Raw genomic sequence first — 57671 nt, 5'->3', positions numbered from 1 at the left:
GAACCTGCCGTCGAAGGTGGTGGTCTCCTGACTGAGCAGGCCCTTGAGGACCTCGCAGGCCTCTTCGAAGCGGTCGAAGCGCTCCTTGATGCTGCCCAGTTCGATGCCGTAGGCGCCCGACTCCTCCTCGTTCCACCCGGCGCCGATGCCGAGTTCGAGCCGGCCGTTGGAAATGATGTCCAGCGCAGCCGCCATGTTGGCGAGCACCGCGGGATGGCGGTAATGGATGCCGGTGACCAGCACACCCACCCGCAGCCGCTTGGTGGCCTGGGCCAGTGCGGTCAGCGTGGTCCAGCCCTCCAGGCAGGGGCCGGTGGAGTCGGAGAAGATCGGATAGAAGTGGTCGAAGGTCCAGCCCGATTCGAAGACGTCGATGTCATCTGCGGCTTCCCAGATGGCCAGCATGTCGGCCCATGGCGTGTTCTGCGGGGATGTCTTGAATGCGAATCTCACACATCTCGAAACTAGTCCGCGCGAGCGGTTCATTCCGGGGACTTGTTGGCAATTCGGTGTGAATGCCAGGTCCGGAGTCAGCTGGGCGCCACGAGTGACATCAGTTCTTTTCCGTCATCGGACAATTGGACGAGCGTGGTGTTGATGCGCCAGAGTTTGCGAAACGAGCCGACCGGGGACTGCGTTGTCCACAGCGTGTCACAGGTAGAGAGGTCGACGGCCGCGAGCGTGCTGACGGTGTCGGCGTAACCGTGGTAGCCGAGGGCGACCCTGCCGTCACTTGCGAAGTAGCCGCTCGGCAGGTCACAGGCTTTCATCTCCGCGCCAGACTTCAGGTCGTACTGGTGCTTGTCCTCCCGCTGGTCACCACTGATCAGCAAGAAGTCTCCGATGACGGCCGGCTGCGCATCCTCCGGAGCCGCCCGTTGGATGAGTACTTCGCCCCGGGTGTTGAACAGGGCCCATCCTCCGCCGGTCAGGTTCACAAGGGGCAGACCGCCCGATCCGACGAGCGTTCCTGGAGCGTTGTTCTGCCCCGCGCGTCGGCCGGTGTCGTCGAAGAATTGAACATCCGTGGTGCCGCGTGGAACAGCCACCTCGGCCGCGAATCCGCCGAGGTAGGTGACTGCCCGCTCTTGCTGCTGGCCGGCAGCGATCTCGGGCCGGACGACGGTGCCATCTTTCAGTGAGAAGGTGATGGTGCGGTCGGCTCCGCGTCCGGCAGATTGTGTGGCCAGGCTCGGCGGTGCGAACAGGAACGGGTTGCGAACGTCTGTGTCGAGGGTTCCATAGCCGGGCACGAACCAGCTGGTGTTCGCAGTCGGGCCGATGCCGTAGATGCCTTCGTACTGTTTCATCGCCACGGCGTAGATGCCGACCTGCTGCATGATGAATCTCGAGGAGTAGACCGTCAGCGGAGTCGGCCCGCTGTATTCGACTATTCCGCTGTGACTGTTGATGACCCACGCGGTGGTGTCGTTGGCGTTGTCCGTCAAGCACAGGACGGCGTCTGGGCCATTGAGGTAGCACCTAGGGCGGGCGTGACTGGCGATGAGCGGAACCGGCCGGAACACTCGGCCGCCGTTGCTCACGTCGATGGCAACCAACCACCACTGCGGGGCGGGCGCACCCACGTTGCCCACCATGAAGAAGGCCCGATCGTCGACGTTACCCAGGTAAGAGTCCGATCTGAACGGAGCGGAATCGTTGGCGAACAGGGGTGGCGCCGAAGGCGCAGCATCCGTCACGCCGAGATCGGTTGTCGTAGTGCGCCATCCGGGCACCGGCCGCACCTGCATCGGTGAGGAGAGAAGGGCTTGAGTCGGAGGCTGCCACTCGCCGCGTGTGAAGGTGACGTTGTCGGTCGTCTTCGTCAGGGCGCGCTGCCCGATGAGAGTGACGATCGTGATGACAAGTGCTGGGACGGCAAAGAGCACGACGAGGACGATCAGCCAGACTCGCCTGTAGGGCTGTGGAACCGACCTCATTGACGCCGCCACTCCTCTTTCTCCGCATATCGATGGGCGAAGAGCTGAGCGCGCTCGGCCACCACGACATCAGGGGGTGGGAGGCGTAGTTCGCGCTCCAGAAAGCTACGGGTGTTGGCCGAGTCATGGCCACGACGTTGCATGAGCGCGGCGATCACAAGGTGTTGACCCGCAAGCGCTTGCCGGGTGGCGAGCCTGGCGATGGCGACGATTTCCTGTGAGAGTTCGGCCTCGGTCATGGACGACACCTTGGGGTCCAAATCGACGCGTAGCACCCTGCCGTCCAGGAGCGCGGTTACCGAGACCGAGCCTTGCGGGTTGGTTGCGGTGAAGACGACGGTGAGGAGATCGTCGTCAGTGTTCGAGCCAAGCTCGTCGAGAATTCCTGCCGCGTCGGCGTCATCGGATACGTAGACCGCAAAAGCTTCAAACACCGATGTCTCGTCAGCGTGCCTCTGATCGTCGTCATCGTCGTCCCAGGATCCCCCGGCCGAATCGCTCACATGCGCCCGGCTTGGCTGATGCGCTTTCCTGCTCGATAGTCGGCGTTGTCGTAATTGTCCGCCGCGGTGGTGAGCCTCTCGGAAAGGTCATTCGACACCGCGTGCAACGCCGAACCCGCGGCATTGCGCGCCCCATCGGCGGCCGTCAGAGCGTTGGAGGTCAGAAAACAGACGACCCCATGGGTACTCGATACGCGGTCGGCGACACCGGCGATCGCCCGGTTCGCCCCGGTGACTTGGTCTGCGGCAGAGCGCTGCTTACTCGTCAGCTTCCTGACTTGTTCGGTCAAGACACGAAGGTTGTCGGCTTCTACCGTCACGGGTCACCCTTCTGCTGCCGTCGCGGAACCGTAGGGGATTCCGGGACTGTTCGGTGGTTCATCGGCACGCGGAACGTCGAACGAACGGTCGTTGTTGAGTCGCCCCGGTGCAGTGCCATCGGCGATGTCAGCAGCCTGGGACACGAACGGCTCGCCCTCGCCGGGCTGCTCTGTCTGCGGCAGGTCTGGCCTTGCAGGAAGGTCTGCTGCGGCAACGTAACTGTCGATCTGGGCGCGAACACGGAGCGCATTCTGCGCGGCGTCGGCGACGAGAACTGCCATCGTGGTGTTCGTGGTCAGCAGTGCGGCCGAGGCTGCAGCGATGTCGGCCACCGCCTTGGCCTGTGCCAGGCCTGGAACGAAGTTCATCCATGCGGTGGCTGCCCCGTAGTCCGAAAGATACTGATTCGTCTCGTCGAGTGTTCTACGGGTGCGACTCACCTGGGTTGCCTCGGCGCTGAGGATGTTCGCGATCTCCTGGTCGGCGGCTTGGACGGCGGAGGCGTGCTTGCGGTGAGCGCTGTTGGTGGCGGTGTAGGTCACGGCCGCTCTGCCGTTCCACCGATCGTCTCGCGGATCCGCGTCCGACAGTGTCTGTACCACCGCCTGCATCCGGACCGCCGAGTCGTGGTAGCCGTTGCCGTCCTCGGGATCCCCTGAGCCAGTCGTGGCCTTCTCGGCCTCGATCGCCAACTGCGCGGCGGACAGAATCTTGGAATCGGCCAGCCTGCCCAGCGCGGACCCGGCGTACTTCTCCGCGATCTGCCTGGGCACCTCGGTCAGCCCCATGCCCAGCCCACCCAGGCCGTTCAGGACATCGCCTACATCGCCGATGACCTTGCGGCCGTCGGTCAGCGCACCGTGGGCGTCGAGGGTCACGACGTCCTGGAAGAGTTTCGGGACGTCCTGGATGCCGCTGCGGATTCCGTTACCGAGGTCGAACAGATCCTTGAGAAGATCGCTACCGCCGTCACTCACGCACCATCACCCCCATCCGGCAGCTTAACAAGGCCTCACGGTGTGCCGGAGCACGTTTTCGCGGCACACTGAATCGATGGACCCGGTTGCCGCGTTGCGCGAGATCGCCTACTTCAAGGACCGGGCGCGCGAGGAATCCCGGCGAGTGATGGCCTACCGCAAGGCCGCCGACGTGGTCGAGGCGCTGACCGACGAGCAGCGGGACAAGCTGGGGCGCACCAACGGCTGGCAGGCGTTGCCCGGCGTCGGGCCCAAGACCGCCAAGGTCATCGCACAGGCCTGGGCGGGCCGCGAGCCCGATACCCTCGCCGAATTACGGCAGAACGCAACAGATCTCGGTGGCGGCGACATCCGCGCCGCGCTCAAGGGCGATCTGCATCTGCACTCGAACTGGTCGGACGGATCGGCGCCGATCGCCGAGATGATGGCGACCGCGCAGCGGCTCGGTCACGAATACTGCGCGCTGAACGATCATTCCCCGCGGCTCACCATCGCCAACGGGCTCTCGCCGGAGCGGCTACGGCACCAGCTCGACGTGATCGACGAACTGCGCGAAGAGTTCTCGAGCACCACACCGATGCGCATCCTGACCGGTATCGAGGTGGACATCCTCGACGACGGAAGTCTCGACCAGGAACCCGCCCTGCTGGACCGCTTGGACGTCGTCGTGGCCAGTGTGCACTCCAAACTCGCCATGGATGCCGATGCCATGACCAGGCGGATGGTCCGCGCAGTGGAGGGCGGCCACGCCGATGTGCTCGGCCACTGCACGGGCCGGCTGGTGGAGGGCAGCCGTGGCACCAGGCCCGAGTCGAAGTTCGATGCGGAGCGGGTGTTCACCGCCTGCCGCGACAACGGCGTTGCCGTCGAGATCAATTCGCGCCCGGAACGCTGCGATCCGCCGGACCGGCTGCTGAGCCTGGCGATCGAGATCGGCTGCGTGTTCAGTATCGACACCGACGCGCACGCACCAGGTCAGCTGGACTTCCTCGGCTACGGGGCACAGCGGGCACTGGACGCCGGGGTCCCGCAGGACCGCATCGTCAACACCTGGACGGCCGAGCGACTCCTGGCGTGGATGACTTCCTAGACTCGGCGCGATGAGCACGCATCTCGGCATCGACACCGTCGTCACCCTGCTGGCGACCGGGCTGATCTTCCTGGCGGCGCTCATCCTCGGTGCCTGGAAGTACCGGCAGATGGCGACCAGCCCGGACCATCTGGCCCACCCCTACGTCGACATCGCGCACCGCGCGGCGCTGTTGTACTCCTTCGCCACCTTGCTCATCGCGGTGTTCGTCGAGCTCAGCGCTTGGCCGACGTGGCTGAACCTCACGGCCGCAATGGTTGTGGTGTTCTTCTTCGTGGTGGCCATCGGGGCTTATGTCCAGCACGGTCTGCGGCGTGACACCACCAATCAGTTCGAGCGGCCCGCACCGGGGTTGCACGCCGGAATGGTGGCACTGATGGCCGGTGAGATCGGCGGGTTCCTGGTGCTGTTCAGCGGCTTTGTCGCCGCGCAATTCGGCTAGTCCGGCAGCATGGGCATCTCCAATCCCGGGTCGCGTCCGAGCAGCACGCCTCGGGTCAGCATCGCGTTCCCGAATCGCTGCCGGACCCGGTCCACGGCGGTGTCGATGGCCACGGGATCGGCGGCGCCGCCGAACGGCAGCTCCAGTTGAGTGGCTCCGTCCCGGTCGATATTGGAGACCGCGAAGCCGACCAAGGTCAGGCCGCGTTCGCCGATGATCGGAGCCGCACCGGCCATCAGCTCGCGGGCGGCGGCCAGCACCGCCTCGGTGGACGCGGTGGCCCGGGCCAGAGTGTGCGACCGGGTGGCCCGACCGAAATCGTCGAACCGCAGCCGGAGCACCACCGTGCGTCCGGTGCGCCCCGACGCCCGCATGCGTCTGGTGATCCGGTCGACGAGGTTGACGACTACCACATCGATCTCTTTGTCGGACATGATGTTTCCGGCTCGCCCCAGTGCCCGCTGGGCACCCACCGAGCGTCGGCGCACGCCGGTGACCACTCGCCGGCGATCGATATTGCGGGACAGGCAGAACAGTTGGTGCCCCATGGCGCCGCCGACCATCGCACCCAGCGAGCTCTCGCTCAGTTCGGCGACATCGGCGACGGTGCGGATGCCGTGCGCGTGCAGCTTCTCGGCGGTCTTGGCGCCCACTCCCCACAGGCTGCGCACCGGCAGCGGGTGCAGGAACGCCAGCTCGCGATCGGGTGGCACCAGGAGGAGCCCATCCGGTTTCGCCTGCTGGCTGGCGACCTTGGCGAGGAATTTGGTGCGGGCGATGCCCACCGTGATGGGCAGCCCGGCCCGATCGCGGACGTGCTCGCGCAATGCTGCCCCGATCTGCACCGGGGTGCCCGACACCCGGGCCAGGCCGGAGACGTCGAGGAAGGCCTCGTCCACCGACAGCGGCTCGACCAGCGGGGTGGTGTCTTGGAAGACCTCGAAGACGACGCGGCTGGCCTGCGAGTAGGCCGACATGCGGGGCGGGACCACGATGGCGTGTGGACACAACCGCCGGGCTTGATGGCCGCCCATGGCGGTGCGCACGCCGTAGGCCTTCGCCTCGTAGCTGGCCGCCAGCACCACCCCGCCGCCCACGATCACCGGGCGGCCGCGCAGCGCCGGGTCATCCCGCTGCTCTACCGAGGCGTAGAACGAGTCGAGATCAGCGTGCAGGATGTGCGCTGAAGGCACGGGCCGAGACACGAACACATGTTCGCATCAGGTGCCGACAGATCAGGGCGTGTTGCCGTAGATGCTGGTCAACCAGATGTGGGTGAGCGTGTCGACGACGCGGGCATGTTCGACGGCCGGCTGATCACCCGCCAGGGTGGCCATCATCATCCGCTCGTTCATCAGGTTCAGTGAGGTCGCCAGGTCCGAGGCGGGGATGGTCTCGGCGGCGGCGCCGCGCTCACGTTCGACTTTGATGAGCGCCGCGGTCATGGCGATCCACTTCTTCATCAAGCCCTGCCACACCGCCCGGAACTCCGGGCTGACCGTCACCGCCTCGACGCCGGCCCGCGCGGTGGCGGGGTGGGAACCGAACGAGCTGAAGAAGATCTCGATGCCCCGGCGGATCGCGCGCTTCGGATCGGAGGGCATGTCCTCCAGTGCACTGTCGAACCCGGTGTCGGCGAGTTTGATCAGCGGATCCAGCAGCGTCAGCAGGACGGCTTCCTTCGAGGCGAAGTAGAAGTAGAACGTCGGCCGGGAGATGCCGGCCCCCTTGGCCAGGTCGTCGACGGAGATGTCGGCGAAGGCGCGCTCCTCGAGCAGGCGCTGCGCGGTCGCCAGGATGGCCGCTTCGCGATCATCGCCGGAGGGGCGGGTCGCGCGGCGGCCGCGGGCGGTCTTCACCGGCCTCTGCCTCACCTCGGGCTGCGTCATCACCGGGTACTTTACGCCATGTCGAAAATTTCAACACTCCGTTGACCAGCTCGACACTGTGTTGATACCGTCGGTCCCATGAACGAACACTTCGATGTCGTGATCGTCGGTGCCGGCATCTCCGGTGTCAGCACCGCATGGCACCTGCAGGAGCGCTGCCCGTCCAAGAGCTACGTCATCCTGGAACGCCGCGAGAACATCGGCGGCACCTGGGACCTGTTCAAGTACCCGGGCATCCGCTCCGACTCGGACATGTTCACCCTCGGCTTCCGGTTCAAGCCGTGGACCTCGGCCCGCTCGATCGCCGATGGTCCCGCGATCTGGAACTACATCAACGAGGCCGCCCACGAAAACGGTATCGACAAGCACATCCGCACCGGTCAAAAGGTGATTTCTGCCGACTGGTCCGATGCCGACAACAGGTGGACCGTGACCGTCGAGACCGACGGCGAAGAAAAGCAGATCACCGCGTCGTTCCTGTCGGTCTGCAGCGGCTACTACAACTACGACGAGGGCTACACCCCGACCTTCACCGGTGCGGAGGACTTCAAGGGCCAGATCATCCATCCGCAGCATTGGCCGGAGGATCTGGACTATGCCGGCAAGAAGATCGTCGTGATCGGCTCCGGCGCCACGGCCGTCACCCTGATCCCGTCGCTGGTCAATGGTGGCGCGGGTCATGTGACCATGCTGCAGCGCTCACCCACCTACATCGGCGCACTGCCGCTGGAGGATCCGGTGGCCAAGCAGGCCAACAAGTATCTGCCGAAGAACGCGGCGCACTGGGTCAACCGGTGGAAGGCCATCGCCTACGCCACCGCGCAGTACCAGCTGGCCCGCAAGTTCCCGGCCGTGTTCAAGAAGGCGCTGCGTGAGATGGCGACCCGCCGACTGCCCGCGGACTTCGACTACGAGAAGCATTTCAGCCCGCGCTACAACCCCTGGGATGAGCGAGTCTGCTTGGCGCCCAACGGCGATCTGTTCAAGGCCATCCGGTCCGGCAAGGCCGGCGTGGTCACCGACACCATCGACCGGTTCACCGAGACCGGGATCAAGCTCACCTCCGGTGAAGAGCTAGCGGCCGACATCATCATCACCGCAACAGGTTTGAACATGCAGCTGTTCGGCGGCGCGAAGGCGCTGCGCAACGGCCAGCCCATCGACCTGCCTAGCACGATGTGCTACAAGGGCCTGATGCTCTCCGGTGTGCCGAACATGGCGATCACCTTCGGGTACACCAACGCGTCCTGGACGCTGAAGGCCGACCTGGTGTCGGAATTCATCTGCCGCGTACTGAACTTCATGGACGACAACGGATTCGACCGCGTCGAACCGCAGCATCCCGGTGCAGCCGTCGATGAGGAGCCGTTCATGGACTTCACCCCGGGCTACTTCCGGCGCGCCATGGACAGCCTGCCCAAGTCGGGTTCGGAAGCGCCGTGGCGGCTCAAGCAGAACTACTTCTTCGACCTGCGGACCATCCGGTACGGCAAGGTCGACGAGGAGTCGCTGCACTTCACCAAGCACCGTGCGGCCGTGACGGTGTAACCGCTACACGACGCGAATACCCCCGGAATCCACGGATTCCGGGGGTATTCGGGTTTGGCCGTCCTAGGGGGCGACGACGACGATCCCGTCTTCGTCGCTGTAGGCGATCTCGCCGGGGAGGAAGGTGACGCCACCGAAGGTGACCGCGACATCACGCTCCCCGGCACCGGTTTTGGTGCCTTTGCGCGGATTGGTGCCCAGCGCCTTGATACCGACATCGATGGTGCGCAGCGTCGCGGCGTCGCGCACCGCCCCGTGCACGATGACACCGGCCCACCCGTTGTCGCGCGCGAGGCCGGCGATGATGTCGCCGACGAGCGCGGTGTGCAGGGAACCGTCGCCGTCGACGACGAGTACCCCGCCTTCACCGGGTGTGGACAGAATCGACTTCAGCAGCGCGTTGTCCTCGAAGCACCGCACGGTGGTGATCCGGCCGGCGAAGCTGGTGCGCGCGCCGTAGTTCTGTAGCTGCAGATCGCAGCTGCGGACGTCGGGATAGATCTCATCGACCAGGTCGGCGGTGGCGCGGGGTTCGATACTCACGCCGTCGATGCTAGCGAGGCGGCTCAGTCCTGTTCGTCGGACCCGCGGCGGGCCAGGTACACCACGAGCACCGCGAGCACGGCGGCCGCGAGGGCCGCGGCCAACGGCCACCGGGATTGCTCCGGACCGGGTGACGGTACCGCGACGAGTTGCGCGGGAGCCGTGGCCACAGTCGACTTTGCCTGGGCGGCAACTTCTTTGGCCGGTGACAGCGGCTCGGCCGGGACGGGCTTCGGGGCCGCGGGCGGCGGTGGCACTTTCTTGGCCGGGGCGGCCTTCTTGGCGGGCGCGACCTTCTTGACCGGAGCTGCCTTCTTGGCCGGGGTGGCCTTCTTCACAGGAGCCTTCTTCGCCGGGGCTTTCTTGACCGGTGCCTTCTTCGCAGGCGGAACCGGTGGCTGCTCACTCGGTGTCTCGTCGGGCCGGTCCGGCTCGTCGGCCATGTGGGGCGCTCCTTCGCTGTGGCACAGACAGTGGTTCCATCATGCCAGTCGGGTAATCGCTAGCCGGTGACCGCCAGCGCGGCAGCAAGCGTCAGGGCCACGGTCATGAGAGCCAACTCGGTGTAGGACCGCCGGCTGGAGGTGGCTGCCGTCACGCGATGTCCCCGAGCCGACGGCAGCCAATCGGTCCGGTTGTGCCAGGCCAACCCCAGCAGCGCGGCGGTGAACAGCACCTTGGCCAGGACCAGCCGCCCGTAGCCGGTGCTCCACAACTGGGTGGGCGTGTCGAGCGTCACCACGGCACTGCCGATCCCGCCCACCAGCAGCACCACCACGCACCACAGTGACAGTGCCGAGAACCGTGGCAGCACGCGCGCCCACTGGCCGCGATGCCCGACGGTGAGCACCAGCGCCGCCAGCAGGCCGCACCAGACGGCCGCGGCAAGGGCGTGCAGCGTGACCGCGATCCCGCCGAACGCGTTCTCGGAGAGATGGCCGGCCAGCGTGCGCGCGGTGGTGCCGATCGCCGCGATTCCGGCGACCGCGACCCCGGCAGCGGGTGTCCGCCACCAGATGGTCAGGGCGCCCACCAGCGCCGCGGCCAGCACGCTGATCAGGTCGGCCCGGCCGGCCACCGTCGATATCGCGTATTCGACGGTGGTCCGGACCCCGAGGGTGCTCAGCGGCACGGCCGCGGTGGCGGCAGCGGCGGTGAACAGCCGAGCCACCTCCGCGACCAGCCACAGCGCCGCGGCGACCGTCATCGCCGCGGCACTGCGCGTGGCCAGTTCGTCGCGGTAGCGCGGGATGTCCAGCATCGGCACCAACGCCAAGCCCAGCACCAACACCGCGGCCACGTCGGCCGCGGCCCGGGTCACGGTGGCGCCGAACGCCACCTGCGGGTAGGTCAACGCCCAGGCCAGCAGGAGCCCGACCACCAGCGCCGCCGTGCCCCCGAGCATTCGCCTCACGTCTGCCGGCGCCGGCTCCACCACACGCCCGCGCCCACGATCGCCACGGCGAGGACGGCGAAGGGCCAGACGGGGATCTCCCCGTCCGCGGCTGCCGGTGCGGCGACGGGTGGGCCCGGGGTGCCGGTACCCGCCACGGAGAGCCGGAACGACCATGAGCCGTTCACGACGTGCCCGTCGGCGGATGTCACCCGGTAGTTGGCGGTGTAGGTGCCGGCCGGGCCGAGCGGTCGCAGATCGACCTGGACCGCCGGGCCCTGCACCTTGGCCTCGCCCGTCGACCAGAGATTGCCGTCCGGCCCGACCAGCGTCATCGAGGCGAACGCCGTCTGGAGCTGCTCGTTGAACGTGGCGGTGATCCGGGCCGGCCCGTCGGTGAGCACGGCATCCGGGGCCGGGTCACTGGATACCCGCACCGCGTGCGCCGAGGCCACGCCGGCTCCGGCCAGCGCGATCATCGCGAGGACAGCGCCGAGCGCGGCCAGCATGCGCAGTCTCATGCCCGTCGTCGCCCGATGAGCGCGGCGGCCACGGCGACCGCGGCCAAGGCCAGGGCGCCGCCGGCCAGCCAGCGTGCGCCGTTGTCGGCCCGGCTGAGCGGTTGCGCGTCTGCAGCGGGCGCCGCCGCCACCGTGGGCGCCGCCGCCACCGTGGGCGGCGCCGACGCATGGGCGGGCTCGGGCTCGCCCGTCAGGGACAACTCCGGCGCGGGGTACTCGGGTTCGCCGCCGCCGGGCAGCGGGGCCTGATCCCAGTGCACGACGGTCCCGTCCGAATACGTCTGGGTGGCGGGGAAGCTGACCGTGTCCTGTGTGGGCAGGGTCACCGAGATCTTGAACAATCCGAACTGATCGGGTGCGATGCCGACCGCGGGTGCGGCCGTCCAGGTGACCGAACGGACCGTGCCTGCCGCGGTGTCGCGGTCCAGGCGTGCGGTCCAGCCGGGCATTAACTCGGTGCGGGCCGAGGCGACGTTCGGCAGGGTCACGCTGAATTGTGTTGTCAGGGCGCCCTTTTCGGACTCGCCGGGCACCCGGAAGGTGAGCACGGCGGAGCCGCCCGGATGGGCGTCGTCGGCGTCGACGTGGACGTGCGCGGATGCCGGTGCGGCGGTGATGAGCGCGGCGCCGGCCGCTGCCAGCGTGAGGAGGGCGCGCGCGGGCGCCCGGTGGGTGAATCGCATTCTGTTGTCGGCTTTCTGGGGTGAGGGTCAGGGGTCGGCGGTCAAGCCGGGACCGGAGGACCCCGATGCGATATCGACGAGCGCAACAACGAAACCGAGTGCAGCGGTTGGCCCTCGGCGCGATAGGTCAAGGGGGCAGGTGCCACTGTCAGCGATACCGGGCCTGCGATGGCCGCGACGGCGCGCGACAGTGCGGCGCACAGCCGTTCACCCGCCCCGATCAGAAGTGCCCCCGCCAGCACCGCGGCGAGGTGAGCGGCCAGCATCGTCAGGGGGTGCGCCGAGACGTGCGGGTGATCCCCGACGCCGAGTAGGTGATGGCCTAGCGCCTGACCGGCCGCCAGCACCGCCAGCAGGGGCCAGAAGCCCCTGCGGGTGGTCGATGCCACCGCTCCCACCGCACCGGCCAGGACCAGGAGCTGGGCCGTCGCCGCGCCCGCGGGGAACATGCCGGACGCGGTTCCGTGCGCGGCCAGGGCCAATGCCGCCGTCAGCGCCCCGACGGCACCACCGCGCAGAAGCGCGGGGCGACGGGGCGATGCGGCGGTCATGGGTGTCTCAGCCGAGTCCGAGGCGCGCCAGAAGGTCGGCGTCGACACCGTCGAGTTCGGCGGTGATGGCGGCGTGTGCCGCGCGGCGGCGCTCCGACGGCATGTTCTCGGCGGCGGTGACCGCGGCGGACAGGTCGGTCAGCCGGTCGGTGATCGCCGTGACGAACTGTTTGGTCTCGGCGTCCTTGGGCTTCTTGGCGGCCACCTGCCGCAGCGTCTGTTCGGCACCGGCGATCCGCGCCGACAGCGCCGCGCCGTGCCCGGAGAACTGGCCGAGCTGGCTCAGCGGAACGCCGAGGCGGTCGGCGCGGCGCTGGTCGATCATGCCCCGTGCGGTCACCGCGACGCGATAGGCCAGCGGCACGAGAATCGGTGCGAGCAGGCGTGACACCGTCAAGGTCCGGCGAATCCTGCTGGGTGAGAGCAGCTTGCCCTCACGGGCGGCCTTGAGCTGCGTTTCAGCAACTTTGAGTGCCGTGCGATCGCTGTCCCGTTGGGCCTTGATCTGGGACTTGAGCGCCCGGGACTGCTCCTTGCGGTCGGCTTTGACGCGGCGGGCGTCGTTCTTGGCCGCGAGTTTGGCCTCCAGCTTGGCCTTTGTCTTGATGGAGCGCTTGATGGCGCGGGCCTCGGCCCGGCGGATCGCCCGGCTCTTGCGTCGCGTGAACAGGCCCATCGGCGTTGCCTCCCAATATCTCATCGACTACCGCGGTCGCAGGACGGCAGTGTGGCCAACACTATCGCCCGTAACATGCATCGGCCGCCGGTGTCCTCTCGTGGTAGCACATTTTGTCTCTCAGCAAACAATTTGACCCCGGTGTGCGACAATCGGGTAAATTCCTGCCGCCACACAGTGCGGTGCCGTGAGGGGTGGTGACGACGTGGTGTCGCGGGTGCGAGTCGCGGCGGCAGCCTGTCTGATGGTTTCCGGCCTGTTCGTCGGTGGTGCCGGCGGCGCACTGGCGTTTGCCAACCCGGACGAAACCGATGGTGCGGGCGGTGCAGGGACGACCGGCGGCACCCTCAGCGACGCCCCCTCGGACCCGGAGGGACCGGCTGCTGTCGACGGCACGGGGAGCAGTCGTCCCGACCGGCGCGGGCGGCACCCGCAGCCACCCCGCGTGGTCATCGGGAACGGCCGCGGCGCGGCGCCGTCGGATGCTGGGGAAAGCACCAAGGGTGGCACATCCAGCAAACAATCCGAGACCGTCGATCGCGGCTCGGGCGGCGCGTCTTCGGGAGCCGCCGGCGAACGAAACACCGGGGCGGGTGCGTCGCCTCCGGCGCTGCCGCCGGGCACCGCCCAACCGCCCCTGGGCTCCACCTTGCCGTCGACGGTCGCGGATCCGCCGGACCCAGGCTTGGATCCCGAAGACCCGGACGATCCCGAGGATCCGGACGATCCGGACGAGTGCGATGACAACGGCCACCACCACTGCCTGCCCTGGTGGTGGCCCAAACCGGTCGTGGTGTCCCCGGGCAACGGGAACGGCGGTGTCGGCAGCGGTGCCCCCAAACCGCCGTCCGGACGTCCGTCCCGGCCCCCGGTGATGCAACTGCCCACCCCGGCTCCCCAGTGGGCCCCGAACGGCGAGGTTCCGGTGGTGCCCGCCCTTCCCGATGTGGTCGATGTCTTGCCTGGGCTGGCCTCGGCGGCCGCCGGCTTACCGCTGCCACCGGTGTCGGTGCCACAGATCGTCGTGCCACTGGCGGCGGGCGGAGGCGGTGGCGGTGGCGCCGGCGGAGCGACGGCCGGGGGATCCGGGGCCCCGCCCCCTGCCGCGCCGCGGGCCCCGAGTGCTCCGCGCTCTCCCGCAGAACCGCCGCGGTCACCGGTTCAGGCCGTCGACAATCCTGTGGTGCCGGCGTCCTACCGGGTGGGGTACGGCGAGTACCTGCGCACGGCTGGCACCTCGCAGGTGGTTGCGGTTGCCGTTCCCGGGTTCACGGGGATCATGTTGCTGACGGGAGCGGGTGGGATCATTGGGTACCGCCAGGCCCGGTCGGCGCTCGCGTTGCGATCGGCCCGGTCGGCGCGGTTCACGAGTTGACCGGAAGTGCTCGCCTACGCGGCGCTGCACCGCCATAGTGGAAAGTACCGGAAGGAGGTCGAAATGCCTGCTAGTCGCAGTGTGACCAGAGCCGTCAGTGCCGTACTGGATCTTGCCCCGCGGAAGGGAGAGGTGTCCCTGCCACGGTTGGTCGAGGCAGTCAGTGCCGACCGCGGCCGCCCGATCGAACTGAAGATGGCGGATCTGCCGGCCGGTGTCTGCGGGCAGTGGCGTCAGTACGCTGACCACGACGTGTTTCTGATCCAAAAAGGGTTGCCTGCATGGGATCGCACCCTGGCCCACGAGCTCGGCCACCTCGTGCTCGGGCATGACGGCATCTCCGTGGTGGAGGCGGCCCGCGGAACCATGGAACTGGCCGGATCTGACCTCATCGGCTACATGCTGAACCAGCGGACCGGCTGCATGGGACCTGCCGGCGAGGACGCCGAGCAGGAGGCGGAGGATTTCGCCGCACTGCTGATCTACCGTCTCGGCCGGCTGCCGTCCGATCGATCGTCGATTGTGCAGGTGCGGCTCGGAGAGGCATTTGGTTGATCGTCTGGGTGATCGCCGGTCTCCTCGGACTGGCGACCGGCTTGCGTATCGGATGGGCTCTGGTCAACAAGCAATCCCTGGTCAGCAGCGCCATGATTCTGGCGCTGGGCAGTCTGGGCACTGTCGCGGCCTTGAACTGGCAGCCGCTGACCCTGCTGATCGACACGGCGTTGCACTGGCCCAATATCGCCGTCGCGCTCAGCCAGGTGGCGCTGATCTCCTGTGCGGCGGGCAGCTGCGTCATGATCACCACGGTGGCCTCGGACCGTAAGCCGGTGACGATCCGGCGGATCGCCATCGCGCAGTACCTGGTGGCGCTCGCCATCGCGGTGGGCACGATGGTCGGGTTCTTCGTCTCGGGGCAGGAGCCGGAGATGGCGCCGCAGGAGTACCTGCGCCGCAACCTGGGCTCGGCGGGCGGCTGGTCGGCGTGGCTGCTGCCGATGCTCTACGTGTTGTTGGCGCTGACCCTGGTGGCATGGGCGGGTGTACGGCACTCCAACCGCACCCGGCGCGGGCGCGCGCTGTTCGTGTTCAGCATCGGAATCGTGCTGATCGTCCTGGCCAGTGCCTTCTTCCTGCTCCGGGCTGTCGGGAACACCGACCTGCTCGGGGTCGGATCTGCGGCGACGCTGCTCGGGTGCGCCATGTTGGTGGTCGCGGGCGGATCCCTGTTGCCGAGTATCGAGGACTGGTTCGGCGCCCGGCGTGAACTGCGCACGGTTTCGCCACTGCTGGCCGAACTCAGTGCCCGGCACCCGGATGTGGGTATCGGTGTGCGCCCGCGGGGGCCGCTGCTGTTCCGGGTGGCCGAGCAGATGTCCCTGATCTCCGACTCGCTGTATCTGGAAGCCACCGCGGCCGAGACCGTCCGCCGGCGCGTCCAGGCCCACGGATCGGCAGCCCGGCAGCTGGCTGACGACCACGACGACGATCCCGACGAATTCGTGGATATCGCCGAGCTGGAGGGTCCGCCGGTGCCGGCCGCCGAACAGGCCAGGGGTATCGCGCAGTGGATCTACGACGGTCGCGGTGCAGACCGTGACGCCGCCAACCGGGAATTTCCCGGGCTCAACTGGCTGCGTCAGCCGCCGACGTTCTCGGATCGGGAGTGGATTCTGGCGATCGCCGAGCAGTACTGCGATCTCGAACGCACACACGGTGCCACCGCGCGTTAGACGCGCGATGACACCGTGTGTGGTGACGTTCTCGGGGACCTGACCGAAGCCGGGTCAGCTGTCGAGGTTCTCCTTGCGGCGCAGCTCGTCGGCCTTGAGGGCGAGATCCTGCTGCGACTCGGGGGAGAGCCCGACGGTGCGGGCGGCGATGCGGCGCACACCTTCGTCGCGCATGTTGGCCAGCCAGCTCAGCTCTTTGTCGAGCTTCTCGTAGTACTCGTCATCGGTGAAGTACGCCGGCTTGATCCGGAAGAAGTTGGCCAGCGCGGCCATCGTCGTGACCGAGGGATTCGTGCGGTTGCCCGAACGAAGCTGCGACAGGTAAGGAGCCGACATCGTGACGCCTTCAGCCTTCAACGCGCCGATGACCTCAGCAGATGTGTGCGGGCCGCGTCCCGGCGGGTAAACCGTCTCGAACAACCGGTTTAGCCGGGCGGCGAACGTCTTGCTCATCTACTTTCCTCCACATAACTCACGAGCGGTGCACGTTAGTCTCGTATTTGCTGATCATCGTAGCGAGAGTTATCGCCACAACCAAGTGCAAACCACTGAAAAGTCTCAACCCACTGACGCAGCATACTCCGCGGGGCCCCCCAGCAGCATCTCAGGGAGTTTTGAAAACCCAGGACCGCCGGTCCGGCGAACGAAAAAATGACGTATGCGTTGTTTTGCCCGTATCGGCACACCGGGACGGATTGTCACAGCTTGCCCATGGTGTCCGCCCAGCCGGGAGTGCTACCCGCAGCAAAGCGGGAACTCGAATTTGCTGTGCACGCTGGCGAAATATGGTTAGCCTCCTGCGTAGGTCGGCTTATGGCCACGTGAATATGCGGGCGCCACGGCCGATCTCGGATGTGATCCGGGCGAGGGGCAGTAGCCAGCAGTCGTTCAGCGGCGTTCGGGCGACGAATCCAGTGGCGCGGAGCCGCTTTCGGTGGTGGAAACCACGCGTTTGCGCCGGTAGCGCAGCGCCGCGGTACCGATGGCCGTGACCGCCACGGTGCCGGTGACCGCGACCGCCAGCCAGCGCAGGCCGAGCGCGTTGTCGAACAACAGCCAGAAGCCGAACAGGGCGAAGATCACCGCAGCCATGCCGTGCAGGAAGCCCGCGGGCAGCCGTCGGTGCAGCAGTGCGCCCGCCGCGATGGCGACACCGTCGGCGGCGACCATCCCGATGGTGGCGCCGATCCACACGCCGGCCCAGTTGTGGTCGCTGGCCAGCGCCACCGTCGCCAGCATCGTCTTGTCGCCGAGTTCGGCGAGCACGAAGGAGGAGACGACGGCGAACACGATGAACCGCGGCTCGGCGACCCGGACTTCTTGGGTGTCGTCGTCTTTGGCGCGGCTGTCGCGCCAGGTCCACGCGGCGAAGAGGAGGAAGGCGATGGCTGCCGCGAAGGCGATGGGCCGTTGCGGCAGGGTCAGGCCCAGGAAGTGGCCGATGGTGACGGAGAGGCCGTGCACCAGGAAGGCGGCGATACCGACGCCGGAGAGCACCACCCACCAGCGGTGCCGCAACGCGTAGGTCATGGTGATCAACTGGGACTTGTCACCCAGTTCGGCGACGAACACCACCCCGAGACTGACGAGTGCGGCACTGAGCACGACGACGACCTTTCGACACGGCGCCGGCGGGCTGCGTGCAGCTGCCACCGGACATTCGGTCGAAGGTCTCGCCCACCACGCCTGCAAGCTCAGGTGCGGTTCGCCGGCCGGGCTTTCGCCAGTATGTCGACACGGCGATTGGGGGCTACTCCCCTTCGCTGATGTCACCGACGATAACCGCCCGCGGGTGACCGCGCCAGCTCGGCAGCCGAGTTCGGGTGCCCGCACTTTCTTACGACGGTATGCGAAAAGCCTTATGCGGCAAGCAGCATCGCCAGGATCGCGGTATCCGGATGGCTGATCGGGTCCACTCCCACGCGGCTGATCATCGACGTGATGGTCCCGTCGGACTCCGCTTCCACCCAGGCGGCCCGGTGCTCCAGGCCGAGGTGTGGCAGACCCGGCAGCAGCACGCAACCCGAAGCCGCACCGGTGCATTCGGGCAGTGACGGAGTGGTCTCCGACGGCGGGTGCAGCATCAACAGGGCCGGCGGCTGACGGGCGGCGAAAAAGCCAGGGGGAACGGCAGATTCACCGACCACTGGACCCTCGGCGAGCACCAGGCCGACCGTGCCCGGTGCGGGCTCGTCCGGAAGCTCCTCGCGTACACCGAAAATCGTTGTAGTGGAGAGTAATCCGGGCAACGATGCAACCCGGACGGCAACCATCAGCAGCTGCGCCCACTCTTTGGTCGAGTCGGGCCAACGGCCGGACACCACGAATCCTTTGAGGGAACCACCGGTGTGGAACGGGGCAATCTCCACCGCTTGTTGGGGTCCGGTATCCATCTGGCCTCCCGACAGTGCTGGAACGCTGGCGACACTGCTGTGGGTCGATCCGCACAGAATGAGGCAGGAGGTGGCTAGCACGCAAGAGGACACGAGTGCCAGAGCCGAACCGGTACGCAACGCAAGGGACCCCGCACGCTCGCGGCGCGCGGGGTCCCGTTGGGGGTGCGGGGCAGCTCAGCCGAAGATGAGGCCGCCGGTCTTGGTGGTTGCCTTGGCGAACCGGTCCTGCACGTCGGCCCAGTTGACGACGTTCCAGAACGCGGTCACGTAGTCGGCCTTCACGTTCTTGTACTGCAGGTAGTACGCGTGCTCCCACATGTCGACCTGGAGCAGCGGGATGATGCCCAGCGGCACGTTGGCCTGCTGGTCGTACAGCTGGAAGGTCAGCAGGCGGTCGCCCAGGCTGTCATAGCCGAGCACGGCCCAGCCCGAGCCCTGCAGGCCGTTGGCCGCCGCGGTGAACTGCGCACGGAACTTGTCGAACGAACCGAACTGGTCGTCGATCGCCTGCGCGAGTTCGCCGGTGGGCTTGTCGCCACCGTTGGGGGAGAGGTTCTTCCACCAGATGCTGTGGTTGACGTGACCGCCGAGGTGGAACGCCAGGTTCTTCTCGTTCAGGAAGATGGCCGACTGATCGTCCTTGGCGCGGGCTTCCTCGAGCTTGGACAGCGCGTCGTTCAGACCCTTGACGTAGGTCGCGTGGTGCTTGCTGTGGTGGATCTCGTTGATCTGTCCGGAAATGTGGGGTTCCAGGGCGCTGTAGTCGTAGTCAAGCTCTGGGAGGGTGTATTCAGCCACTGGCTTCCTTCCTAGTCATGTGATCCGTCTGGATCGGCGGTGGAGTTCGGCATCGGATATGGCAGGCGTATCTCGACAACAAGCTCGACTCCATCCTTGCCTCATGACGGCTGGCACCGCAAGGACGTGTGCCGTCAGCGCAGACGGGGAATAAGAGCGGCCGCGGTCAGGTCAATACGATGAGTGCGAGGACTGCGAGAAGTACCAGCGCGATCACGCCGGCGCGCAGACAGGCCATGGCCTGGTTGCCATACATCCGCGCCGGGCCCTGCCAGTCGGACGGGGGCACGGCTGCTCCGTGGCCCAGTGGGTGCGCTGCCATCACAAGCTCCTGACCTGCACGATCGAAATATCCCCCAGTGAGATCTGTCACACGGCTGTGGTGACGGTGATCATAAGCCTTGATCAGCCACGGGCGAAATCGGCACCCGTGCTTGAGATTGTGCCCCGGGGGGAATGATCACGCTGATCCGAACCCGGCCGAATTGACCGGATGCGAAAGTTAGCTCGGCGATCTTTTTCGCTCAGCCCACGCCTGCCCTTGTTGATCGTGGCGTGTTTGGGGCTCAGGTTATCCACAGCCGGTCGGCGGAGTCGCACGCATTCGGGGGTTCTATGGCACCCAGTGCCTGTGGATGAACCTGTGGAAACTGTGGATAGCCCGTTCATTGCTGGCTCGGTCACCCCATGCCAGCATGGACCGTATGACCCACTGCCAGGCACGCACCGACGGACCGGCGAGAATGTCTGCCTATGTCTGACATTGACGTGGCGCATGCCGAAGTGAACGACGTTCCGCTGACGTTCGACGATTCTGTGGTCCTGCTGGATGTCCGCGAGGACGACGAGTGGCAGCGCGGACATGTCGCCGGCGCGCAGCACATCCCGATGGGCGACGTCCCGGCCCGGATCGACGAGATCGACCGGGACGCGACGCTCTACGTGATGTGCCATGCCGGCGGCCGCTCGCTGCGCGTTGCCCAGTATCTGGCCCGCAACGGATTCGAGCCCATCAACGTGACCGGCGGGATGCTGGCGTGGGCACAGGCCGGCCGGCCGGTGACGGCGCCGGAGGGGCCGGACGGCGGTTCCGTCGGCACGGTCTGAGCACGCCGTAGGCTGGTCGGCGTGATTCAGGTCTGCGCTCAGTGCGGGACGCGGTGGAACGTCCGTGACCGCCAGCGGGTCTGGTGCCCGCGATGCCGAGGCACCCTGCTGGCGCCCGGTGCGCTGCCGCCGGCGCCGCCTCCGCAAGGTCCTCCGGATCGGCGGTGGGGCGCACCGGCAGCTGCCCCCAACCGGCCGCAGCCCGGTCCGCTCCCACAGGGTTTCAAATGGATCGCGGTGCGCCCCGGTGCGCCGCCGCCACCCCGGCAGCCCCGCCGGCCGCTGGGACCCACTCCGCGTTACGCGGGCATTCCGCGCTGGAGCCTTTACGACCCGGCCGGCGAGCACACCGTCGACACCACGACCGGTGCCGGGGCCCGCAGCGGGCCGTCGGCGACGATGGTCCGCGCCACCCTGATCACCACCATGGCTCTCCTGGGCTTCGCTGTGCTGACGCACATCGTGCGATACGCCCTGCTGTTGATCAACCGCACGGTGCTGCTGAACCCCCTACTCGCGGCGGTGGTGACCTGGGGCGGGGTGGTGGCCAGCGTGCTGGCGGCATTCGCGGTGGTCGTGACGGCGGTGGTGCTGACCAATTGGCTCATCGCCCGTCGGGCCGCGGTGTTCGCGCACCACGGCCGCGAAGATCCGCGATCGAAGTGGCAGTTGTGGGCGGGATGTCTGATCCCGCTGGTCAATCTGTTCTGGGCGCCGGTGTACCTCATCGAACTCGCCCGCGCCGAGGGCCGTACCGGCCTGCGGATCACCGCATGGTGGATTGCGTGGGTGCTCAGCACGGTGGTGTCGGTGTTCTCGATCGCCACCAGTTTCGCCAGCGATGCCCAGGGCATCGCGAACAACACGGTCACCACCACGATCGCCTACCTGCTGGCGCTCGCGACGGTGGTGCTCGTGTTGGAGGTCTTCCAGGGCTTCGAGCGCAGGCCCGTCGATCGTCCGGTCAAGCGCTGGGTGATGGTCGCGACGGTGCCCAGCGCCGGCCGATCCGAAGAGGAATCGACCGAATCCGCGCCAGCGGTTGAGGCCGAAGACCAAAACCCGGCAGCATAGCCGTATGACCGCGGGCGACGCCGGCGCCACTGGGCCGGCCGGATCGGAACCGATATCGGCCTCCCCGGCCGAACGCGACCCCTTCGTCGTCGCGCACCGGGGTGCCTCCGCCGAACGTCCGGAGCACACCATCGCTGCGTATGAGCTGGCCTTGCAGGAAGGTGCCGATGGCGTCGAGTGCGATGTCCGGCTGACCAGGGACGGGCACCTGGTGTGCGTGCACGACCGCCGGGTCGACCGCACCTCCGACGGAACCGGTCTGGTCAGCGAGATGACGCTGGCCCAGTTGCGGGAGCTGGACTACGGCTCCTGGCATGTTGGCTGGCGTGCCGGCGGCGCGTCCGGCGATACCGGGCTGTTGACGCTGGACGCCTTGCTCACGCTGGTGCTGGACTGGAAGCGGCCGGTGAAGATCTTCATCGAGACCAAACACCCGGTGCGCTACGGCGCCCTTGTCGAGAGCAAGGTGCTGGCGCTGCTGCACCGGTACGGGATCGCCGCGCCGCCGTCAGCGGATCTGGCCCGCGCCGTGGTGATGTCGTTCTCGGCGGCGGCGGTGTGGCGGATCCGGCGTGCGGCGCCGATGCTGCCCACCGTGCTGTTGGGCGAGACGTCGCGCTATCTGGGGGGCAGTGCGGCCACCACGGTGGGTGCCACCGCGGTGGGGCCGTCCATCGCCACCCTGCGGGACCACCCCGAACTGGTGGACCGCGCGGCCGCGCAGGGCCGCGCGCTGTACTGCTGGACCGTCGACCATTACGAGGACGTCCGGTACTGCCGTGACGTCGGGGTCGGCTGGGTCGCCACCAACCACCCCGGCCGCACCAAGGACTGGCTGCAGAACGGGTTGACCGGGGTGGGGCGGGACTAGATCAGAGACTTCCGCCGGCGGCCTTGGGGGCGCTCGGGTCGGTGCCGCCGCGGGTGAGTTCGCGGGCGACGAAGTCCTCCAGGTGGAACAGGTTGGCGCCGGCGCGTTCGGCGATGCGGACCAGCGACGAGATGGTGGCGACCTCCTCGATCTGTTCCTTCAGGAACCACTGCATGAACTGTTCGCCGAGGTAATCGCCCTCTTCGCGGGCGACGCTGGCCAGTCGGGTGATCTGCTCGGTGACCGTGCGCTCCTGCTCGAGGGCCAACCGCAGTGCCTGGGCCGGGGTGTCGAAGGAGTTCTGCACCGCGTCGACGCCCGGGATCTCGACGTCCAGGTCGCGGTCGAGCAGGTACTGCACCAGCATCATCGCGTGGTTGCGCTCTTCCACGGACTGGGCATAGAAGTGCGCGGCGAGCTGAGGCAGGTCGGATCCGTCGCAGTACACGGCAACGGCGATGTATTGCTGCGACGCGGTGAATTCGCTGCGGATCTGCTCCCGGAGGAGCGTGTTGAATTTCGTGTCGAGTGGGGTCGCGTCGTTCATGGGAATGACAATAGTGCAGTTCAGAGGGCTTGTCAGCAAAGGTGACCCTTATTCAGGTTAGCGTTTCCTAACTGGAGTGACTCCAGTTAGGGGGCGTTTTGGACAAGCGGCAAAGTTTGCTGAGCCGAAGTCTGGGGACATTCACCCAATGGTGTTGAGAACGTCCGCGGGGACCGGTGTGTCGGCGGCGAGCGCGGCGAACAGCCGACCGGCCGCCTCGCGGTCCCAGATCACCACCGAACCCGAGTCGCTGCTGGTGAAATCGCCGATGGGCACCGTCGTGGTCACGGTGTCCCCGTGCAGTGCCCAGCCCAGCCGGGCCAGATCCCAGACATGGCCGCGCTGATCCACGGTGAGTGCCCCGCCGACGGCGTGCCCCATGGGGTACCAGCGCAGTGGATTGAGCAGTACCGCCGGGCTGGCCGCCCGATGCAGCAGGGCCGACATGAAGGCGCGCTGGTGCAGCATCCGGTCCAGGTCGGCCCGGGGCGTGGCCCGGGTACGGACGAAGCCGAGCGCACTGCGGCCGTCGAGCTCCTGGCAGCCCGCGGGGAGATCGATACCGGCCAGTGGGTCGCTGATCGGCTCGGCCGGGCACATGGTCACCCCGCCGACGGCGTCGACGAGTTCGGCGAATCCGTCGAAGCCCACCTCGGCGTAGTGGTCCAGGTGCAGCCCGGTGGCCTGTTCCACGGTCTGGGTCAACAGCGGTGCGCCGCCGATCGCGAATGCGGCGTTGATCTTGTCCTGGCCGTGGCCGGGAATGTCGACATAGGAGTCGCGAGGCAGCGACACCATGGTGGTGGGCACGCCGGACGCCCACCCGCCGATGTGGACCAGCAGGATCGTGTCGGTTCTCCCGTTGCCGATATCGCCGCCCGTCGCCAGCTCGGCTTGTTGCTCCGGGGACAGATTCTGGCGACTGTCGGAACCCACCAGCAGCCAGGTGACGCCCTTGCCGGCGCTCGGCCGGTCCGGGTAATCCGCCAGTGCGGGAATCCGGTGCAGGGTGGTGTCGAACCAGACCGCACCGCCGACGCCGGCGGCCAGCACGGTCAGTATCAGCGCCATGAGAAGTGCCGCGGCTCGCCGGAACCGGCCGCGGCGGCGTGGCCGGGCCGGCGGTGGCGCGGTTTGCTTTTTGGTTGGGGGCGCGGGTGGCGCGGTTTGCCTCTTGGTTGGGGGCAAGGGTGGTGGCGGCGGTGGTGCCGGACGACGGACCGGCGGCGGCGGTGGGGGTGTCGGCCGCCGGGGTGCCGGTGGTGGCGGTGTCGGCGGAGCGGGAGGCCAGACGGGCGGCGGCCGATGGCCGGGGTCGCGGCGGATGACCTGAGACGGCTCCCGCCGGGTTGGCCTCGGCCTCGGCGGCAGTGGCTCCGGTCCGGGCGGCCGGTCGTCGTTCACAACTGCGAATGTACGGGTCGCGGCCGCATATTCAGCCCAGCCAACTCAAGTGGCCGGCGGCCAGTGAGTAGCCGACGAACGCCACCGTGTCGATCAAGCCGTGCGCGACGATCAGCGGCCACAGCCTGCCGGTGCGCATCCAGACGTAACCGAACACGAGCCCCATCACCACATTGCCCAGCCCGGCGCTGTAGCCCTGGTACAGGTGATACGTCCCGCGTAGGACCGCGGAGACGGCCAGCGCCGCCATGGGGTTGACCCGAAGCTGGCGCAACCTGGTGATCAGGAAGGCGACGACGATGATCTCTTCGGCCCAGCCGTTGGCGAATGCGAGCGCCAGCAGTACGGGGATGCGCCACCACGTGTCGTAGAGCTGGGCAGGTTCGACGGCGGCGCTCAGGCCCAGCGCCCGTGCGGCGACGTACAGCCCGAGCCCCGGCAGCCCGATGAGCGCGGCCAGGGCCAGGCCGCCGGTCACGTCGGGATGCCAGCGGATCCGGCCGAGCCCGATGCTTCTCGGCCCGAAGCCGCTGCGCCACAGCAGGTACAGGCCCAGCGCGCCCCAGGCGACCAGCTGGAAGACAGCGGCCATGTTGAGGCCGAAGTCGATCAGGTCGAAGGGGGACCGGCGCTGGTTCAGCGCGACATGGCGGCCGGACAGGCCGAGCAGGACCGCTTCGATGAGATCGAGCAGCGCGGTGTAGGCGCTCAGGCCGAAGGTGACCGCAAGGACGACGAGGACCTCGATGCGCAGCGTGCGCCGGGGAAGTTCGGCCGCTGGATCCAGTCCTGAGGTCACCGCAGACACGGTAACCGCCGCGGCGGTGTGCTCAGATTCGGCGCGCGCGTAGCCCGTTGAGGAACGGGCAGCCCATCAGCACGCGGATGGCCTGGCTCAGGCCGGTGACGTCGTCGACCGGTTTGGCGAACGGCAGCCGCACGTCGTGGTCACCGGACTCGTCCTCGACGCGCAGCTGGACGCCGTAGCGATCCAGGCCCAGGGGTCGGACCCGGCCGCTGCGCAGTGTCATCGGCAGGCGCGCCGACAGGCGTTCCACGACATCGCGGTGCGCCGACTCCAGGTGGCGCAGCCAGCCGGACTCCAGGCCGCAGAAGGGGTCGGGCAACGCCTCCAGCAAGGCGCCCACGCCCACCGACTCGGCGCCGGTCGAGTCGGCGACCACCACGGATTCGATCTCCAGGCGAACCAGCGCGTACGCGGTCTCGCCTCCCGCAGAGCCTTCGGTGTTCACCTGCAGCAGAGCGGGATTGGGGTGTTCGGTGGCGATCAGGTCGAGCACGCCCGGGATCTCGCCGGCGGGCACGGTGAACAACCGGCCACGGATCCACACCAGCGAGCGCACCGGTTCGCGGAGCGGCAGCGGCGCGTAATCGGTCATCTCCAGCACGGCCTGCAGGCCGCCCGCGCCGGCGGACACCAGCGAGCCGCCCAGCGGCCCGCCGGTGGGGATGGTGACCGCGAACGAGCCGTCGGCGAGCAAGTGGTGCACGGGAGTGGGGACCGGCTCGAGCCCTTCGACCGCCAGCATCGCGCCGCCGGCCCGTGCGCAGGCGCTGCGGATCCGCTCGGCCGTTGTCGGTGCCGCCACCACAGTCGTCATCTGACCGCCTTCCATTTAGTGAGGTAAGCCTTACTTAACTATATGGCTGAGGGAGGCGCAAGGTTTTCCTCTCGGCGTACCTGAGTCGCCGCGGCGAGCCACTAGGGTTGAAGCCGTGCCGCGCATCGCCTATCTCGGACCGGAGGGAACGTTCACCGAGGCGGCATTGCTGCAGATGGCGGCCTGTGCACTGGTCCCCGGTGGTGGTGGCGATTTCACTCCGGTGCCGTGCGACAGCCCGCCCGCGGCGCTGGAAGCCGTCCGCGCCGGCGAGGCGTCCTATGCCTGCGTGCCCATCGAGAACTCCATCGAAGGGTCGGTACTGCCCTCCCTGGACGCCCTCGCCACCGGATCGGCGCTGCAGATCTACGCCGAGCACACCCTCGACGTCGCGTTCAGCATCGTGGCCAGGGCCGGTGTGGCGGCCCCTGATGTCGCCACCATCGCGGCCTTCCCGGTCGCGGCCGCCCAGGTTCGGCGGTGGCTGGCCGCCGAACTGCCGCAGGCTGTGGTGGTTCCCGCGCAATCCAATGCCGCGGCCGCCGCGGATGTCGCCGACGGCCGCGCCGACGCCGGGGTCAGCACGGCGCTGGCCGCGCAGCGTTACGGGCTGTCGGTGCTCGCCGCCGGTGTGGTCGACGAGCCGAACGCCCGGACCCGGTTCGTGCTGGCCGGCCCGCCCGGGCCGCCGCCCGCCCGCACCGGCGCAGATCGCACCTCGGTGGTGCTGAGCCTGGACAACGAACCCGGTGCGCTGGTGGCCGCCATGACCGAGTTCGCGATTCGCGGCATCGACCTCACCCGCATCGAATCACGGCCCACCCGAACGGAATTGGGTACCTACAAGTTCTTCCTCGATTGTGTCGGGCATATCGCCGATGACGCCGTCGCCGAGGCGCTCAAGGCGCTGTATCGGCGCTGCGTCGATGTCCGGTATCTGGGTTCCTGGCCGACCGGCGCCGCGGTCGGGTCGAACCCGCCGGGATCGGAAAAGGCACGCGAGGCGACCCGGTGGTTGACGGCACTTCGACAGGGGGAGCGATCGTGAGCGGGCGGCTGGTTCTGGTGCGGCACGGGCAGTCGTTCGGCAATGTCGAAAAACGCCTCGACACCCGCCCGCCCGGTGCCGCGCTCACCGAACTCGGTCACGAACAGGCGCAGACGTTCGCTCGCGACTGGAGCCACCCCGTCGGCCTGGTCGGCCATTCGGTGGCCACCCGGGCCAGGGAGACGGCCGCCCATATCGGCGCCGGCCTGACTCTGACGCCACACGAGTTCGACGATATCTACGAGGTCCAGGTCGGCGACCTGGAAGACCGCAACGACGAGGCTGCCGTCGCACAGTTCGACGCGATCTACGAACGCTGGCAGCTGGGCGATATCGACGCGGCCATGCCCGGCGGGGAGAGCGGCAGGCAGGTTCTTCAGCGCGTCGTCCCCGTGCTCACCGGGCTGCGGATGCGTCACCTCGACGACCACGACTGGCACCACGACATCGTGGTGGTCAGCCACGGCGCGGCGATCCGGCTGGTGGCTGCGGTGCTGGCCGGTGTCGACGGGAAGTTCGCCCTCGATCACCATCTGGCGAACACCGAGAGCGTGGTGCTCAGCCCGATCACCGACGGGCGGTGGAGTTGCGTCCAGTGGGGCGCGCTCAGCCCGCCGTTCTACGCGGAGCGCACCCGCGAGGACCCGGTGCCCGATCCGATGGGCTGATCCGCGACGCAACCGCAACCGAGGACTGCGCAGTCGATGGTCAGGGTGTGCGCGATCTCCGGGACGCCGCAGTCGTCGGTGCATTCGGCCCGCTGACCGATGTGCAGGATCACCGTGCCGTGGCAGTGTGCGAGACCGCCCGCGCACTCCCGGCATTCAGCACTCATGCGCGATTCCGCCTGCGGCTTCTCGCTGATGCTCATGACCCGTTCTTAGCACTACGCACCGACATCGGTGGGTTCCCACGCGGGATGATCCCCCGTCGTTTCGCCGTCAGGCCCACCCCAATTCGTGCAGCCGGTCGTCGTCGATACCGAAGTGGTGGGCCAACTCGTGGACCACGGTGATCGCCACCTCCTCGACCACCTCCTGCTCGGACTCGCACATCTGCAGCAGGGCGTCGCGGTAGATGGTGATGGTGTCCGGCAGATAGCCGCCGTAGGACGAGTCGCGTTCGGTCAGTGCGACACCCTCGTAGAGGCCCAGCAGATCGGGCTCCTCGGGATGATGGCCCTCCACCAGGAAGACCACGTTGTCGGCGGCGGCGGCCAGCTCCGGCGGGATCAGGTCCAGTGCATCCGACACCAGCTCGTCGAACCGTTTCCGGTTCATCTGTACCGGCATCGCGCGATTACTGCACCGGCGCGGGCGGCAGCACCGGCTCTGCCGGGCCGGGAGCCGGACCCGCCGGGGCGGGTGCCGCGGGCGCGTCTGCGGGGGGCGGCGGACCGTCCAGCGGCGGACCAGCCGGTACCGGCTGGTCACCGACCTGATCGGGCGGGGGCGGACCGTTGAGGAAGGTGTTCCCGGGCGGCACCGGCGCGGCCGTCGACGGCGCGGTGCTCTGGGTGGCGGGCGCTTGGCTCGTCTGGCCGGGCAGGTGCTGGTTGGACTGGGTCTGCTGGGTCGACTGCGTCTGCTGCGAGGACTGGCTGGAGTCAGACGATCCCGAGTACTGGCTCTGGGACAGGTCGATCGAGGGCAGCGGGATGGCCGGCATGTTCAGCCGCTCGTCGGGGATGTCCGGGGGCGGGACCGGGGGCCGGCCGTTGATCATCAAGGCGCCCTTGGCGCTGTTGAGCAGCGTGGACCAGCCGCCGTTGCCCAGCGTGGTGCCGATACTGCAGGACACCTGGTGGCTGCCCGCCAGCCAGCTGGGCAGCGAGATGGTGCTGTAGACCAGGGTCAGCGTGGTGGTGCGCAGCTTCAGCGGCGCCAGGTAGTCATCGGTGACCTTGGCGCAGGTGTCCTTGACATAGGAATCCTGTTCCTGCTCGGGCGGGACGCCGGCGGGGTACTTCTCGGCGAGGTTCACCGCGCCGGTCACCTCGAGGGCGTGGGGGCTCGCGCAGTCGACCGGTACATCGGTCGGCTGGTTGGTGGCGGGGTCGATGCCCAGGCAGGTTCCGGCCGGCCACACCTTGGACTGGTCCACCGCGGCGACCTTGCCCTGGAAGGCCTGCTGCTGATTGTCGGCGCCGGGCAACTGCAGGCCGCACAGCATCCGGCGTTCGCCGTTCTGCCGCCAGGCCTTCTCCCCGGACCAGAGCAGGCTGACCGCGAACCGGCCGTTCGGGTCGTACTTGTCGCCCAGGTAGCGCTGGACGGCGCTCTGGCACTGCTCCTGGCTGATCTGCTGGATACGGGCCGGCGACGGCGGCGCGGCGTTGGGGCCGTACTCGGTGCCGGGGAAGGCCTTCAGGTCGATGGCCTCGGCGACCTCGAACCGGTGCTCGGTGGTGCAGTCGACGATCTGGGCGGCATCGGGTACCCGGTCGGGCCAGTTCAGGCAGGCGCCGCTGGAGGCGTGGTCGAACGTGCTGTTGGCGCGGGACAGTCCACCGGTGCCCGAACTGAGGCCGGCCAGCCGGCCACCGGCCGCGGTGTCGGGCAGGACGGTGATGACACCGGCGATCATGAGTCCGCCGAGGGCGGTGAGGAGCAGGGCCCGCCGCGTCGGGGTGAGCTGCGCATCCCGCAACCAACCCAGCCGTCGCTGCGGCTGGGTCGGCTCAGCCGTCCCGTCGGGCAGGAACGGCTCCGGGTGCTCGGGTGCGTCCAACATCGGCTCTATTGTGACAGGCGTGTCACGTGCTGTGACAAGTGATGCAGTTGTAAAGTTATGTGGTTGTGGCATGCTGCCCCGGCCGGCGCCGTGCGGCACAGTAGGGTTGCTGCCGTGATCGACCTGAAGCTGCTGCGTGACGAACCCGACCGGGTACGTGCGTCACAACGAGCCCGTGGCGAGGATCCGGGCCTGGTGGACGCGCTGCTGGAAGCGGATACCGCCCGCCGTTCCGCCATCTCCGCCGCGGACAACCTGCGCGCCGAACAGAAGGCGGCGAGCAAGTCGGTGGGCAAGGCCTCTCCGGAGGAGCGCCCCGCCCTGCTGGCGCGGGCCAAGGGACTCGCCGAGGCCGTCAAGTCCGCCGAAGCCGCCCAGGCCGACGCCGAGGCCACCTTCACCGCCGCCCACCTGGCCGTCGCCAACGTCATCGTCGACGGCGTGCCCGCCGGCGGTGAGGACAACTTCGTCGTGCTGGACGTGGTGGGTGAGCCGCGGACCCTGCCGGATCCCAAGGACCACCTGGAACTCGGTGAGGCGCTGGGCCTGATCGACATGGAGCGCGGCGCCAAGGTGTCGGGATCGCGCTTCTACTTCCTAACCGGTCAGGGCGCACTGCTGCAGCTCGGTCTGCTGCAGCTGGCCGTCAAGCTGGCGACCGCCAACGGTTTCACCCTGATGATCCCGCCGGTGCTGGTGCGTCCGGAGGTGATGGCGGGCACCGGATTCCTCGGTTCCCATGCCGACGAGATCTACCGGCTCGAGGAAGACGACCTGTACCTGGTGGGCACCTCCGAGGTGCCGCTGGCGGGCTATCACGCCGACGAGATCCTGGACCTGTCCGAGGGCCCGAAGCGTTATGCCGGGTGGTCGTCGTGCTTCCGCCGCGAGGCGGGGAGCTACGGCAAGGACACCCGGGGCATCATCCGCGTGCACCAGTTCGACAAGGTCGAGGCGTTCGTCTACTGCAAGCCGCAGGACGCCGAGGCCGAACACCAGCGGCTGCTGGGCTGGCAGCGCGAGATGCTGGCCGCCATCGAGGTGCCCTACCGTGTGATCGACGTCGCCGCAGGCGATCTCGGCTCCTCGGCAGCGCGCAAGTACGACTGCGAGGCCTGGGTTCCCACCCAGGGGACCTACCGCGAACTCACCTCCACCTCGAACTGCTCGACGTTCCAGGCCCGCCGGTTGTCCACCCGCTACCGCGACGACGACGGCAAGCCGCAGATCGCCGCGACACTCAACGGCACGCTGGCGACCACCCGCTGGCTGGTCGCCATCCTGGAGAACCATCAGCAGCCCGACGGCAGTGTGCGGGTGCCCGCCGCGCTGGTGCCCTATCTCGGTACGGAGGTCCTGACACCATGATCGAACTCGACGACGCGGAGCTGCGGAACTGGTTCGGCTTCGGAGTGGCGGGCAATTTCGCCGGACACCTCGAACAAGCCGGGGAGGCAGCGGATTTCGTCAACGTCAAGTCCGAGGGCCCAGCCCCCAAGGGCATCTTTCCCTGGTACGCACCGGGATACGACGGCTTCCTGGGCGAGTTCCCGCTGTCGCACGACACGATCGTGTTGCCCGCCAGTGAGACCCCGCTGAACCTCCAGATCGAACCCGAGGTCGGACTGGCGTGTGAGGTGCGCTGGCAGGGCGACACCGTCACCTCGCTCGTGCCGTTCGCGCTCGGCGCGTTCAACGACTGCTCGATCCGGCGGCCCAACGCGCCGAAGATCAGCCACAAGAAGAACTGGGGCCCAGCGTCCAAAGGCGTGGCGCGCGAGTTCTTCGACGTCAGCGACCTCACCCCGGACGGCCCGACCGCGACGTTGCGGTTGGTGTGCTACCTCAATTCCGCCGACGGACAAGAACACGAGTACGGGGTGGACAGCCCGCTGCTGGGCTATTCCTACTACGGCGAAGTGCTGCTGGACTGGATCACCGAACGGCTGGCCAACCAGAAGGGTTCGCCGGACACCCCACTGGAGGACGTCGGCGCTCTGATGGTCGCGTCGGGTCACCCCGAGCGGGTGCTCATCGGGATCGGTGCGACGCGCTACACCGCGCTGGGTGAGTCGACCTTCCTCAAGCCCGGCGACGAGGCGGTGGTACGGGTGTATGACACCGCGTCGGATGAGTTCTCCGAACTGCGGCAGAAGGTTTCGGGCAGCAGCTAGTCGCGGCTGAGCAGCTCGTCCAGCACCGCCAGGAACTCCCTGGCCCGCAACGGCGTGAACGCGGGGCTCGGCCGGGTGCCGGGCACGTCGAGCACCACCAGGGTGGACTTGATGGGCCGCCACACGTCCAGGGGGAGCCAGCGGCGCGGATCGTCCGACGGCCCCCAGATCCGGAACCGGTCGAACGCCAGCCCCATGGTCTCGGCTTTGTAACCCCGGATCGACTGCAGCGGAATGATCTTCGATGTACCCGACGGGAAGTGATAGCGGCGCAGCGTCAGAGCCTGGCGATCCAGCTGGATCAGCCCGTCGTCATACGACACCGCCGTCGTCATGACCGTCTCGCGCTCCTGAGCTGGTGGCCCTTGGCCGTCAGGCAGCGGCCGTTCTCCAGGTTCCACTGCCAGCCGTGCAGATTGCAGGTCAGCGTGGAGCCTTCCACCACACCGAATTTCGACAGGTCGGCCTTGAGGTGCGGACACCGGCGCTGGATCTCCCAGCCGTCCAGCGTGGTCGAGGCGCTGTCGTCGTGGGCCTCGGCGAACCAGCCGTCTGCATAGGCGATCCGCTCATCGGTGAGGCACTTGAAGAACGTGTAGAGATACTCGTTGTATCCGCCGACCCGCCAGGCTTTGAACCGGGTGGACAGGAAGATGGTGTTCACCCAGTCGGGTTCGTGATCGCGGACCACGGTACGCACCAACTGGGCCGGTATCTCGAAACCGTAACGGAACTTCTCATCCGGAACAGGCTCGCGCACAGCACGTTTGGGGAAGTCGAGAACGACAGTCTCCGGCCCCAGGCGCAGTTCGACGGGGTATCCGATACCGTCGCAGATCTGATCGGACTGGATCATGATCGGTTCGAACAGCGCGCGCAGCGGCTCCAGCAGCGACTCGCCCTCGGCCGGCGCCCACCCCGCCTTCTCGGCGGCCAGCACGGGCGCCATCCGTTGCGCGTAGTCCTCGATGTAGGCGGCCTTACCGGTGGTGAAGATGCTGTCCGGATCGTCGACCGGATGCGTCAGCGAATCCAGTTGGGAGCCGGTGAAATCCGCTACGGAGCCGGGGATCATCAGCAGTCCGCCGTCGTGTCCGTGGCTGCGCATCTGGTCCAGGAACACGATCTGATCCGGGAAGATGTTGGCCGGGTCGCCGTGATCGTCGTTGAGATCCCGCAATTCCGGATCCAGGAAACAGGGTGGCCCTGCCGAGGGCACCACCCAGGTCGCCCCGACCTGGGCGATGTACTGGCGGCAACGGTCCATCTGGCGCTGCCGCTTCTGGATGCCGAACGCCTCCTTGGCCCGGGCCGGCATGTCGTAGACCATCGGGTACCAGATGGCGCCGGAGTACTGCAGCATGTGCACGTCGACATGACCGAACTGGGCCAGGACGTCCAACTCCACCGGCCGGGCGTCGTTCATGTTGAAAACCGTCGTGACGCCGTCTGACACCACCAGGCCCGAGTCCCCGATCGGGCCGTCGGCGGGGGCCCGCAGCGCGATGATCATCACGTCCAGGTCACCCTTGGGGCCGGTCACGGTGTGCTTCACCGAATCGGTGGTCTCGACGAAGGTGTGGAAACCGAGGGCCTCCAGCTCGCGGCGCAGATCCGGCACCGGGAAGTCGGGCAACAGCACCACCGCGTCCTTGTTGACGTGGTCGCGCAGGTTGACCGGATCGAAATGGTCTTTGTGCAGGTGGCTGACGTAGAGGTAGTCGCAGTCCCCGAGCGCATCCCAGTCCAGGGCGCTGTTGTCGGGGAACGGGAACCAGGAGGCGAAGTACGCCGGATTGACCCAGGGGTCGCACAAGATGCTGCCTGCTGCCGTGTCAATCCGGAAGCCTGCGTGCCCCACGTTCGTGACCTGCACAAATACCCTTTCGCATGGTTGCCGTCGTGCCATATCAGGGTAACCGGCGCAGCGTGGCCCGCGCGCCAGAGACCAAGGCGCATGAACACCGGTGGCGACCGGCACTAGGCTGTCCAGTGTGGAGCCGGTATACGGAACTGTCATCCAAGCCGCCCGCCTCATCTGGCGGTTACAGGGCCTGAAGTTCACCGTGACCGGGGTCGAACACCTCCCGGTGACCGGCGGCGCGGTCATCGCGATCAACCACACCAGCTATTTCGATTTCACCTTCGCCGGGTTACCCGCCTACCTGCAGCACCGCGGCCGCAAGGTCCGGTTCATGGCCAAGAAGGAAGTCTTCGACTCCAAGGTCAGCGGCCCGATCATGCGCAGCCTGCGCCATATCGAGGTGGACCGGGACAGCGGTGCCGACTCGTTCACCGCCGCCTGCCAGGCCCTCAAGGCCGGCGAACTGGTCGGGGTGTACCCCGAGGCCACCATCAGCCGCAGTTTCGAGATCAAGGACTTCAAGTCGGGCGCCGCCCGGATGGCCATCGCGGCGGACGTGCCGATCATCCCGCATATCGTCTGGGGTGCTCAGCGCATCTGGACCAAGGGGCACCCGAAGAAGATGTGGCGGCCCAAGGTGCCCATCACCGTGGCTGTCGGTGAACCCATCTACCCGACGTTGCCGGCCGCCGAGCTGACCGCTCTGCTGCACTCCCGGATGCAGCATCTGCTGGAGCGGGTGCAGGACTCCTACGGGGAGCATCCGGCCGGAGAGTTCTGGGTGCCGCACCGTCTCGGTGGCGGCGCGCCGACGCTGGCCGAGGCCAACCGGATGGATGCCGAAGAGGCAGCGGAGAAGGCGGCCCGACGGGCCCAGCGCACCGGTGAGGCGCCGGAGTAGCGCCTATGGAGCCGGTCTTTCGTTCCCTCGAAATCGCAGGGAAGACGGCAATGCGCGTCACCGGCACCAGGCTGGACTTCCAGGGGCTGGAGCACCTTCCCGGCACGGGTGGCGCGGTCGTCGCGATCAACCACACCAGCTATGTCGATTTCCTGCCGGCAGCCCTGGCCGCGACGGCCCGCAAGCGGCGGATGCGGTTCATGATCAAGGCCGAGATGCAGGACGTGCGGGGTGTGAACTTCCTGATCAAGCACGCGGGCACCATCCCGGTGGACCGCAGTGCCGGCGGTGAGGCGTACCCGGTGGCCGTCGCGCGGCTGCGCGCCGGTGAGCTCGTCGGGGTGTATCCGGAGGCCACCATCAGCCGTAGCTTCGAGCTGAAGGACTTCAAGACGGGGGCGGCGCGGATGGCCCTGGATGCCCAGGTGCCGATCGTTCCGCTGGTCGTGTGGGGCGTGCATCGGATATGGACGAAGGATCATCCGAAGGCGTTGGGCCGCAACAAGATCCCGGTGACGGTGGCGCTCGGCCCGGCGCTTCCCGCCGAGGGGGCCGTGGACCGGCTGATGACCGAGCTGCGCCAGGCCATGGGAGCACTGCTCTACAAGGTGCAGGACGCCTACCCGCAGCCCCCGGGGGCATACTGGGTGCCCCGTCGCCTCGGCGGCGGGGCGCCGACACCTGAGGAGGCCAAGCGCCTCGACGAGGCCGAGCTCGCCGAGCGCGGCCGTAACCAGCTGGGGAACCACTGAATGCTGCCTACTCTGATCGCCACGGATGTCGACGGCACGCTGCTCGACGGAGACGAACACGTCACCGCCCGGACGCGGGCCGCGGTGCATGCCGCGGTCGACGCCGGAACCCATTTCGTGCTGGCCACCGGCCGTCCACCGCGGTGGGTGCCCCCGGTCGTGGAGGAACTGGGCTTCGCACCGATGGCCGTCTGCGCCAACGGCGCGGTGATCTACGACTCCGCCAACGACCGGATCGTGTCGGCGCGCACCCTGTCCGCGGAACTGCTCACGACACTGGCCGATATCGCCACCCGGGTCATTCCGGGTGCCGGGCTGGCCGTGGAGCGGGTGGGGCGCAGCGCGCACGACGCGGCGACCCCGCAGTTCGTCAGCTCCCCCGGATACGAGCATGCGTGGCTGAATCCGGACAACACCGAGGTGTCCCTCGAGGACCTGCTCAGCGCGCCCGCGGTGAAGCTGCTGATTCGCAAGGCGGGCGCGCGCAGTGCGGATATGGCCGCGGCGCTGGCCCCGCATATCGGGATCGAGGGCGATCTGACCTACTCCACCAACAACGGCCTGATCGAGGTGATGCCGATCGGCATCAGCAAGGCCTCAGGTATCGAGGAGGTGGCCCGGCCCCTGGGGATCGCCGCCGAGGACGCGGTGACCTTCGGCGATATGCCCAACGATGTGCCGATGCTGCGCTGGGCGGGACTCGGTGTGGCCATGGGCAACGCGCATCCGGATGCGCTGGCCGCCGCCAACGAGGTCACCACCACGAATGCCGATGACGGGGTGGCGCGGGTGCTCGAACGCTGGTGGATGTGACTCGACTGCGCGTCAGCGCGGGTCGATCGGAGTGAACCGCTCCATCTGAATCGGGGAGTGGTTCGGTGCGGGCAGCTTCAGCGGAACGCCGTCGGTGACCCGGGTGACGGCACCGGTCTCACGGTCGAAGTTCAACGTCCCGTGCTGGAAGTTCTGCACGATCCACTGTGGTTCGTTGATCTCACCGCTGGTGGGCAGCCCGAGCGCGCCGCGCTCGAAACCCAGTGCACCCCAGGCGTCGTAGATGGCCCCGGTCACGGGCTGTGCGCCGCTGACCGGGGACCAGTACATGGCTCCCCGGTCGAAGGTCACATAGCGGGCATCGCCGTTGCCGGCGGCTTCCGGTGAGGTGGGCATGCCGAGCGGCCCCTTGTCCGCGCCCATCGCCTGCCATTTGGCGAAGATCGCCCCGCCGCGCAGGGTGTCGACCAGGTCGGCGGGTCCGGCGGGCCGGTTGAACCGCGCGGCGATATCGCGCAGCACGGGCATCAGCGCGTACGCGGCGTTACCCGGGCAGTCGGTGTTGCCGACATCGCGATGGGTGAAGATCGTGGGCAGGTTCTCCACGGCACCCGCCGCGAACTTGGTGAAGTCGCCGCCGGCCGAGGTCAGCGTCACGGTGCCGAGCGGGTCGACGTGATCGAGCCCGAGTCGCCAGCCCAGCAGGCGGCCCACGGTCCGCAACTGAATCGGGGTGGGCGGTACGACGTCGAAGTCGCCGAGCATCGCCACACCCCAGGTGTCGGTGTTGAACCCGCCGGTGTGTGCGCCCTGGACGGGCCGGTCCATTCCGCCTGCGCGGCCCTCGAACACCTGCCCGTACTTGTCGACCAGCGCGTTGTAGGCGATATCGCACCAGCCCAGCGTGCGGGCGTGGTACTCGTAGATGGACCGAACGATAGCCGCGGAATCCTCGGGCAGATAGTCGTTACTGCCGGCGGTGTGATGTACCACGCCGGCGCGCACGCCCTGGTCGTAGATGGGAGCGCCGCATTTCATCGATTCGTCGGCACCCCACTGCGCGCGGCTGATGATGTTCGGCGGCTGGCCGGGGATGGTCGCGGCGGCGGCCGGCGGGTTGAACTGCACGTCGATGGGCGCTTTGGGCGGGCTGATCAGGACCGCGTTGACGTTCTGGGGCAGTGGTTGCTCGACATTGACCGGGATGTAGCCGAGGCCGGCGTGGGTGGCCGGCGGGGCGGCCGGCTGCCGGCGCACCGCGATCTGCACAGTGGTGGTGCGGCCGACGAACACCGGTTCGGTGCCGTGGGTGGTCTTGTCCTGTGGCCCGACGCCGTCCAGGGCCTCGGCGTCGTACCAGGGCCCCCATGAGCCGTCCGGTTGTCTGGCCCGCACGCGCGCGGTGGTGCCGTCCAGGTCGTCGGCGGTGATGGCGACCATGGAGAACGGGGTGTCCTGGTGTACCTCCCGGATGGTCTCACCGGCCGAGTCGCCCGTGCCCAGCCCGCCCAGTGGCTGCTGGCTGATGACGACGGGGGGCGGACCGGGATTCTCGGGGACGCCGTTGACCGCCCACGGCAGGATGACCACCGTGCCCACGACTGCCGATAACAGCAGCGAAGGTGCAGGACGACGACGCGACACGTCCCGAATGTTACGTATGAGTCCAGTGTTACCAGAGTTTCGACACGATACGAATTCCGCTCACCACACAACGGCACCGCAGAGCCGGGAAGGCTTCTGCGGTGCCGTTCGGTGACAGGCTTGTACGGGTCAGGCGCCGGCGCCCGAGGCGACCTGGGCAATGGCTGCCGGAGCCGCAGTCAGGGCCGGGGCCGCGGCTGCGGCGGGAGCGGCTGCCGCGGCGGCCGGGGCAGCCTGCTTGATGGCCGACTGGATGGCCGGCATCACCATGCCCTTGAGCAGGTCGATGGCCTGCCCGGCGCCGAGCTGATTCGCCGCACTGCTGAGGTCGCCGATCAGCCCGCCGCTTCCGCTGGCTGCGGCCGGGGCGCCGAGGCCGAGGCCCGGATCGCCGCCCAGGATCGGGTAGGTGCCCGCGGCGGGGTCCAATCCGATCGGCACCTCACCCGGAGCGCCGAGGCCGGTGGTCCCCAGGCCGGTCGTACCCAGACCTGGGGCACCCAGACCGGTGGTGCCCAGACCCGCGGGGCTGGCCAGGCTCGGCGACGTGAGGCCCGGGGTCGCGCCGGTCAGGGCCGGGTTGGTGTTGAGCGGATCGGTGAGCGAGGTGGGGCTCAGCGACGGGGTGGTCGCATTGATCGGCGGCACACTGAGCCCGGGAGCCAGCGGCGAGGTCGACCCCGCCGCGGGCACACCCAGGCCGGTGGCTCCCGCGGGTGACGTGAGACCGGGGGTGCTCAGGCCGGCGGTGCCAAGCCCGGGTGACAACGGCGAGGTCAGACCGGTGGCGCCCAGACCAGGTGAGGTCAGCGTCGGGCTCGCTGCCGGCGAGCCGGTCAGCATGCCGGTCGGCATCGGAGGCAGGTTGATCCCGAACTGCGACAGGCCCTGGGACAGGGCTGACATCAGCTCGCCCGGGAGGTCGGTGACCAGGGCGGCCTGGACGAACTGCCGATGCTGGGGCTGATCGTTCTTGGCGGGTAGTTCTGAGAGTGCAGCTATGGCAACTGGACTTGCGACGGCCAGGGCGGCGACTGCGCTCATGGCTGTCGAGAGCTTGCGTCGACGTCGGTTCGGCACGGAAGTCTCCTCAATACATGGACTACGTGTGAGCGGTGTGTGTTCGGTGCAGCGTCGGCGACGTTCCCTTTCTGAAGGTCCTGTGCCTTGCCATCAGCTCCGAAAACGTCGTCTTCCAACGTGATCGATGGTACTGGTGTGACTACTGGGTCTAGAGTGACGATATTGAATTGTGAGCGAATTGCGACCTGCCGCGAATGTGGGCGGGGCCGCCTCAGAGGGCCTCCCCGCGCCCGCGCCGTCACACGTTTCGGGCGGCCGAGGGCCGGTCGGATACCCTTGCTGCCGATGACCGATCAATCTGCCCGGGTCGATGCACGCCCTTCCACCGGTCGTTACGACCTCCTCGTTGTGGGTTCGGGCTTCTTCGGCCTCACCATCGCCGAACGCGCCGCGACACAACTGGACAAGCGGGTCCTGGTGGTCGAACGCCGGCCCCATCTCGGCGGTAACGCCTATTCGGAGCCCGAACCGGAGACCGGTATCGAGATCCACAAGTACGGTGCCCACCTCTTCCACACCAGCAACAAGCGGGTGTGGGACTACGTGCGACAGTTCACCGACTTCACGGGCTACCAGCATCGGGTGTACGCGCTGCACAAGGGCCAGGCCTACCAGTTCCCGCTGGGTCTGGGGCTGGTGTCGCAGTTCTTCGGCCGGTACTTCTCCCCGGACGAGGCCCGCGCCCTGATCGCCGAGCAGGCCGCCGAGATCAAGACCGAGGACGCACAGAACCTCGAAGAGAAGGCCATCTCGCTGATCGGCCGCCCGCTCTACGAGGCGTTCGTCAAGGGCTACACCGCCAAGCAGTGGCAGACCGATCCCGCCGAGCTGCCCGCCGCGGTGATCAACCGGTTGCCGATGCGCTACACCTTCGACAACCGCTACTTCAACGACACCTACGAGGGCCTGCCCGCCGACGGCTACACGGCCTGGCTGAAGAATATGGCCGCCGACGACCGGATCGAGGTGCGGCTGGACACCGACTGGTTCGACGTCCGTGAAGAACTCCGCGCTGCGTCCCCGCAGGCGCCGGTGGTGTACACCGGCCCCCTGGACCGCTACTTCGACTATGCCGACGGCCGGCTCGGCTGGCGCACGCTCGATTTCGAGACCGAGGTGCTGCCGACCGGAGATTTCCAGGGCACGCCCGTCATGAATTACAACGACATCGACGTGCCGTTCACCCGCATCCACGAGTTCCGGCACTTCCATCCCGAACGCGACTACCCGACCGACAAGACGGTCATCATGCGGGAGTACTCCCGCTTCGCCGAGAACGACGACGAACCGTACTACCCGATCAACACCGAAGCCGACCGGGCGTTGCTGGCCGGCTATCGCGACCGGGCCCGGGCCGAAACCGCGGCCGCCGCGGTGCTGTTCGGTGGTCGCCTGGGCACCTATCAGTACCTCGACATGCACATGGCCATCGCCAGTGCGCTGAACATGTACGACAACATCCTGGCTCCGCACCTGCGCGACGGCGCGCCGCTGCCGGCCTCAGACGAAAGCAGTACAGCATGAGCGACATCCCCTCCGGTGCACTCGACGGCGCCGAGTCGCGGGCGGTCAGCCTGCTCTCGCGGGTGATCCTGCCGCGGCCCGGTGAACCACTCGATGTGCGCAAGCTCTACATCGAGGAGTCGGCCACCAACGCGCGCCGGGCGCACGCCCCGACCCGCACCACGCTGGAGATCGGCCCCGAATCGGAGGTGTCGTTCGCCACCTACTTCAACGCCTTCCCGGCCAGCTACTGGCGGCGCTGGTCGATCCTGGAGTCGGTGGTGCTGCGGGTCGAGATTACCGGCAGCGCCCGCATCGACCTGTACCGGTCCAAGGCGACCGGTGCGCGAATCACGGTGGGCGGCACGGAGATATCCGACAGTGGTGGCCTGACTCCGGCGGTGGCCGAATTCGAGATCGAACTGGATCCGTTCGAGGACGGCGGCTGGATCTGGTTCGACATCACCACCGACACCGCGGTGACGGTGCGCAGTGCGGGCTGGTACGCCCCGGTGCCGGCACCCGGGAGGGCCGACATCGCCCTGGGGATCCCGACCTTCAACCGGCCGTCGGACTGTGTCAACGCCTTGGCGGCGCTGACCTCGGATCCGTTGGTGGATCAGGTGATCAGCGCGGTCATCGTCTCCGATCAAGGCACCAAGAAGGCCAAGGACCATCCCGACTTCGCCGCGGCCGCCGCCGGCCTCGGCAACCGGCTCACGATTCACGACCAGCCCAACCTCGGCGGCTCCGGTGGCTACAGCCGCGTCATGTACGAGGCGCTGAAGAACACCGACTGCGAACAGATCCTGTTCATGGACGACGACATCCGCATCGAGCCCGACTCGATCCTGCGGGCGCTGGCGTTCAACCGCTTCGCCAAGACCCCGACGCTGGTCGGCGGCCAGATGCTCAACCTGCAGGAACCGTCGCATCTGCACGTGATGGGCGAGATGGTCGACCAGGCGAACTTCATGTGGAGTGGCGCCGTCAACACCGAGTACGACCACAACTTCGCCAAGTACCCGCTCAACGACGAAGAGGAATACCGCAGCCGTCTGCTGCACCGCCGCATCGACGTCGACTTCAACGGCTGGTGGATGTGCATGATCCCGCGCAGCGTCGCCGAGGAACTCGGCCAGCCGGTCCCGCTGTTCATCAAGTGGGACGACGTGGAGTACGGGCTGCGCGCCGGCGAGCACGGCTATCCGACCGTCACGCTCCCCGGTGCGGCCATCTGGCACATGGCCTGGAGCGACAAGGACGACGCCATCGACTGGCAGGCGTACTTCCACCTGCGCAACCGGTTGGTCGTCGCCGCCATGCACTGGGACGGTGGCATCGCCGGGCTGATCGGAAGCCACCTCAAGGCGACGATCAAACACCTTCTCTGCCTTGAATATTCGACCGTGGCCATCCAGAACAAGGCAATGGACGACTTCCTGGCCGGACCCGAGCACATCTTCTCCATCCTGGAGTCCGCGCTGCCTGACGTGCGTGCGATGCGCACCCAGTTCCCGGATGCGGTGGTGTTGCCCAGTGCCACCACGCTGCCCACCCCGTCGGACAAGAAGTGGCGCAAGAAGGTGGCGATCCCCACCAGCCCGCTGTCGATCTCGTGGCGGCTGGCCCGCGGGGTGGTGCACCAGCTCAAGGCGCACGACCCGGCGCATCACGTCCGTCCGCAGGTCAACGTCGCCACCCAAGACGCCCGCTGGTTCTCGCTGTGCAAGGTCGACGGTGTCACGGTCACCACCGCCGACGGCCGCGGTGTGGTGTACCGGCAGCGGGACCGCGAGAAGATGTTCGAGCTGATGCGCGAGTCGGTGAAGCGCCAGGCGCTGCTGGCCCGCAAGTTCAACCGGATGCGCAAGGTGTACCGCGCCGCGCTGCCGGAGCTGACCAGCACCCAGCGGTGGGAGAACGTGCTGCTGGCCTCCGCACCGGATCCCGCTCCGTCCCTGGAAAAGGCCTGATGTGGCAGGCGATCTGACGCGCGAGGAGACCGCGCTGGTGGTGGTCCAGGCCGCACTGGCCGGGCGGCCGGGGGTTCCCGGCACCGCGCGCGCCCTTTCGCATTTCGGTGAGCACAGCGCGGGCTGGGTGGGCGTCGCCGCGCTGGGTGCGGTACTGCAACCGCAACGCAGGCGGGCCTGGCTGACCGTGGGCCTCGGCGCCTTCGCCGCCCATGCGGCCGCGGTGGTGATCAAGCGGGTGGTGAAGCGCGAACGTCCGCATCACCCCGCGATCGCGGTGAACGTCGCCACGCCGAGCAGGCTCAGCTTCCCGTCGGCGCATGCCACCTCGACCACCGCGGCCGCCATCCTGATCGGCCGGGCGACCGGTTCGCGGCTGCCCTGGCTGCTGATCCCGCCGATGGCGTTGTCGCGCTTGGTTCTCGGGGTGCACTACCCGACGGACGTTCTCACCGGAGCGGTGGTCGGTGTGGTGACCGCGAAGACGGTGGGGGCGATCTCAGACAACTGGGGCGAAGGAGTCGTGCAGTGAGTGAAGAAGCGCCGGCATCGACCCTGGGCCCGCCGAAGAACCTCTTTGCCGGGGTGATCAAGGCGATCCGTCCGCGGCAATGGGTGAAGAACGTACTCGTGCTGGTGGCACCACTGGCTGCGCTCGGCACCGATGTGCACTACGACTACCGCTTCTTGGCCGCCCGCGTGGCGGTGGCGTTTGTGGTGTTCTCGATGGCGGCCTCTTGCATCTACCTGATCAACGACGCCCGCGATATCGAGGCCGACCGCCAACACCCGACCAAACGATTCCGCCCGATCGCGGCCGGAGTGGTGCCGGTTCCGTTGGCCTATGGTCTGGCCGTCGTGCTGGGCGCGGCCGCCCTCACGATCTCCTATCTGGTCAGCCACAATCTCGCGGTTGTCATCGCGGTGTACATCGGTATCCAGCTGGCGTATTGCTTCGGCCTGAAACATCAAGCGGTGCTGGATATCTGCATCGTGTCATCGGCCTATCTGATCCGAGCCATCGCGGGCGGCGCAGCCACCAATATCCAACTGTCCCAATGGTTCCTGCTGGTGTTCGCCTTCGGGTCGTTGTTCATGGCCGCGGGTAAGCGGTACGCAGAGCTTCAGCTTGCCGAGCGCACCGGTGCCAAGATCCGCAAATCGCTGGAGAGCTACACCAGTTCCTATCTCCGTTTCGTTTGGACGCTCTCGGCGACCGCCGTGGTGTTGTGTTACGGCCTGTTCGCCTTCGAACGCGATGGCGGTTCGGCGTCGTGGTGGGCCGTGTCGATCATCCCGTTCACCATCGCGATCCTGCGGTACGCCGTCGATATCGACGGCGGCGACGCGGGTGAACCCGAGGACATCGCGCTGGGCGACCGCGTGCTGCAACTGCTCGCGTTGGCGTTGATCGGAACAGTCGGTGCCGCTGTCTACTTCGGCTGACCGTATCGGCCGCGCCATCGCGACCAGCCTCTCGGGCTGGCCGTCCTTCCGGTACAGCGCGTCGGTGCGGATCAGCCTGTGGCTGTCGGTGGCGGTGGTCGCCGCGCTCTTCGGCTGGGGTGCGTGGCAACGACGCTGGATCGCCGACGACGGCTTGATCGTGTTGCGTACCGTGCGGAATCTGTTGGCGGGCAACGGGCCGGTCTTCAATGCCGGGGAACGGGTGGAGTCCAACACCTCCACCCTGTGGACGTACCTGATCTACGGCGTCAGCTGGATCAGTGGCCCGGTGCGGCTGGAGTACGTGGCGCTGACGCTCGCCCTGGTGTTCTCGGTCGCCGGGGTGGTGATGCTGATGCTGGGCACCGGCCGGCTGTACGCACCCGGCCTGGTGGGCCGCCACGCCGTGTTGTTGCCGGCCGGTGCGCTCATCTACATCGCGATTCCGCCGGCCCGCGACTTCGCCACCTCGGGCCTGGAAAACGGTTTGGTGCTGGCCTATATCGGCCTGCTGTGGTGGTTGATGGTGTGCTGGTCGCAGGCGGCGCGCCTGCCCGCGCCGCGGCGCCAGGGCGCGGTGTTCCTCGGCGCACTCGCCTTCGTCGCGGGACTGTCCGTGCTGGTGCGCCCGGAACTCGCGCTGCTCGGCGGCGCCGCGCTGGTGATGTTGCTGGTGGCCGAACGCGGCTGGCGGCGCAGGATTCTGATCGTCGCGGCTGGTGGCGCACTTCCGGTGGGCTATCAGGTCTTTCGCATGGGCTATTACGCTCTTGCGGTTCCGCAGACCGCCATCGCCAAGGACGCGACGGGCTCGAAGTGGGCGCAGGGTTTTCAGTATCTGGCCAATTTCAACAGCCCCTACCTGCTCTGGGTGCCTCTGGTCCTGTCGGTACTGCTCGCCGTGGTGTTGCTGCGCGGTAAGTCGCACCCCTGGAAGATCCAGCCGGTCGAGTCCCTGCCGTCGGCCGCCGGACCGGGCCGGCTGGCGCGCATCGTCCAGAGTCCGGCCGCGGTGGTCGTGTTCATCGTGGTGAGCGGACTGCTGCAGGCCGTGTACTGGATACGCCAGGGCGGCGATTTCATGCACGGGCGGGTGCTTCTGACGGCACTGTTCTGTGTGCTCGCCCCGATCTCGGTGATCCCGGTCCGGGTGCCCGATGAGGCCCGGGTCAGCCGGCAGACCGGCTACCTGCTGGCCGGCGCGACCAGCGTGCTGTGGCTGTCGATTGCGGGATGGTCACTGTGGGCGGCGAATTCGCCCGGGATGGGCGCCGACGCCACCAGGGTCACCTACTCCGGCATCGTCGACGAGCGGCGGTTCTATGCGCAGGCCACCGGCCACGCGCACCCCCTGACCGCGGCCGACTACCTGGACTATCCACGGATGCGCGCGGTGCTGACCGCGATCAACAACACCCCCGACGGCGCCCTGTTGCTGCCGTCCGGCGACTACGACCGGTGGGATGTGGTGCCCGCCATCCCGCCGCCGGCGGACAAGCCGTACCGAAATGGTGAAACAGGCCCGCACACAGTCTTTTTCACCAATATGGGCATGTTGGGAATGAACGTCGGTCTCGATGTCCGGGTGATCGACCAGATCGGCCTGGTCAACACCTTGGCCGCGCACACCGCCCGCCTCGAGGACGCGCGCATCGGCCACGACAAGAACCTGTTCCCGGACTGGGCGGTCGCGGAAGGCCCGTTCCTCAAGGAGCGCCCCTACATCCCGGCCTACCTGGACGAGGATTGGATCGCCCAGGCCGAGGTTGCGCTGACGTGTCCGGAGACCCACGTGATCCTGAACTCCGTGCGCGGGAATCTGACGCCGCGGTTGTTCTTGTCCAACCTCACCCATGCGCTGCAGTTCGGCAGCTATCGGATCGACCGCGTTCCGCTCTATGAGCTGTACCGATGCGGTCTGGCGACCCCGCCGCCCAAGGCGCTGCCGTACACCGGAATGCCTGCCGCGGGGCCTTAGGGTTTTGCGGGTCGCGTAACGCCCCGGCTATGTTGTGGCGATAGACGAAGCGTGGTGGCATCCGGCCTGTGCTGGCGCCCCCGCACCGAGATCCCGACCTTGAAATGCGAAGCATCGCATTGCCTGTGAAGCGGAATGGATGAACGACGCATGCGTAGGACCACTTGTGTGAGGCTGATCACAGCACCGCTGCGCGCGGCTGCTGTGATGGTTGTCACTGTGGTGGCCGCGCTGGCGCTGCCGCTGCCCGCTGCCCAGGCGTTCTCCCGTGAGGGTCTGCCGGTCGAGTACCTGGACGTGTTCTCCACGGCGATGAACCGGAACATCCGAGTCGAGTTCCAGGGGGCCGGAGGCGCGCCGGCGCCGACATCAGGTCAGGCTCCGCCCAGCAGCCGTGCCGTCTACCTCCTCGACGGCCTGCGCGCCCAGGACGATTACAACGGCTGGGATATCAACACCGCCGCGTTCGAATGGTTCTACGGCTCCGGCGTCTCGGTCGTGATGCCGGTCGGCGGGCAGTCCAGCTTCTACAGCGACTGGTACTCGCCGTCGACCTTCAACAGCCAGGGCTACACCTACAAGTGGGAGACCTTCCTGACTCAGGAGCTGCCGCAGTTCCTGGCAGCCAACAAGCAGGTCTCCACCTCCCGCAACGGCGTGGTCGGACTGTCGATGGCGGGCGGAGCCGCACTGATCCTGGCCGCCTACCATCCGCAGCAGTTCAGCTATGCCGCTTCGCTGTCCGGGTTCCTCAACCCGTCGACGGTTTTCATGAAGCAGGCAATCCGGGTCGCCATGCTCGACGCCGGTGGGTACAACGTCGACAACATGTGGGGCCCGCCCTGGGATCCCGCATGGAAGCGCAACGATCCGGTCGAGCAGGTCGGCAGGCTCGTGGCCAACGGCACGCGGCTGTGGATCTACTGCGCCCCGGGCGGGTCGACCCCGCTCGACGAGAACGCCGACCCCGGGCAGAAGCTCAACGCCGACAGCCTGGAAGGTCTGGCGATCGGCAGCAACAAGCGGTTCCAGGATCGCTACACCGCTGCCGGCGGCCGCAATGCGACCTTCCAGTTCCCGCCGTCCGGGAACCATTCGTGGGCCTACTGGGGTGCCCAATTACAGGCTCTCAAACCCGATCTGATCGCGACCCTGAACGGCTGATGGGGCGACCGGACAGGACTTTCGAGGAAGAGAGAGACACCCAGACTTGTGGTTGACTACATGGGCAATGCGGCCCGGACCGGCGCACACCGACCGGGTGCGGCACACGACAGAATGGATAGGTAAGCAGTGATGAGTTTCGTTGGGAAGATTCGCGGCGCCACGCGCCGAGTGGTGGTCGCGGCAGCTGCTGCCGCGGTACTGCCCGGTTTGGTCGGCGTTGTCGGAGGCTCGGCGACTGCTGGTGCCTTCTCGCGGCCGGGTCTGCCGGTCGAGTACCTGGATGTCCCGTCGGCCGGTATGGGCCGCGACATCCGTGTCCAGTTCCAGAGCGGTGGCGCCAACTCGCCGGCCGTCTACATGCTCGACGGCCTGCGCGCGCAGGATGACTTCAACGGCTGGGACATCAACACCGCCGCCTTCGAGTGGTACAACGGCTCGGGCATCTCGATGGTGATGCCGGTCGGTGGCCAGTCCAGCTTCTACTCCGACTGGTACAAGCCGGCCTGCGGCAAGTCCGGTTGCACCACCTACAAGTGGGAGACCTTCCTGACCTCGGAGCTGCCCGCGTGGCTGCAGACCAACCGTCAGGTGAAGCCGACCGGTGGCGCCGCCGTCGGTCTGTCGATGGCAGGTTCGGCGGCCATGACGCTGGCGATCTACCACCCGCAGCAGTTCATCTACGCCGGCTCGATGTCGGGCTTCCTGAACCTGTCCGAGGGCTGGTGGCCGTTCCTGGTGAACATCTCGATGGGTGACGCCGGTGGCTACAAGGCCGACGACATGTGGGGCAAGACCGGCGACGCCGGGAACGCCTGGAAGCGCAACGACCCGTTCGTGAACATCAACCAGCTGATCGCCAACAACACCCGGCTCTGGGTGTACTGCGGTAACGGCACCCCGTCGGAACTCAGCGGCGGCGCCAGCGCGGGCAACCTGTTCAACGCGAAGTTCCTCGAAGGCTTGACCATCCGCACCAACAAGACCTTCCGGGACACCTACATCGCCAACGGTGGCACCAACGCCGTGTTCAACTTCCCGGAGAACGGTGTGCACGACTGGCCGTACTGGGGCCAGCAGCTGCAGGCCATGAAGCCGGACATGCAGCGCGTGCTGGGCGCGGTGCCGACCGCCTGACCCGCGGCACAGCAACAACCTGAAGTCTGACGGCGGTGACCCCTCGGGGGCACCGCCGTCAGTCGTTTTCAAAGCAGTGGACTGCGGTGATGTGGTTCACTACAACGCGGCGGTGGGGAGATTCGGTGACTTCGATGAGGTGGGATATGCGGCTGGGCAAGCGAAGCGACGGGGAATTCACCCGGGGCGAGCGAAGCGACGGGAAATCCACCCTGCAGTCGGCGATCCGCAAGACGGTGCAGGTGACATGCGCGGCGTTGCTGGCGCTGGGGCTGTGGTCGACGGCAGGGGCCCCGGCCAACGCGGCCGGGATCGAGTACCTCCAGGTGCCGTCGGCCGCCATGGGCCGCGACATCCCGGTGGCCTTTCAAGCCGGCGGTCCGCACGCGGTCTACCTCCTCGACGCGTTCAACGCCGCACCCGATGTGAGCAACTGGGTCAATGCCGGCGCGTTCAACACCCTGGCCGGTAAGGGCATCTCGGTGGCTGCCCCGGCCGGTGGTGCGTTCAGCATGTACACGAACTGGGAGCAGGACGGCAGCAAGCAGTGGGAGACGTTCCTGTCTCAGGAGCTGCCGGACTGGCTGGCCGCCAACAAGGGCCTGGCCCCGACCGGGCACGGTGTCGTGGGCGCGGCCCAGGGCGGCACCGCGGCGCTGACGCTGGCGGAGTTCCACCCGGACCGGTTCCGCTATGCCGGCTCGATGTCGGGCTTCCTGACGGTCGGCAACACCTTCCTCAACGGTGCGATCACCGCGGGTATGGCGCAGTTCGGTGGGGTCAACACCCAGGACATGTGGGGCCCGGCGCAGTTCGGGCGGTGGAAGTGGCACGACCCGGACGCCCACGTGCAGCTGCTGGCGGATAACAACACCCGGATCTGGGTGTTCAGCCCGCAGACCCTGACCTGCAGCGATCCAGCCGCGATGATCGGCTATTGCGATCAGGCCCAGGGCAGCAACCGGGCGTTCTACTCGCACTATCGCAGCCTCGGCGGCCGTAACGGGCACTTCGACTTCCCGACCGGTGGCCAGCACGACTGGAGCAGCTGGGGTCCGCAACTGGCGGCCCTGTCCGGCGATCTCTCGGCCGCCATCCGCTAAGTCGGGACGAGCGCAACCGCGGGAAATATCACATCACGGCATCGTCTCGGCCCGGGGGGACGCGCTGGACAGCCGGTACCGTGGAACCGTGCAGCGTAACCACCGGTGGACTGCGGGTCTGGCAAAGCGACCCGCGCTGGTGTTGACCCCGCTGATGCTGGCCTCCACCGCGGCGGCGGTGTGCGGATGTTCGTTCAGCGACGATGTCATCACGACCATCGGGCTGCCGTCTTCCCAGTCCGCCGGGCCGTCGGACGGGCTGGCGGACATCGCCCCGCCGGCCGCCAGCGCGGCCGGTGGCTACCACGAGCACATGCCGATGTCCCATCAGCAGCAGTCCTATCTGGACGCGCTGGGCACGGCCGGCGTGCACCCCTCCGACGAGATCATCGCGCTGACCATCGGGTCCTACGTGTGTCAGGCACGGGCGGCCAAGCAGACCGATCAAGCGGTATGGGACTTCGTCGTGCCGCTGGTCCGGGCGGATGTCCGTGAGGCGCATGTGAGTTCGACGGCCCCGCCGACGGGTGAGGTCGACTCTGTCACCGCCGACTACATTCGCATCGCGACCGAACAGCTCTGCTGACCGCTTCCCGCGGGCATGACAGCAGCGCTCGGGCAACCCAGCTGAACCGAGGAGCTCATCAACTATGGCGAACAACCGCAAACGCCACCGGATTCTCGCGGTGGCCGCGGCCGGGGCGGTTGCCGTCCTGGTGGCGGTGATCGTCGCCGCACTCGTGGTCTGGCTGCGCCAGCCGGAGCATCCGCCGCTGGCCACGCCGCCGACGGCGCCGCCCACCGCGGTCCCGACCACGGGTCCCTCGCCGAGCAAACCGCGCCCGGAGTTCCAGGACGCCAGTTGCCCGGATGTGTTCGTGCTGTCCATTCCCGGCACCTGGGAATCCTCACCGGTGCTCGACCCGAACAACCCGGTGCAGTTCCCGGCCGCGCTGTTGCTCAATGTCACCAACCCGCTGCTGCAGCAGTTCGGCCCAGACCGGATCCAGGTCTACACGGTCCCCTACACCGCGCAGTTCCATAACCCGTTCGCCGCGGACGGTCAGATGTCCTACAACGACTCCCGCACCGAGGGCACCAAGAAGGCGGTCCAGGCACTGACCGATATGAACAACCGCTGCCCGCTGAGCAGCTATGTGATCGTCGGATTCTCCCAGGGCGCGGTCATCGGCGGCGATATCGCCAGCGATATCGGCAATGGCCGCGGCCCGGTCGACCAGGACCTGGTGCTGGGCGTGACGCTGATCGCCGACGGCCGGCGCCAGGACAACGTCGGTCAGAGCCTGCCCGCGAATCCGCCGGGGCAGGGTGCGGAGATCACCCTGCACGAACTGCCGATGCTGTCCGCGCTGGGGTTGTCGATGACCGGCCCGCGCGACGGGGGTTTCGGAGCGCTCAACGACCGCACGTACCAGATCTGTGGGAACGGCGACCTGATCTGCGCCGCCCCCGAGCAGGCGTTCTCCGTCGGAAATCTGCCCGCGACGCTGCAGACCCTGCTGGGCAGCACGGCGGGGCCGGTGCACGCGCTCTACAACACCCCCCAGTTCTGGAGCCTGGACGGCCAGACAGCCACCCAGTGGACCGAGCAGTGGGCCCGCAACCTGCTGGACAACGCGCCACACCCCAAACACGGCTGATCTGTTCGATCTCCCGTGGCTTCGCCCCCGGGAACCCGACTCGCCGGTAACCAGATTTGGCCTGCGAGAATCGGTCCCCTAACATTAAGAGAAAACTAAGAGCGGCGGGCGGGCGTCGAGGGGTGGGAACAGGGCGTCCCGGTACGATCGCCGGGGCTCGCGACGACCGTGCGAAGAGTGTGCAGTGACAGGAGAATTTGATGCCGTTCCATAACCCGTTCATCAAGGACGGTCAGATCAAGTTCCCTGATGGCGCCAGTATCGTCTCGCACGTCGAGCGCTGGGCCAAGGTCCGCGGCGACAAGCTCGCCTACCGGTTCCTGGACTACTCCACCGAGCGCGACGGTGTCGCCCGCGACCTCACCTGGGCCCAGTTCAGTGCCCGCAACAAGGCCGTCGCGGCCCGGTTGCAGCAGGTCACCCAACTCGGTGACCGCGTCGCGATCCTCTGCCCGCAGAACCTGGACTACCTCGTCGCCTTCTTCGGCGCGCTCTACGCCGGACGCATCGCGGTGCCGCTGTTCGATCCGTCGGAGCCCGGGCACGTCGGACGCCTGCACGCCGTCCTGGACAACTGCAGCCCGTCGGCCATCCTGACCACCACCGAGGCCGCCGAGGGTGTGCGCAAGTTCTTCCGCAGCCGGCCGGCGAACCAGCGGCCCCGGGTCATCGCGGTGGATGCCGTGCCCGACGACGTCGCCGTCACCTGGGAAGAGGTGACGGCCACCGAAGAGACCATCGCCTACCTGCAGTACACCTCGGGTTCGACGCGCATCCCCACCGGTGTGCAGATCACCCATCTGAACCTGGCCACCAACGTCCTGCAGGTGGTCGAGGCCCTGGAAGGCGAGGAAGGCGATCGCGGCCTGTCCTGGCTGCCGTTCTTCCACGACATGGGGCTGATCACCGCGCTGATCGCCCCGATGATCGGCCACTACTTCACCTTCATGACGCCGGCGGCCTTCGTGCGCCGGCCCGAGCGCTGGATCCGGGAGATGGGCTTCAAGCCCGATGACACCGGCGGTGTCATCTCGGTGGCCCCCAACTTCGCCTTCGATCACGCCGCCGCTCGCGGTGTGCCGAAAGAGGGCGACGCGCCGGTCGACCTCTCCCATGTCAAGGCGGTCCTCAACGGCAGCGAGCCCATCTCGGCGGCCACCGTGCGCCGGTTCAACGAGGCCTTCGCGCCCTTCGGCTTCCCGCCCAAGGCCATCAAGCCGTCCTACGGCCTGGCCGAGGCCACCCTGTTCGTGTCCACCACCCCGGCCGCCGAAGAACCCAAGATCATCAACGTCGACCGCGATGCGCTGAACACCGGTCGCATCGTCGAGGTGGACGCGGACTCGCCCAAGGCGGTGGCGCAGGCCTCGGCAGGCAAGGTCGGCATCTCCGAATGGGCCGTCATCGTGGATGCGGAATCCGCCACGGAGCTGCCCGACGGCCAGATCGGTGAGATCTGGATCAGCGGCCAGAACATGGGTACCGGTTACTGGGGTAAGCCGGAGGAGACCCGCGAGATCTTCCAGAACACCCTCAAATCGCGGACCAGCCCCTCGCACGCCGAAGGCGCCGCGGATGACGCGACCTGGGTGCGCACCGGTGACTTCGGCGCGTTCTACGACGGTGACCTCTACATCACCGGCCGCGTCAAGGACCTGGTCATCATCGACGGCCGCAACCACTACCCGCAGGACCTGGAGTACTCGGCGCAGGAATCCACCAAGGCGCTGCGTACGGGGTTCGTGGCGGCTTTCTCGGTGCCGGCGAACCAACTGCCTGCCGAGGTGTTCGAAAACACCCACGCCGGCCTGAAATTCGATCCGGAGGACACCTCCGAACAGCTTGTCATCGTGGGCGAACGTGCGCCGGGCTCGCACAAGCTCGACCTGGGCCCGGTCGTCGACGATATCCGCGCCGCCATCGCCGTCCGGCACGGCGTGACGGTGCGCGATGTGCTGCTGACACCGGCAGGTGCCATCCCGCGTACCTCGAGCGGCAAGATCGGCCGTCGCGCATGCCGCGCCGGTTACCTCGACGGCAGCCTGCGCAGCGGCAAGACCGCCAACGACTTCCCGGACGAAACGGACTGAACCCCGCACACATCCGGCCCCTCAACCAGGCCGCACGGCGGCGAAAGTGAATGAAAATGACTGACACTGGCGAGAACTCGCAGACTTCAGAATCCAACGCCGTAGCCGGAGCGGCTTCGGTGCCTGATGTCGCCGCCGGCGCGGCTCCGGCCCCAGATGTCGCCGCCGGCGCGGCTCCGGCCCCAGATGTCGCCGCCGGCGCGGCTCCGGGCACCGACATGACGGTCGCCGAGATGCGCGAATGGCTGCGCAACTGGATCGCCAACGCCACCGGCCAGTCGCCCGACTCGATCAACGAGTCGGCCCCGATGGTCGAGCTCGGCCTGTCCTCCCGCGACGCCGTCGCGATGGCCTCCGATATCGAGGACCTGACCGGTGTCACGCTGACCGCCACCGTCGTCTTCCGCAATCCGACCGTCGAGTCGCTGGCGAAGGTGCTCATCGAGGGTGAGCCCGAACCCGAGGACACCGGCGACGAGGACTGGTCACGCCCGGACGGGGTCGAGGACATCGCGATCGTCGGTGTGGCGACCCGCTTCCCGGGGGACATGAACACCCCCGACGAGATGTGGGCGGCGCTGCTGGAGGGCCGCGACGCCATCACCGATCTGCCCGAGGGCCGCTGGGAGGAGTTCCTCAGTGAGCCCCGGGTCGCCGAGCGCGTGGCCAGGGCCCGCACCCGCGGCGGATATCTGTCGGATATCAAGGGTTTCGACTCCGAGTTCTTCGCACTGTCGAAGATGGAAGCCGACAATGTCGACCCGCAGCAGCGGATGGCACTCGAGCTGACCTGGCAGGCCCTTGAGCATGCCCGGATTCCGGCCTCCAGCCTGCGCGGCGCCAATGTCGGTGTGTATGTGGGCAGTTCCGTCAACGACTACAGCTTCATGGCGGTCTCCGATCCGTCGGTCTTCCACCCGTACGCCATCACCGGCACGGCCAGCTCGATCATCGCCAACCGGGTGTCGTACTTCTTCGACTTCCGCGGACCGTCGGTGGCGCTGGACACAGCGTGCTCCAGCTCGCTGGTCGCCGCCCACCAGGGTGTGCAGGCCCTGCGCTCGGGTGAGGCCGATGTCGCCGTCGTCGGCGGGGTGAACGCACTGATCACACCGATCGTCACCATCGGGTTCGACGAGGTCGGCGGGGTGTTGGCCCCGGACGGCCGGATCAAGTCGTTCTCCGCCGACGCCGACGGCTACGCCCGTTCGGAGGGCGGCGGCATGCTGGTCCTCAAACGGCTGTCGGACGCCCGCCGCGACGGGGACCAGATCCTGGCCGTCATCGCCGGCTCCGCGGTCAACCACGACGGCCGGTCCAACGGCATGCTTGCCCCCAATCCCGATGCGCAGGAAGCGGTTCTGCGTAAGGCCTACAAGAACGCGGGTATCGACCCCCGCGACGTCGACTACATCGAGGCGCACGGCACGGGCACCATCCTGGGTGACCCGATCGAGGCCGACGCCCTGGGCCGGGTCGTCGGCCGTGGCCGTGCCGCTGACAAGCCGGCGCTGCTGGGTGCGGTGAAATCCAATCTGGGACATCTCGAATCGGCCGCGGGTGCGGCGAGCCTCGCCAAGGTGGCGCTGTCGCTGCAGCACGACAAGCTGCCCCCGTCGATCAACTATGCGGGCCCCAACCCGTACATCGACTTCGACAAGGAACACCTCAAGGTCAACGACACCGTCTCGGAGTGGCCGCGTTACAGCGGACACGCCATCGCGGGTGTGTCGGGCTTCGGTTTCGGTGGCGCCAACGCCCACCTGGTGCTGCGTGAGGTGCTGCCGGCCGATCTGATCGAACCCGAACCGGAACCCGAAGTCGGCGAACAGAAGTCAGATGATGCCGACGCCGTGTACGTCGGCGGGGTCCGGATGGACGAGTACGGCGAGTTCGTCGACAGCGACGGCCCGGATGGTCTCCCGGGCTCCTCTTCGCATGACGAGGGCGGCTACGAGCTGCCCGGTCTGACAGATGAGGCCAAGCGGCTGATCGAGGTCGGTCGTGCGGAGATCGAGGCACTGGAGTTCACTCCCGTTGTGCCGCTGGTGATCTCCGGATTCCTCACCTCGCGTAAGAAGTCCGCTGCCGCGGAGCTCGCCGACTGGATCGACAGCGAAGAGGGCCGCGCCTCGTCACTGGAGTCGATCGGCCGCTCGCTGTCCAAGCGCAACCACGGCCGCTCGCGCGCCGTGGTGCTGGCCCATGACCACGACGAGGCCGTCAAGGGCCTGCGGGCCGTCGCCGAGGGCAAGCAGAGCCCGCTGGTGCTGGCCGCCGACGGCCCCGTCACCAACGGACCCGTCTGGGTGCTGGCCGGTTTCGGCGCGCAGCACCGCAAGATGGGCAAGAGCCTGTATCTGCGCGACGAGGTGTTCGCCGAGTGGATCAACAAGGTCGACGCGCACATCCAGGACGAACGCGGTTACTCCGTCGTGGAGCTGATCCTCGACGATGCGATCGACTACACCAACGAGACCTGCGAATACCCCATCGAAGTGGTCCAGACGGTGATCTTCGCCATCCAGATTGCGCTCGGTGAACTGCTGAAGCACCACGGTGCGAAACCCGCTGCGGTGGTGGGTCAGTCGCTCGGTGAAGCGGCCGCAGCCTATTTCTCCGGTGGTCTGTCACTGGCCGATGCCACCCGCACCATCTGCTCGCGCGCGCATCTCATGGGTGAGGGCGAGGCGATGCTGTTCGGTGACTACATCCGGCTGATGGCGCTGGTCGAGTATTCGGCCGAGGAGATCAAGACCGTCTTCTCCGACTTCCCGGGTCTGGAGGTGTGCGTCTACGCCGCCCCCACCCAGACCGTCATCGGCGGCCCGCCCGAGCAGATCGACGCGATCATCGCCCGCGCCGAATCGGAGGGCAAGTTCGCCCGCAAGCTGCAGACCAAGGGCGCCAGCCACACCCAGCAGATGGACCCGCTGCTGGGTGAGCTCTCCGCCGAGATCCAGGGCATCCAGGCGTTGCCGCTGCAGACGGCGTACTTCTCCACCGTGCACGAAGGCAAGTTCATCCGGGCCGGCGCCGATCCGATCCACGATGTGGAGTACTGGAAGAAGGGCCTGCGGCACAGCGTCTACTTCACCCACGGGATCCGCAACGCCGTCGACAACGGGCACACCACCTTCCTGGAGCTCGCCCCGAATCCGGTGGCGCTCATGCAGGTCGGCCTGACGACTGCCAGTGCCGGTCTGCACGATGCGCAACTCATCGGCACGCTCGCCCGCAAGCAGGATGAGGTCGACTCGATGACGGTGGCGATGGCCAACCTCTTCGTGTACGGCCACGATCTGGATCCGCGGGTGTTCTTCGGCGCCGGAGCCGCCCCGGCGGCGACCAACGGCCAGCTCGAGCACGCGAACATCCCGCCCACCCGCTTCAAGTACAAGGAGCACTGGCTCAACGCCCGGTTCGCCGGGGACAGCTCGGTGGTCCTCCCGGGCACTCATGTCGCCACTCCCGACGGCCGGCATGTCTGGGAGTACGCCCCCAACGGCGCCACCGATCTCGCGGCTCTGGTGAAAGCCGCTGCCACCCAGGTTCTTCCGGACGCCGTGCTGACCGCCTTCGAGCAGCGTGCGGTCCCCGGTGACGGGGCCCGGCTGGTCACCACGCTCACCCGGCATCCCGGTGGGGGCACCGTGCAGGTGCACGCGCGTATCGACGAGTCGTTCACCTTGGTGTATGACGCGGTGGTCAGCCGCAACGGTAGCGCCGCGGTGCTGCCCGTGGCCACGGGTGCCGCGGTGGCGATTGCGGCTGAGCCGGTGGCCGAGGCGGCGCCCGATGACGTCGCCGATGTGGCTATCCTGCAGGACAACCTGACCGCGGGTGCCGGCCTGGCCGCGAATTTCGCCAAGTGGTCACCGGAATCCGGTGAGACGGTGGCGGATCGCCTCGGCAGCATCGTCGGTGGGGCCATGGGTTACGAACCCGAGGACCTGCCGTGGGAGGTCCCGCTGATCGAGCTGGGCCTGGATTCGCTGATGGCCGTGCGCATCAAGAACCGCGTCGAGTACGACTTCGACCTGCCGCCGATCCAGCTGACCGCCGTGCGCGATGCCAACCTCTACAACGTCGAGGAGCTCATCAAGTACGCGATCGAGCACCGCGACGAGGTCGATGAGATCGCCGAATCCCAGAAGGGACAGACCGCCGAGGAGATTGCGGCCGCGCAGGCCGAGCTGCTGGGCGGGGCGACGACCGTCGCCGAGTTGGAGGCGAAGTTAGCCGAGGCCGGTCACCCGTTGGGGGAGAGCGTGCAGACCCCGGTCGCGTCGCCCACCGAGCTTGAAATCCCGCCGCCGCCCACGGATCCGACCGGACCCACGGGGAACATCCCCGCACCGCCGAGTGATCCGGCCGGCCCGAGCAAGGCCACTGCGGCCGCGGCCGCGGCGAAGGTGCTGACCCAGGAAGCCGTCACCGAGGCGCTCGGCGCCGACGTGCCGCCGCGCGACGCCGCCGAACGCGTCACGTTCGCCACCTGGGCGATCGTCACCGGTAAGTCGCCGGGCGGGATCTTCAACGAGCTCCCGAAACTCGATGACGCGGCCGCCGACAAGATGGCGAAACGGCTGACGGAGCGCGCCGAAGGCAGCATCACCGTCGAGGATGTGCGCTC

Annotated in this window: 58 protein-coding genes (2 of these 58 cut by a window edge); 28 read left to right on the top strand and 30 right to left on the bottom strand. The window is 67.7% G+C overall.

The genetic code is table 11. The features are described from left to right. From QN239_RS01655 to QN239_RS01635, 5 genes are all read right to left on the bottom strand, one after another. Positions 1-453 carry the 5' portion of an LLM class F420-dependent oxidoreductase gene (locus QN239_RS01655; RefSeq protein ID WP_499007867.1) on the bottom strand. It extends 390 nt beyond the left edge of the window, so 453 of the gene's 843 nt are visible here — the first part of the coding sequence; its start codon is at positions 451-453; its stop codon lies beyond the left edge, outside the window. Between the two features lie 77 nt (positions 454-530). Beyond that, positions 531-1940 carry a 9-bladed beta-propeller domain-containing protein gene (locus QN239_RS01650; protein ID WP_499007865.1) on the bottom strand — a complete coding sequence of 470 codons (1410 nt, stop codon included), beginning with the start codon at positions 1938-1940 and terminating at the stop codon, positions 531-533. Continuing rightward, positions 1937-2443, bottom strand: coding sequence for a YbaB/EbfC family nucleoid-associated protein (locus QN239_RS01645; RefSeq protein ID WP_187097337.1), 507 nt, complete (start codon positions 2441-2443; stop codon positions 1937-1939). Before QN239_RS01645 ends, QN239_RS01650 begins: the two co-directional genes overlap by 4 nt. Further along, entirely contained in the window at positions 2440-2763 is a 324-nt protein-coding gene (locus QN239_RS01640; RefSeq protein WP_499007864.1) for an ESX-1 secretion-associated protein, read from the bottom strand. Before QN239_RS01640 ends, QN239_RS01645 begins: the two co-directional genes overlap by 4 nt. A gap of 3 nt (positions 2764-2766) precedes the next feature. Next, positions 2767-3741 carry an EspA/EspE family type VII secretion system effector gene (locus QN239_RS01635; protein ID WP_499007862.1) on the bottom strand — a complete coding sequence of 325 codons (975 nt, stop codon included), beginning with the start codon at positions 3739-3741 and terminating at the stop codon, positions 2767-2769. Positions 3742-3817: 76 nt separating this feature from the next. Between QN239_RS01635 and QN239_RS01630 the strand changes: the two genes are divergently transcribed. After that, positions 3818-4831 carry a PHP domain-containing protein gene (locus QN239_RS01630; protein ID WP_499007861.1) on the top strand — a complete coding sequence of 338 codons (1014 nt, stop codon included), beginning with the start codon at positions 3818-3820 and terminating at the stop codon, positions 4829-4831. A 10-nt stretch (positions 4832-4841) separates the two neighbouring features. After that, positions 4842-5273, top strand: a complete 432-nt coding sequence (locus QN239_RS01625; protein WP_499007860.1) for a hypothetical protein — start codon at positions 4842-4844, stop codon at positions 5271-5273. Here the strand turns inward: QN239_RS01625 and dinB are convergent. Further along, on the bottom strand, positions 5270-6484 hold the full coding sequence (gene dinB, locus QN239_RS01620) for a DNA polymerase IV (RefSeq protein ID WP_499007858.1): 1215 nt from the start codon (positions 6482-6484) through the stop codon (positions 5270-5272). The two genes, QN239_RS01625 and dinB, sit on opposite strands and share 4 nt — an antisense overlap. A 24-nt stretch (positions 6485-6508) precedes the next feature. Next, positions 6509-7162 (bottom strand): TetR/AcrR family transcriptional regulator, encoded by a 654-nt coding sequence (locus QN239_RS01615; RefSeq protein WP_499007857.1) that lies wholly within the window; start codon positions 7160-7162, stop codon positions 6509-6511. A 78-nt stretch (positions 7163-7240) separates the two neighbouring features. Here QN239_RS01615 and QN239_RS01610 point away from each other — a divergent pair, with 78 nt between their 5' ends. Further along, the gene (locus QN239_RS01610) at positions 7241-8710 is read left to right on the top strand and encodes a flavin-containing monooxygenase (protein ID WP_499007855.1); all 1470 of its coding nucleotides are present in this window, start codon (positions 7241-7243) and stop codon (positions 8708-8710) included. 63 nt (positions 8711-8773) lie between these two features. Here QN239_RS01610 and rraA read toward each other — a convergent pair whose 3' ends face one another. Genes rraA through QN239_RS01575 form a run of 7 tightly spaced genes read right to left on the bottom strand, consistent with a single transcriptional unit; the run spans position 8774 to position 13077 of the window. Then, positions 8774-9253, bottom strand: a complete 480-nt coding sequence (rraA, locus tag QN239_RS01605) for a ribonuclease E activity regulator RraA (RefSeq protein WP_499007854.1) — start codon at positions 9251-9253, stop codon at positions 8774-8776. A 23-nt stretch (positions 9254-9276) separates the two neighbouring features. Beyond that, positions 9277-9696: a hypothetical protein gene (locus QN239_RS01600; protein ID WP_187097328.1), complete on the bottom strand. Its 420-nt coding sequence runs from the start codon at positions 9694-9696 to the stop codon at positions 9277-9279. A 59-nt stretch (positions 9697-9755) separates the two neighbouring features. Beyond that, a complete protein-coding gene (locus QN239_RS01595) occupies positions 9756-10658 on the bottom strand; it encodes a CopD family protein (RefSeq protein WP_499007852.1) in 903 nt (300 codons plus the stop codon). A 5-nt stretch (positions 10659-10663) separates the two neighbouring features. Continuing rightward, positions 10664-11167: a copper resistance CopC family protein gene (locus QN239_RS01590; protein ID WP_499007851.1), complete on the bottom strand. Its 504-nt coding sequence runs from the start codon at positions 11165-11167 to the stop codon at positions 10664-10666. After that, a complete protein-coding gene (locus QN239_RS01585) occupies positions 11164-11850 on the bottom strand; it encodes a YcnI family copper-binding membrane protein (RefSeq protein WP_499007850.1) in 687 nt (228 codons plus the stop codon). The genes QN239_RS01590 and QN239_RS01585 overlap by 4 nt, the downstream gene beginning before the upstream one ends. Positions 11851-11891: 41 nt before the next feature. Next, complete coding sequence (locus tag QN239_RS01580) at positions 11892-12401, bottom strand: hypothetical protein (RefSeq protein ID WP_499007849.1); 510 nt, start codon at positions 12399-12401, stop codon at positions 11892-11894. A gap of 7 nt (positions 12402-12408) precedes the next feature. Beyond that, positions 12409-13077: a DUF6474 family protein gene (locus tag QN239_RS01575; RefSeq protein WP_499007848.1), complete on the bottom strand. Its 669-nt coding sequence runs from the start codon at positions 13075-13077 to the stop codon at positions 12409-12411. A 187-nt stretch (positions 13078-13264) separates the two neighbouring features. On the opposite strand from QN239_RS01575, the gene QN239_RS01570 reads away from it, so the two are divergent. From QN239_RS01570 to QN239_RS01560, 3 genes are all read left to right on the top strand, one after another. Then, positions 13265-14452: a hypothetical protein gene (locus QN239_RS01570; protein WP_499007846.1), complete on the top strand. Its 1188-nt coding sequence runs from the start codon at positions 13265-13267 to the stop codon at positions 14450-14452. A 63-nt stretch (positions 14453-14515) separates the two neighbouring features. Continuing rightward, entirely contained in the window at positions 14516-15007 is a 492-nt protein-coding gene (locus QN239_RS01565) for an ImmA/IrrE family metallo-endopeptidase (RefSeq protein ID WP_090362230.1), read from the top strand. Beyond that, positions 15004-16185: a hypothetical protein gene (locus QN239_RS01560; protein WP_267291976.1), complete on the top strand. Its 1182-nt coding sequence runs from the start codon at positions 15004-15006 to the stop codon at positions 16183-16185. The genes QN239_RS01565 and QN239_RS01560 overlap by 4 nt, the downstream gene beginning before the upstream one ends. A 54-nt stretch (positions 16186-16239) precedes the next feature. On the opposite strand, the gene QN239_RS01555 is transcribed toward QN239_RS01560, so the two are convergent. From QN239_RS01555 to QN239_RS01535, 5 genes are all read right to left on the bottom strand, one after another. Next, positions 16240-16638, bottom strand: a complete 399-nt coding sequence (locus QN239_RS01555; RefSeq protein WP_090362012.1) for a helix-turn-helix domain-containing protein — start codon at positions 16636-16638, stop codon at positions 16240-16242. Between the two features lie 435 nt (positions 16639-17073). Continuing rightward, a complete protein-coding gene (locus tag QN239_RS01550; protein ID WP_499007844.1) occupies positions 17074-17790 on the bottom strand; it encodes a TMEM165/GDT1 family protein in 717 nt (238 codons plus the stop codon). Positions 17791-18044: 254 nt separating this feature from the next. After that, positions 18045-18578 (bottom strand): peptidase, encoded by a 534-nt coding sequence (locus tag QN239_RS01545; protein ID WP_267291978.1) that lies wholly within the window; start codon positions 18576-18578, stop codon positions 18045-18047. A 177-nt stretch (positions 18579-18755) separates the two neighbouring features. Continuing rightward, positions 18756-19379: a superoxide dismutase gene (locus QN239_RS01540; RefSeq protein ID WP_090362005.1), complete on the bottom strand. Its 624-nt coding sequence runs from the start codon at positions 19377-19379 to the stop codon at positions 18756-18758. A gap of 166 nt (positions 19380-19545) precedes the next feature. Further along, positions 19546-19701 (bottom strand): hypothetical protein, encoded by a 156-nt coding sequence (locus tag QN239_RS01535; protein WP_167154391.1) that lies wholly within the window; start codon positions 19699-19701, stop codon positions 19546-19548. 431 nt (positions 19702-20132) lie between these two features. On the opposite strand from QN239_RS01535, the gene QN239_RS01530 reads away from it, so the two are divergent. From QN239_RS01530 to QN239_RS01520, 3 genes are read left to right on the top strand one after another with little or no spacing between them, the layout of a single operon-like run. Then, on the top strand, positions 20133-20486 hold the full coding sequence (locus QN239_RS01530) for a rhodanese-like domain-containing protein (RefSeq protein WP_090362001.1): 354 nt from the start codon (positions 20133-20135) through the stop codon (positions 20484-20486). Between the two features lie 21 nt (positions 20487-20507). Continuing rightward, positions 20508-21560 (top strand): DUF4328 domain-containing protein, encoded by a 1053-nt coding sequence (locus QN239_RS01525; RefSeq protein ID WP_499007842.1) that lies wholly within the window; start codon positions 20508-20510, stop codon positions 21558-21560. Between the two features lie 4 nt (positions 21561-21564). Beyond that, positions 21565-22431, top strand: coding sequence for a glycerophosphodiester phosphodiesterase (locus QN239_RS01520; RefSeq protein WP_499007840.1), 867 nt, complete (start codon positions 21565-21567; stop codon positions 22429-22431). A gap of 1 nt (position 22432) precedes the next feature. Here QN239_RS01520 and QN239_RS01515 read toward each other — a convergent pair whose 3' ends face one another. The 4 genes from QN239_RS01515 to QN239_RS01500 all read right to left on the bottom strand — a co-directional run bounded on the left by QN239_RS01515 (position 22433) and on the right by QN239_RS01500 (position 26004). Next, positions 22433-22978: a ferritin gene (locus tag QN239_RS01515; RefSeq protein ID WP_090361993.1), complete on the bottom strand. Its 546-nt coding sequence runs from the start codon at positions 22976-22978 to the stop codon at positions 22433-22435. A 141-nt stretch (positions 22979-23119) separates the two neighbouring features. After that, a complete protein-coding gene (locus QN239_RS01510; protein ID WP_499007837.1) occupies positions 23120-24382 on the bottom strand; it encodes an LCP family protein in 1263 nt (420 codons plus the stop codon). 31 nt (positions 24383-24413) lie between these two features. Next, entirely contained in the window at positions 24414-25181 is a 768-nt protein-coding gene (locus tag QN239_RS01505; RefSeq protein WP_499007836.1) for a CPBP family intramembrane glutamic endopeptidase, read from the bottom strand. A 31-nt stretch (positions 25182-25212) separates the two neighbouring features. Further along, a complete protein-coding gene (locus tag QN239_RS01500) occupies positions 25213-26004 on the bottom strand; it encodes a DUF2470 domain-containing protein (RefSeq protein ID WP_499007834.1) in 792 nt (263 codons plus the stop codon). A 115-nt stretch (positions 26005-26119) separates the two neighbouring features. On the opposite strand from QN239_RS01500, the gene pheA reads away from it, so the two are divergent. Together pheA and QN239_RS01490 are read left to right on the top strand one after the other, a co-directional pair. Beyond that, entirely contained in the window at positions 26120-27052 is a 933-nt protein-coding gene (gene pheA, locus QN239_RS01495) for a prephenate dehydratase (RefSeq protein ID WP_499007833.1), read from the top strand. Then, complete coding sequence (locus QN239_RS01490; protein WP_499007832.1) at positions 27049-27720, top strand: histidine phosphatase family protein; 672 nt, start codon at positions 27049-27051, stop codon at positions 27718-27720. The genes pheA and QN239_RS01490 overlap by 4 nt, the downstream gene beginning before the upstream one ends. Here QN239_RS01490 and QN239_RS01485 read toward each other — a convergent pair. The 3 genes from QN239_RS01485 to QN239_RS01475 form a co-directional block, all read right to left on the bottom strand. Beyond that, positions 27672-27923 carry a hypothetical protein gene (locus tag QN239_RS01485; protein WP_499007830.1) on the bottom strand — a complete coding sequence of 84 codons (252 nt, stop codon included), beginning with the start codon at positions 27921-27923 and terminating at the stop codon, positions 27672-27674. The genes QN239_RS01490 and QN239_RS01485 overlap by 49 nt on opposite strands. A gap of 70 nt (positions 27924-27993) precedes the next feature. Beyond that, the gene (locus QN239_RS01480) at positions 27994-28344 is read right to left on the bottom strand and encodes a metallopeptidase family protein (RefSeq protein WP_090361982.1); all 351 of its coding nucleotides are present in this window, start codon (positions 28342-28344) and stop codon (positions 27994-27996) included. A 7-nt stretch (positions 28345-28351) separates the two neighbouring features. After that, positions 28352-29794 carry a septum formation family protein gene (locus QN239_RS01475; protein WP_499016490.1) on the bottom strand — a complete coding sequence of 481 codons (1443 nt, stop codon included), beginning with the start codon at positions 29792-29794 and terminating at the stop codon, positions 28352-28354. Between the two features lie 105 nt (positions 29795-29899). Here QN239_RS01475 and serS point away from each other — a divergent pair, with 105 nt between their 5' ends. Next, positions 29900-31153, top strand: a complete 1254-nt coding sequence (gene serS / locus QN239_RS01470) for a serine--tRNA ligase (RefSeq protein ID WP_499007829.1) — start codon at positions 29900-29902, stop codon at positions 31151-31153. After that, positions 31150-31959: a DUF5718 family protein gene (locus QN239_RS01465; RefSeq protein WP_499007827.1), complete on the top strand. Its 810-nt coding sequence runs from the start codon at positions 31150-31152 to the stop codon at positions 31957-31959. The genes serS and QN239_RS01465 overlap by 4 nt, the downstream gene beginning before the upstream one ends. On the opposite strand, the gene QN239_RS01460 is transcribed toward QN239_RS01465, so the two are convergent. Together QN239_RS01460 and QN239_RS01455 are read right to left on the bottom strand one after the other, a co-directional pair. Then, on the bottom strand, positions 31956-32294 hold the full coding sequence (locus tag QN239_RS01460; protein ID WP_499007825.1) for a hypothetical protein: 339 nt from the start codon (positions 32292-32294) through the stop codon (positions 31956-31958). The two genes, QN239_RS01465 and QN239_RS01460, sit on opposite strands and share 4 nt — an antisense overlap. Next, positions 32291-33835, bottom strand: coding sequence for a Rieske 2Fe-2S domain-containing protein (locus QN239_RS01455; RefSeq protein ID WP_499007824.1), 1545 nt, complete (start codon positions 33833-33835; stop codon positions 32291-32293). Before QN239_RS01455 ends, QN239_RS01460 begins: the two co-directional genes overlap by 4 nt. Before the next feature lie 118 nt (positions 33836-33953). Here QN239_RS01455 and QN239_RS01450 point away from each other — a divergent pair, with 118 nt between their 5' ends. Genes QN239_RS01450 through QN239_RS01440 form a run of 3 tightly spaced genes read left to right on the top strand, consistent with a single transcriptional unit; the run spans position 33954 to position 36289 of the window. Beyond that, entirely contained in the window at positions 33954-34724 is a 771-nt protein-coding gene (locus QN239_RS01450; protein WP_499007823.1) for a lysophospholipid acyltransferase family protein, read from the top strand. A 5-nt stretch (positions 34725-34729) separates the two neighbouring features. Further along, a complete protein-coding gene (locus QN239_RS01445; RefSeq protein WP_499007822.1) occupies positions 34730-35476 on the top strand; it encodes a lysophospholipid acyltransferase family protein in 747 nt (248 codons plus the stop codon). After that, entirely contained in the window at positions 35477-36289 is an 813-nt protein-coding gene (locus QN239_RS01440) for an HAD family hydrolase (protein WP_499007821.1), read from the top strand. A 12-nt stretch (positions 36290-36301) separates the two neighbouring features. On the opposite strand, the gene QN239_RS01435 is transcribed toward QN239_RS01440, so the two are convergent. Together QN239_RS01435 and QN239_RS01430 are read right to left on the bottom strand one after the other, a co-directional pair. Further along, positions 36302-37894, bottom strand: coding sequence for an N-acetylmuramoyl-L-alanine amidase (locus QN239_RS01435; protein ID WP_499007820.1), 1593 nt, complete (start codon positions 37892-37894; stop codon positions 36302-36304). Positions 37895-38023: 129 nt separating this feature from the next. Continuing rightward, positions 38024-38974, bottom strand: coding sequence for a hypothetical protein (locus QN239_RS01430; RefSeq protein WP_499007819.1), 951 nt, complete (start codon positions 38972-38974; stop codon positions 38024-38026). A gap of 288 nt (positions 38975-39262) precedes the next feature. On the opposite strand from QN239_RS01430, the gene glf reads away from it, so the two are divergent. The 12 genes from glf to pks13 all read left to right on the top strand — a co-directional run. Then, positions 39263-40501 (top strand): UDP-galactopyranose mutase, encoded by a 1239-nt coding sequence (glf, locus tag QN239_RS01425; RefSeq protein WP_499007818.1) that lies wholly within the window; start codon positions 39263-39265, stop codon positions 40499-40501. Then, entirely contained in the window at positions 40498-42456 is a 1959-nt protein-coding gene (locus QN239_RS01420; RefSeq protein WP_499007817.1) for a glycosyltransferase, read from the top strand. The genes glf and QN239_RS01420 overlap by 4 nt, the downstream gene beginning before the upstream one ends. Position 42457: 1 nt before the next feature. Beyond that, on the top strand, positions 42458-42988 hold the full coding sequence (locus QN239_RS01415) for a phosphatase PAP2 family protein (RefSeq protein WP_499007816.1): 531 nt from the start codon (positions 42458-42460) through the stop codon (positions 42986-42988). Continuing rightward, positions 42985-43902, top strand: coding sequence for a decaprenyl-phosphate phosphoribosyltransferase (locus QN239_RS01410; protein WP_499007815.1), 918 nt, complete (start codon positions 42985-42987; stop codon positions 43900-43902). Before QN239_RS01415 ends, QN239_RS01410 begins: the two co-directional genes overlap by 4 nt. Further along, positions 43880-45880, top strand: a complete 2001-nt coding sequence (gene aftB, locus QN239_RS01405) for a terminal beta-(1->2)-arabinofuranosyltransferase (RefSeq protein ID WP_499007814.1) — start codon at positions 43880-43882, stop codon at positions 45878-45880. The genes QN239_RS01410 and aftB overlap by 23 nt, the downstream gene beginning before the upstream one ends. Before the next feature lie 150 nt (positions 45881-46030). Next, positions 46031-47044 (top strand): esterase family protein, encoded by a 1014-nt coding sequence (locus QN239_RS01400; protein WP_499007812.1) that lies wholly within the window; start codon positions 46031-46033, stop codon positions 47042-47044. Between the two features lie 132 nt (positions 47045-47176). Beyond that, positions 47177-48181 carry an esterase family protein gene (locus tag QN239_RS01395; protein ID WP_499007810.1) on the top strand — a complete coding sequence of 335 codons (1005 nt, stop codon included), beginning with the start codon at positions 47177-47179 and terminating at the stop codon, positions 48179-48181. A gap of 125 nt (positions 48182-48306) precedes the next feature. After that, the gene (locus tag QN239_RS01390; protein ID WP_499007808.1) at positions 48307-49284 is read left to right on the top strand and encodes an alpha/beta hydrolase-fold protein; all 978 of its coding nucleotides are present in this window, start codon (positions 48307-48309) and stop codon (positions 49282-49284) included. Positions 49285-49372: 88 nt separating this feature from the next. Continuing rightward, positions 49373-49870 (top strand): DUF732 domain-containing protein, encoded by a 498-nt coding sequence (locus QN239_RS01385; protein ID WP_499007806.1) that lies wholly within the window; start codon positions 49373-49375, stop codon positions 49868-49870. 64 nt (positions 49871-49934) lie between these two features. After that, the gene (gene culp6 / locus QN239_RS01380; protein WP_499007804.1) at positions 49935-50945 is read left to right on the top strand and encodes a carboxylesterase Culp6; all 1011 of its coding nucleotides are present in this window, start codon (positions 49935-49937) and stop codon (positions 50943-50945) included. 200 nt (positions 50946-51145) lie between these two features. Next, positions 51146-53035: a long-chain-fatty-acid--AMP ligase FadD32 gene (gene fadD32 / locus QN239_RS01375; protein ID WP_499007803.1), complete on the top strand. Its 1890-nt coding sequence runs from the start codon at positions 51146-51148 to the stop codon at positions 53033-53035. Positions 53036-53253: 218 nt separating this feature from the next. Then, a protein-coding gene (gene pks13, locus QN239_RS01370) for a polyketide synthase Pks13 (RefSeq protein WP_499016487.1) crosses the window boundary here: on the top strand, positions 53254-57671 show its 5' portion. It continues 928 nt past the right edge of the window; only the first 4418 of its 5346 coding nucleotides appear in the window; its start codon is at positions 53254-53256; its stop codon lies off the right edge, out of view.

Origin of the sequence: Mycolicibacterium sp. Y3 (assembly GCF_051188035.1) — a bacterium.
Taxonomy (GTDB): Bacteria; Actinomycetota; Actinomycetes; order Mycobacteriales; family Mycobacteriaceae; genus Mycobacterium; species Mycobacterium fluoranthenivorans.
The sequence above is the reverse complement of the archived record's forward strand: the minus strand, read 5'-3'. Positions and strand labels throughout refer to the sequence as shown.

Excerpts from the sequence above, each read along its gene's own strand:
- QN239_RS01650 (WP_499007865.1), bottom strand. The coding sequence starts at position 1,940 with ATGAGGTCGGTTCCACAGCCCTACAGGCGAGTCTGGCTGATCGTCCTC.
- QN239_RS01630 (WP_499007861.1), top strand. The coding sequence starts at position 3,818 with ATGGACCCGGTTGCCGCGTTGCGCGAGATCGCCTACTTCAAGGACCGG.
- QN239_RS01625 (WP_499007860.1), top strand. The coding sequence starts at position 4,842 with ATGAGCACGCATCTCGGCATCGACACCGTCGTCACCCTGCTGGCGACC.
- QN239_RS01615 (WP_499007857.1), bottom strand. The coding sequence starts at position 7,162 with ATGACGCAGCCCGAGGTGAGGCAGAGGCCGGTGAAGACCGCCCGCGGC.
- QN239_RS01610 (WP_499007855.1), top strand. The coding sequence starts at position 7,241 with ATGAACGAACACTTCGATGTCGTGATCGTCGGTGCCGGCATCTCCGGT.
- QN239_RS01600 (WP_187097328.1), bottom strand. The coding sequence starts at position 9,696 with ATGGCCGACGAGCCGGACCGGCCCGACGAGACACCGAGTGAGCAGCCA.
- QN239_RS01595 (WP_499007852.1), bottom strand. The coding sequence starts at position 10,658 with ATGCTCGGGGGCACGGCGGCGCTGGTGGTCGGGCTCCTGCTGGCCTGG.
- QN239_RS01590 (WP_499007851.1), bottom strand. The coding sequence starts at position 11,167 with ATGAGACTGCGCATGCTGGCCGCGCTCGGCGCTGTCCTCGCGATGATC.
- QN239_RS01585 (WP_499007850.1), bottom strand. The coding sequence starts at position 11,850 with ATGCGATTCACCCACCGGGCGCCCGCGCGCGCCCTCCTCACGCTGGCA.
- QN239_RS01580 (WP_499007849.1), bottom strand. The coding sequence starts at position 12,401 with ATGACCGCCGCATCGCCCCGTCGCCCCGCGCTTCTGCGCGGTGGTGCC.
- QN239_RS01575 (WP_499007848.1), bottom strand. The coding sequence starts at position 13,077 with ATGGGCCTGTTCACGCGACGCAAGAGCCGGGCGATCCGCCGGGCCGAG.
- QN239_RS01565 (WP_090362230.1), top strand. The coding sequence starts at position 14,516 with ATGCCTGCTAGTCGCAGTGTGACCAGAGCCGTCAGTGCCGTACTGGAT.
- QN239_RS01555 (WP_090362012.1), bottom strand. The coding sequence starts at position 16,638 with ATGAGCAAGACGTTCGCCGCCCGGCTAAACCGGTTGTTCGAGACGGTT.
- QN239_RS01545 (WP_267291978.1), bottom strand. The coding sequence starts at position 18,578 with ATGGATACCGGACCCCAACAAGCGGTGGAGATTGCCCCGTTCCACACC.
- QN239_RS01535 (WP_167154391.1), bottom strand. The coding sequence starts at position 19,701 with ATGGCAGCGCACCCACTGGGCCACGGAGCAGCCGTGCCCCCGTCCGAC.
- QN239_RS01530 (WP_090362001.1), top strand. The coding sequence starts at position 20,133 with ATGTCTGACATTGACGTGGCGCATGCCGAAGTGAACGACGTTCCGCTG.
- QN239_RS01520 (WP_499007840.1), top strand. The coding sequence starts at position 21,565 with ATGACCGCGGGCGACGCCGGCGCCACTGGGCCGGCCGGATCGGAACCG.
- QN239_RS01515 (WP_090361993.1), bottom strand. The coding sequence starts at position 22,978 with ATGAACGACGCGACCCCACTCGACACGAAATTCAACACGCTCCTCCGG.
- QN239_RS01500 (WP_499007834.1), bottom strand. The coding sequence starts at position 26,004 with ATGACGACTGTGGTGGCGGCACCGACAACGGCCGAGCGGATCCGCAGC.
- QN239_RS01485 (WP_499007830.1), bottom strand. The coding sequence starts at position 27,923 with ATGAGCATCAGCGAGAAGCCGCAGGCGGAATCGCGCATGAGTGCTGAA.
- QN239_RS01480 (WP_090361982.1), bottom strand. The coding sequence starts at position 28,344 with ATGCCGGTACAGATGAACCGGAAACGGTTCGACGAGCTGGTGTCGGAT.
- QN239_RS01465 (WP_499007827.1), top strand. The coding sequence starts at position 31,150 with ATGATCGAACTCGACGACGCGGAGCTGCGGAACTGGTTCGGCTTCGGA.
- QN239_RS01460 (WP_499007825.1), bottom strand. The coding sequence starts at position 32,294 with ATGACGACGGCGGTGTCGTATGACGACGGGCTGATCCAGCTGGATCGC.
- QN239_RS01445 (WP_499007822.1), top strand. The coding sequence starts at position 34,730 with ATGGAGCCGGTCTTTCGTTCCCTCGAAATCGCAGGGAAGACGGCAATG.
- QN239_RS01440 (WP_499007821.1), top strand. The coding sequence starts at position 35,477 with ATGCTGCCTACTCTGATCGCCACGGATGTCGACGGCACGCTGCTCGAC.
- glf (WP_499007818.1), top strand. The coding sequence starts at position 39,263 with ATGACCGATCAATCTGCCCGGGTCGATGCACGCCCTTCCACCGGTCGT.
- QN239_RS01420 (WP_499007817.1), top strand. The coding sequence starts at position 40,498 with ATGAGCGACATCCCCTCCGGTGCACTCGACGGCGCCGAGTCGCGGGCG.
- QN239_RS01400 (WP_499007812.1), top strand. The coding sequence starts at position 46,031 with ATGCGTAGGACCACTTGTGTGAGGCTGATCACAGCACCGCTGCGCGCG.
- QN239_RS01395 (WP_499007810.1), top strand. The coding sequence starts at position 47,177 with ATGAGTTTCGTTGGGAAGATTCGCGGCGCCACGCGCCGAGTGGTGGTC.
- culp6 (WP_499007804.1), top strand. The coding sequence starts at position 49,935 with ATGGCGAACAACCGCAAACGCCACCGGATTCTCGCGGTGGCCGCGGCC.
- fadD32 (WP_499007803.1), top strand. The coding sequence starts at position 51,146 with ATGCCGTTCCATAACCCGTTCATCAAGGACGGTCAGATCAAGTTCCCT.